This is a genomic window from Shewanella sp. SR43-8, from assembly GCF_014163775.1.
Classification (GTDB): domain Bacteria; phylum Pseudomonadota; class Gammaproteobacteria; order Enterobacterales; family Shewanellaceae; genus Shewanella; species Shewanella vesiculosa.
Window position 1 is genome coordinate 115,344 of record NZ_JACJDX010000005.1, and the last position, 57,671, is coordinate 173,014.

The 57,671-nt window shown below is 41.4% G+C and carries 46 protein-coding genes (1 of these 46 only partly in view); 24 read left to right on the forward strand and 22 right to left on the reverse strand.

Annotation, left to right across the window (positions count from 1 at the left end):
* The 4 genes from H5114_RS07935 to gcvP all read left to right on the forward strand — a co-directional run.
* On the forward strand, positions 1 to 671 hold the 3' portion of the coding sequence (locus H5114_RS07935) for an FAD-dependent oxidoreductase (RefSeq protein WP_182722633.1). The gene continues 553 nt to the left of window position 1, outside the view; the window shows 671 of its 1,224 coding nt (coding positions 554–1,224); its start codon lies off the left edge, out of view; its stop codon occupies positions 669 to 671.
* Between the two features lie 219 nt (positions 672 to 890).
* Complete coding sequence (gcvT, locus tag H5114_RS07940) at positions 891 to 1,985, forward strand: glycine cleavage system aminomethyltransferase GcvT (protein WP_182722634.1); 1,095 nt, start codon at positions 891 to 893, stop codon at positions 1,983 to 1,985.
* 82 nt (positions 1,986 to 2,067) lie between these two features.
* A complete protein-coding gene (gcvH, locus tag H5114_RS07945) occupies positions 2,068 to 2,457 on the forward strand; it encodes a glycine cleavage system protein GcvH (RefSeq protein ID WP_124015465.1) in 390 nt (129 codons plus the stop codon).
* 175 nt (positions 2,458 to 2,632) lie between these two features.
* Positions 2,633 to 5,521: an aminomethyl-transferring glycine dehydrogenase gene (gene gcvP / locus H5114_RS07950; RefSeq protein WP_182722635.1), complete on the forward strand. Its 2,889-nt coding sequence runs from the start codon at positions 2,633 to 2,635 to the stop codon at positions 5,519 to 5,521.
* A gap of 971 nt (positions 5,522 to 6,492) precedes the next feature.
* Here gcvP and H5114_RS07955 read toward each other — a convergent pair.
* The 3 genes from H5114_RS07955 to H5114_RS07965 form a co-directional block, all read right to left on the reverse strand.
* Positions 6,493 to 7,596 carry a hypothetical protein gene (locus H5114_RS07955; protein WP_182722636.1) on the reverse strand — a complete coding sequence of 368 codons (1,104 nt, stop codon included), beginning with the start codon at positions 7,594 to 7,596 and terminating at the stop codon, positions 6,493 to 6,495.
* A gap of 2 nt (positions 7,597 to 7,598) precedes the next feature.
* Positions 7,599 to 9,191, reverse strand: a complete 1,593-nt coding sequence (locus H5114_RS07960; protein WP_182722637.1) for an AAA family ATPase — start codon at positions 9,189 to 9,191, stop codon at positions 7,599 to 7,601.
* 71 nt (positions 9,192 to 9,262) lie between these two features.
* A complete protein-coding gene (locus H5114_RS07965) occupies positions 9,263 to 10,165 on the reverse strand; it encodes a nuclease-related domain-containing protein (RefSeq protein ID WP_182722638.1) in 903 nt (300 codons plus the stop codon).
* A 377-nt stretch (positions 10,166 to 10,542) separates the two neighbouring features.
* On the opposite strand from H5114_RS07965, the gene H5114_RS07970 reads away from it, so the two are divergent.
* On the forward strand, positions 10,543 to 12,051 hold the full coding sequence (locus H5114_RS07970; RefSeq protein WP_182722639.1) for a S41 family peptidase: 1,509 nt from the start codon (positions 10,543 to 10,545) through the stop codon (positions 12,049 to 12,051).
* A 196-nt stretch (positions 12,052 to 12,247) separates the two neighbouring features.
* On the opposite strand, the gene H5114_RS07975 is transcribed toward H5114_RS07970, so the two are convergent.
* A complete protein-coding gene (locus H5114_RS07975; protein WP_182722640.1) occupies positions 12,248 to 13,609 on the reverse strand; it encodes a sensor domain-containing diguanylate cyclase in 1,362 nt (453 codons plus the stop codon).
* A gap of 423 nt (positions 13,610 to 14,032) precedes the next feature.
* Here H5114_RS07975 and H5114_RS07980 point away from each other — a divergent pair, with 423 nt between their 5' ends.
* Positions 14,033 to 14,956: a GyrI-like domain-containing protein gene (locus H5114_RS07980; RefSeq protein ID WP_182722641.1), complete on the forward strand. Its 924-nt coding sequence runs from the start codon at positions 14,033 to 14,035 to the stop codon at positions 14,954 to 14,956.
* A gap of 252 nt (positions 14,957 to 15,208) precedes the next feature.
* Here the strand turns inward: H5114_RS07980 and H5114_RS07985 are convergent, their stop codons facing one another.
* A complete protein-coding gene (locus H5114_RS07985) occupies positions 15,209 to 16,402 on the reverse strand; it encodes a serine hydrolase (RefSeq protein WP_259395259.1) in 1,194 nt (397 codons plus the stop codon).
* Between the two features lie 628 nt (positions 16,403 to 17,030).
* Between H5114_RS07985 and H5114_RS07990 the strand changes: the two genes are divergently transcribed.
* The gene (locus H5114_RS07990; protein WP_182722642.1) at positions 17,031 to 17,780 is read left to right on the forward strand and encodes a putative porin; all 750 of its coding nucleotides are present in this window, start codon (positions 17,031 to 17,033) and stop codon (positions 17,778 to 17,780) included.
* Between the two features lie 287 nt (positions 17,781 to 18,067).
* Here H5114_RS07990 and H5114_RS07995 read toward each other — a convergent pair whose 3' ends face one another.
* From H5114_RS07995 to H5114_RS08005, 3 genes are read right to left on the reverse strand one after another with little or no spacing between them, the layout of a single operon-like run.
* A complete protein-coding gene (locus tag H5114_RS07995) occupies positions 18,068 to 18,595 on the reverse strand; it encodes a GDYXXLXY domain-containing protein (protein WP_182722643.1) in 528 nt (175 codons plus the stop codon).
* Positions 18,595 to 19,785, reverse strand: a complete 1,191-nt coding sequence (locus H5114_RS08000; RefSeq protein WP_182722644.1) for a DUF4401 domain-containing protein — start codon at positions 19,783 to 19,785, stop codon at positions 18,595 to 18,597. The genes H5114_RS07995 and H5114_RS08000 overlap by 1 nt, the downstream gene beginning before the upstream one ends.
* A complete protein-coding gene (locus H5114_RS08005; protein WP_182722645.1) occupies positions 19,778 to 20,905 on the reverse strand; it encodes a DUF2157 domain-containing protein in 1,128 nt (375 codons plus the stop codon). The genes H5114_RS08000 and H5114_RS08005 overlap by 8 nt, the downstream gene beginning before the upstream one ends.
* A 557-nt stretch (positions 20,906 to 21,462) precedes the next feature.
* On the opposite strand from H5114_RS08005, the gene H5114_RS08010 reads away from it, so the two are divergent.
* Positions 21,463 to 21,711, forward strand: coding sequence for a DUF3297 family protein (locus H5114_RS08010; RefSeq protein WP_124015478.1), 249 nt, complete (start codon positions 21,463 to 21,465; stop codon positions 21,709 to 21,711).
* A 207-nt stretch (positions 21,712 to 21,918) separates the two neighbouring features.
* On the opposite strand, the gene H5114_RS08015 is transcribed toward H5114_RS08010, so the two are convergent.
* Positions 21,919 to 23,910: a methyl-accepting chemotaxis protein gene (locus H5114_RS08015; protein WP_124015479.1), complete on the reverse strand. Its 1,992-nt coding sequence runs from the start codon at positions 23,908 to 23,910 to the stop codon at positions 21,919 to 21,921.
* Between the two features lie 726 nt (positions 23,911 to 24,636).
* On the opposite strand from H5114_RS08015, the gene H5114_RS08020 reads away from it, so the two are divergent.
* The gene (locus tag H5114_RS08020) at positions 24,637 to 25,281 is read left to right on the forward strand and encodes a LysE family translocator (protein WP_124015480.1); all 645 of its coding nucleotides are present in this window, start codon (positions 24,637 to 24,639) and stop codon (positions 25,279 to 25,281) included.
* A 114-nt stretch (positions 25,282 to 25,395) separates the two neighbouring features.
* On the opposite strand, the gene H5114_RS08025 is transcribed toward H5114_RS08020, so the two are convergent.
* Positions 25,396 to 26,022 (reverse strand): protein-disulfide isomerase, encoded by a 627-nt coding sequence (locus tag H5114_RS08025; protein WP_124015481.1) that lies wholly within the window; start codon positions 26,020 to 26,022, stop codon positions 25,396 to 25,398.
* 512 nt (positions 26,023 to 26,534) lie between these two features.
* Between H5114_RS08025 and H5114_RS08030 the strand changes: the two genes are divergently transcribed.
* A complete protein-coding gene (locus H5114_RS08030; protein ID WP_182722646.1) occupies positions 26,535 to 27,338 on the forward strand; it encodes a polysaccharide deacetylase family protein in 804 nt (267 codons plus the stop codon).
* A gap of 203 nt (positions 27,339 to 27,541) precedes the next feature.
* Here the strand turns inward: H5114_RS08030 and trmH are convergent, their stop codons facing one another.
* Positions 27,542 to 28,243 carry a tRNA (guanosine(18)-2'-O)-methyltransferase TrmH gene (gene trmH, locus H5114_RS08035; protein ID WP_182722647.1) on the reverse strand — a complete coding sequence of 234 codons (702 nt, stop codon included), beginning with the start codon at positions 28,241 to 28,243 and terminating at the stop codon, positions 27,542 to 27,544.
* A gap of 305 nt (positions 28,244 to 28,548) precedes the next feature.
* Here trmH and H5114_RS08040 point away from each other — a divergent pair, with 305 nt between their 5' ends.
* Complete coding sequence (locus tag H5114_RS08040) at positions 28,549 to 28,935, forward strand: ribosome recycling factor family protein (protein WP_182722648.1); 387 nt, start codon at positions 28,549 to 28,551, stop codon at positions 28,933 to 28,935.
* Positions 28,936 to 29,273: 338 nt separating this feature from the next.
* Here the strand turns inward: H5114_RS08040 and H5114_RS08045 are convergent, their stop codons facing one another.
* On the reverse strand, positions 29,274 to 29,849 hold the full coding sequence (locus H5114_RS08045; protein ID WP_182722649.1) for a porin family protein: 576 nt from the start codon (positions 29,847 to 29,849) through the stop codon (positions 29,274 to 29,276).
* 932 nt (positions 29,850 to 30,781) lie between these two features.
* Here H5114_RS08045 and H5114_RS08050 point away from each other — a divergent pair.
* From H5114_RS08050 to H5114_RS08070, 5 genes are all read left to right on the forward strand, one after another.
* Positions 30,782 to 30,994, forward strand: a complete 213-nt coding sequence (locus H5114_RS08050; protein ID WP_011636218.1) for a cold-shock protein — start codon at positions 30,782 to 30,784, stop codon at positions 30,992 to 30,994.
* 339 nt (positions 30,995 to 31,333) lie between these two features.
* Positions 31,334 to 32,251 carry a pepsin/retropepsin-like aspartic protease family protein gene (locus tag H5114_RS08055; RefSeq protein ID WP_182697546.1) on the forward strand — a complete coding sequence of 306 codons (918 nt, stop codon included), beginning with the start codon at positions 31,334 to 31,336 and terminating at the stop codon, positions 32,249 to 32,251.
* A 269-nt stretch (positions 32,252 to 32,520) separates the two neighbouring features.
* Positions 32,521 to 34,707, forward strand: a complete 2,187-nt coding sequence (locus tag H5114_RS08060; protein WP_182722650.1) for an OsmC domain/YcaO domain-containing protein — start codon at positions 32,521 to 32,523, stop codon at positions 34,705 to 34,707.
* 328 nt (positions 34,708 to 35,035) lie between these two features.
* Positions 35,036 to 36,442, forward strand: a complete 1,407-nt coding sequence (locus H5114_RS08065; protein WP_182722651.1) for a hypothetical protein — start codon at positions 35,036 to 35,038, stop codon at positions 36,440 to 36,442.
* Between the two features lie 117 nt (positions 36,443 to 36,559).
* Positions 36,560 to 36,808 (forward strand): hypothetical protein, encoded by a 249-nt coding sequence (locus H5114_RS08070; RefSeq protein ID WP_124015488.1) that lies wholly within the window; start codon positions 36,560 to 36,562, stop codon positions 36,806 to 36,808.
* Between the two features lie 78 nt (positions 36,809 to 36,886).
* Here H5114_RS08070 and H5114_RS08075 read toward each other — a convergent pair whose 3' ends face one another.
* Positions 36,887 to 38,089: an ammonium transporter gene (locus H5114_RS08075; protein ID WP_182722652.1), complete on the reverse strand. Its 1,203-nt coding sequence runs from the start codon at positions 38,087 to 38,089 to the stop codon at positions 36,887 to 36,889.
* A 476-nt stretch (positions 38,090 to 38,565) separates the two neighbouring features.
* On the opposite strand from H5114_RS08075, the gene H5114_RS08080 reads away from it, so the two are divergent.
* A complete protein-coding gene (locus tag H5114_RS08080; RefSeq protein WP_182697541.1) occupies positions 38,566 to 39,735 on the forward strand; it encodes a lipid-transfer protein in 1,170 nt (389 codons plus the stop codon).
* A gap of 78 nt (positions 39,736 to 39,813) precedes the next feature.
* Here the strand turns inward: H5114_RS08080 and H5114_RS08085 are convergent, their stop codons facing one another.
* The 3 genes from H5114_RS08085 to fdhD all read right to left on the reverse strand — a co-directional run bounded on the left by H5114_RS08085 (position 39,814) and on the right by fdhD (position 44,465).
* On the reverse strand, positions 39,814 to 40,896 hold the full coding sequence (locus H5114_RS08085; protein WP_182697540.1) for a PepSY domain-containing protein: 1,083 nt from the start codon (positions 40,894 to 40,896) through the stop codon (positions 39,814 to 39,816).
* 418 nt (positions 40,897 to 41,314) lie between these two features.
* Entirely contained in the window at positions 41,315 to 43,657 is a 2,343-nt protein-coding gene (locus H5114_RS08090) for an FdhF/YdeP family oxidoreductase (RefSeq protein WP_182722653.1), read from the reverse strand.
* Positions 43,650 to 44,465, reverse strand: coding sequence for a formate dehydrogenase accessory sulfurtransferase FdhD (fdhD, locus tag H5114_RS08095; protein ID WP_182722654.1), 816 nt, complete (start codon positions 44,463 to 44,465; stop codon positions 43,650 to 43,652). The genes H5114_RS08090 and fdhD overlap by 8 nt, the downstream gene beginning before the upstream one ends.
* A 135-nt stretch (positions 44,466 to 44,600) precedes the next feature.
* On the opposite strand from fdhD, the gene H5114_RS08100 reads away from it, so the two are divergent.
* From H5114_RS08100 to H5114_RS08125, 6 genes are all read left to right on the forward strand, one after another.
* Entirely contained in the window at positions 44,601 to 45,497 is an 897-nt protein-coding gene (locus tag H5114_RS08100; RefSeq protein ID WP_182722655.1) for a LysR family transcriptional regulator, read from the forward strand.
* A 292-nt stretch (positions 45,498 to 45,789) separates the two neighbouring features.
* Positions 45,790 to 46,074 (forward strand): J domain-containing protein, encoded by a 285-nt coding sequence (locus H5114_RS08105; protein WP_124015496.1) that lies wholly within the window; start codon positions 45,790 to 45,792, stop codon positions 46,072 to 46,074.
* Between the two features lie 7 nt (positions 46,075 to 46,081).
* Positions 46,082 to 46,612, forward strand: coding sequence for a hypothetical protein (locus tag H5114_RS08110; protein ID WP_182722656.1), 531 nt, complete (start codon positions 46,082 to 46,084; stop codon positions 46,610 to 46,612).
* A complete protein-coding gene (locus H5114_RS08115) occupies positions 46,609 to 47,364 on the forward strand; it encodes a hypothetical protein (protein WP_124015498.1) in 756 nt (251 codons plus the stop codon). The genes H5114_RS08110 and H5114_RS08115 overlap by 4 nt, the downstream gene beginning before the upstream one ends.
* A gap of 11 nt (positions 47,365 to 47,375) precedes the next feature.
* The gene (locus tag H5114_RS08120; RefSeq protein ID WP_182697535.1) at positions 47,376 to 48,269 is read left to right on the forward strand and encodes a hypothetical protein; all 894 of its coding nucleotides are present in this window, start codon (positions 47,376 to 47,378) and stop codon (positions 48,267 to 48,269) included.
* Positions 48,270 to 48,740: 471 nt separating this feature from the next.
* A complete protein-coding gene (locus H5114_RS08125; protein WP_124015500.1) occupies positions 48,741 to 49,988 on the forward strand; it encodes a dicarboxylate/amino acid:cation symporter in 1,248 nt (415 codons plus the stop codon).
* Positions 49,989 to 50,040: 52 nt separating this feature from the next.
* On the opposite strand, the gene H5114_RS08130 is transcribed toward H5114_RS08125, so the two are convergent.
* On the reverse strand, positions 50,041 to 51,207 hold the full coding sequence (locus tag H5114_RS08130) for a diguanylate cyclase (protein WP_220492496.1): 1,167 nt from the start codon (positions 51,205 to 51,207) through the stop codon (positions 50,041 to 50,043).
* 537 nt (positions 51,208 to 51,744) lie between these two features.
* Here H5114_RS08130 and H5114_RS08135 point away from each other — a divergent pair.
* Positions 51,745 to 52,275, forward strand: a complete 531-nt coding sequence (locus H5114_RS08135; RefSeq protein WP_124015502.1) for an NUDIX hydrolase — start codon at positions 51,745 to 51,747, stop codon at positions 52,273 to 52,275.
* Positions 52,276 to 52,392: 117 nt separating this feature from the next.
* On the opposite strand, the gene proC is transcribed toward H5114_RS08135, so the two are convergent.
* From proC to H5114_RS08160, 5 genes are all read right to left on the reverse strand, one after another.
* Complete coding sequence (gene proC, locus H5114_RS08140) at positions 52,393 to 53,232, reverse strand: pyrroline-5-carboxylate reductase (protein WP_182697633.1); 840 nt, start codon at positions 53,230 to 53,232, stop codon at positions 52,393 to 52,395.
* Between the two features lie 75 nt (positions 53,233 to 53,307).
* Positions 53,308 to 54,555 (reverse strand): glutamate-5-semialdehyde dehydrogenase, encoded by a 1,248-nt coding sequence (locus H5114_RS08145; protein ID WP_182697533.1) that lies wholly within the window; start codon positions 54,553 to 54,555, stop codon positions 53,308 to 53,310.
* On the reverse strand, positions 54,552 to 55,658 hold the full coding sequence (gene proB / locus H5114_RS08150; RefSeq protein WP_124015505.1) for a glutamate 5-kinase: 1,107 nt from the start codon (positions 55,656 to 55,658) through the stop codon (positions 54,552 to 54,554). Before proB ends, H5114_RS08145 begins: the two co-directional genes overlap by 4 nt.
* A 14-nt stretch (positions 55,659 to 55,672) precedes the next feature.
* Complete coding sequence (gene putP, locus H5114_RS08155; RefSeq protein WP_124015506.1) at positions 55,673 to 57,169, reverse strand: sodium/proline symporter PutP; 1,497 nt, start codon at positions 57,167 to 57,169, stop codon at positions 55,673 to 55,675.
* Positions 57,170 to 57,172: 3 nt separating this feature from the next.
* A complete protein-coding gene (locus tag H5114_RS08160) occupies positions 57,173 to 57,349 on the reverse strand; it encodes a hypothetical protein (RefSeq protein WP_165870053.1) in 177 nt (58 codons plus the stop codon).
* Positions 57,350 to 57,671: the final 322 nt, after the last annotated feature.

Here is a 57,671-nt window from a genome sequence, read left to right on the forward strand (position 1 = left end):
GCCACCATGCCATAGTGGCTACTGTGCGCACTGAGTTAGCCCACGATGCGACCGCCAGACAAGCCTTTTTACCCGGTGGTCCGCTAGCTATGTTGCCCTTGTATGACGATAATTTATGTTCCATCGTCTGGTCGGTATCGCCCGATCAAGCTGAGCAATTATTAGCATTAGACGATATCGAATTTGGCAAAACGTTAACCGCTGCACTCGATGGTCGTTTAGGCCTGTGCCAGGTGATTAGCGAGCGACAATCGTTCCCATTACGTATGCGTTATGCGCGCCATTTTGCCCGCCATCGATTAGTGCTGGCTGGTGATGCTGCCCATACCATTCACCCGCTTGCTGGCCAAGGGGTTAACCTCGGCTTTTTAGACGCCGCCAGTATTATCGACACCTTTAGCCAATTGCACGAACAAGGCAAAGATTTAGGCGAATACAGTCATTTACGCGCCCTTGAACGTTGGCGTAAAGCTGAAGCCATGGAGATGATTGCCACCATGGAAGGCTTTAAAAGATTGTTCGCCGGCAGCAATCCGCTTAAAAAAGCCATGCGCGACATAGGCCTAACCCTAGTTGATAATGTCGCTGGGCTGAAAACAGTGTTCATCAAACAGGCTATGGGTAACAAAATGACATTACCTAAACTTTGTCGTGAGCCAATTTCATCGTAGCGAATATAGAAACTTGTTTAATATCAGTCTATACAGCTAAGTCGGCGTTTTTATTGTAAAAAATTATGTAAATAAATTACAATAATAGATTAGCTAAACTAATGCGACAGGACTCGGATTAGAAAAATTTTTTGTATACAAAGTAGGTCTGCGGAGTATAATTTTGGCCGCATTTTATCAAAAACCTACATAAGAAAGGCCTCAAAAAAAGGGATAATAATGGCTAGCAAAACCGTACTTTTTAACAAGCATTTAGAATCTAAAGCCAAAATGGTTGATTTCCACGGTTGGGACATGCCGATTAATTACGGCTCTCAAATCGAAGAACACCACGCAGTTCGTCAAGATGCAGGCATGTTCGACGTGTCTCACATGACGGTAGTTGACGTTACCGGCAGCGATGCTTGTGCCTTTTTACGTAAGTTACTTGCTAACGATGTCGCCAAGCTTACCGTACCAGGTAAAGCCCTTTACGGCGGAATGCTAGACGAAACCGCTGGCATCATCGACGACCTTATCACCTACTACTTAACCGACACTCATTACCGTGTCGTGGTTAACTCCGCAACCCGCGACAAAGACATGGCTTGGATCAACAAGCAAGCTGCAGCATTTGATGTGGTGGTGACTGAACGTCCAGAGCTTGCGATGATTGCCGTGCAAGGCCCTAATGCTAAAGCCAAAGCGGCTAGCGTATTTTCTGCTGAGCAAAATGCTGCCGTTGAAGGCATGAAGCCATTCTTTGGTGTGCAATCTGGCAGCTTATTTATTGCCACCACAGGTTACACTGGTGAAGCGGGCTACGAAATCATAGTGCCAGAAGCCGAAGCTGAAGCCTTATGGCAAGCACTGTTAGATACAGGCGTTAAGCCATGTGGTCTAGGTGCGCGTGATACCTTACGCTTAGAAGCGGGCATGAACCTATACGGTCAAGACATGGACGAGTCAATTAATCCATTAGCCGCTAACATGGGCTGGACCGTAGCGTGGGAGCCAAGCGATCGTGACTTTATTGGCCGTGACGCACTTACTGCAATTAAAGCGGCTGGCACTGACAAATTAGTCGGTTTAGTCATGGAAGAAAAGGGCGTATTACGCCATGATATGGCTGTGTTTTTTACCGACGTAGAGGGTGTTGAACATCAAGGTGTGATCACCAGCGGGTCGTTTTCGCCAACATTAGGCTATTCTATTGCCATGGCCCGTGTACCTAATGGTATTGGTGCGATAGCTGAAGTTGAAATGCGTAAAAAGCGTGTTAACGTAAAAGTCATCGCCCCAAGTTTTGTACGTAACGGTAAACAAGCTTTCTAAAGATTCAATAAAATGAGTTGCGGTTTACCCAAAAAGAATTTATTGATTAAGTATTAGAACATCTGATTAAGGAACAACAATAATGAGCACTATTCCAGCAGACTTGAAATATGCATCTTCACATGAGTGGATCCGTAAAGAAACAGACGGAAGCTACACAGTGGGTATTACTGAGCATGCTCAAGAGTTACTAGGCGACATGGTATTTGTCGAATTGCCAGAAGTCGGCGACACAGTCACTGCCGGTGAAGATTGCGCCGTAGCAGAATCTGTTAAAGCAGCATCAGACATTTACGCACCGGTTTCTGGTGAGGTTATTGCGGTAAACGAAGCTCTAGAAGATTCACCAGAGCTTGTTAACAGCGATGCTTTTGGTGAAGGCTGGTTCTTCCGCGTTATGCCTTCTGACGAATCAGAAGTTGATGGACTGCTTGATGCCGAAGGTTATCAAGAAGTGATTGACGAAGAATAATCGCCAATGACACAGGAAGCTCCCTAGGGAGCTTCTTTGTTATGTGCAGCTAAAAACAATGACGAGCGCGCAACATAATAAACCCTAAACAGGTTATTCACGTATTACCCATTTTCACCCTAATCCAGTTCTGTGCCCTACAGCCAAAACTGGTCGATTTGGAACAAGGTTTAACATGACCAAGCAAACCCTGACACAACTAGAACAGCACGAACTTTTCCTGACTCGCCACATCGGCCCAAGTGAAGCACAACAACAAGAAATGTTGAACTTTATTGGTGCAGAGTCACTAGAAGATCTCACCGCCCAAACCGTTCCTGGCAAAATTCGTTTACCCCAAGATCTCACCATAGGTGACTCATGTGGCGAAGCCGAAGGTATCGCCTATATCCGTAACATAGCTGACAAAAACACTGTATTTAAAAGCTATATCGGTATGGGTTACTACGGCGTGCAAGTCCCTAATGTCATTTTGCGTAATGTATTTGAAAACCCAGGTTGGTACACGGCTTACACGCCATACCAGCCAGAAATCGCCCAAGGCCGTTTAGAAGCGATTTTAAACTTCCAACAAGTTTCAATGGACCTTACTGGTCTTGACCTTGCGTCAGCCTCATTACTGGACGAAGCCACTGCAGCAGCAGAAGCCATGGCATTAGCCAAACGGGTGTCTAAAGCTAAAAAAGCAAACATCTTCTTTGTGGCCGATGATGTATTTCCACAAACATTAGACGTAGTTAAAACTCGCGCTGAATGTTTTGGTTTTGAAGTGGTTGTTGGCCCAGCAAGCGAGTCTGTTAATTACGAATTATTTGGTGCCTTGTTCCAGTACACCAACCGTATTGGTCAAATTACCGATTACACTGAGCTATTTGCCAAGCTACGTGACAACAAAGTCATCGTGACTGTGGCTGCCGACATCATGTCATTGATGCTACTTAAATCACCAGGCGCCATGGGTGCAGACGTGGTATTTGGTAGCGCGCAACGTTTTGGCGTACCAATGGGATACGGCGGACCACACGCAGCCTTCTTTGTTGCCCGTGACGAGCACAAACGTTCAATGCCTGGTCGTATTATTGGTGTGTCAAAAGACAGCCGCGGTAACAGCGCATTACGTATGGCTATGCAAACGCGCGAGCAACATATTCGCCGCGAAAAAGCCAACTCAAATATCTGTACTGCACAAATTTTACTCGCCAACATGGCGTCGTTTTACGCGGTATTCCATGGCCCACAAGGCTTAAAAACCATAGCTTCACGCATTAACCGTTTTGCCGACATTTTAGCGGCAGGCTTAACCGCTAAAGGCGTATCACTGGTTAACACTACTTGGTTTGACACCATCAGTGTTAAAGGTGCCGACCTTGCTGCCATTAATGCCCGTGCGTTAGCGGCACAAGTTAACTTGCGTATCGATGCTGATGGCGTATTTGGTATCAGCGTAGACGAAACCACTATCCGTGCCGACATCGCAGTCTTGTTTGACGTTATCTTAGGCGCAGGCCATGGTTTAGACGTAGCTGCACTCGATGCAGACATCATTGCTAACGGCAGTCAGTCAATCCCTGAAGCCTTAGTACGTCAAGATGCCGTATTAACCCATCCAACGTTTAATCGCTACCAAAGCGAAACCGAGATGATGCGTTATATCAAACGTCTCGAAAATAAAGATTTAGCCCTAAACCACTCCATGATCTCGTTAGGCTCATGCACCATGAAGCTCAACGCGGCAGTGGAAATGCTACCGGTAAGCTGGCCAGAATTTGCTAACATGCACCCATTCTGCCCACTAGACCAAGCACAAGGTTATACCCAGTTAATTAACGAGTTGTCTGAGTTTTTAGTGAAAATCACCGGTTATGACGCTGTGTGTATTCAACCAAACTCAGGTGCACAAGGCGAATACGCTGGTCTGTTAGCGATTAAGAAATACCACGAATCTCGCGGCGACGCGCATCGTAACATCTGCTTAATCCCGCAATCTGCCCACGGTACTAACCCAGCATCAGCGCAATTGGCTGGTATGCAAGTGGTGGTGACTGCTTGTGACAAGCAAGGCAACATCGATTTAGAAGACTTACGTGCTAAAGCATCTGAGCTTGCTGGTAACCTATCGTGCATCATGATCACTTACCCATCGACTCACGGTGTGTATGAAGAATCTATCCGCGAAGTATGCGAAATCGTCCATCAATATGGCGGTCAAGTTTACTTAGACGGCGCGAACATGAACGCACAGGTTGGTTTAACATCACCAGGCTTTATCGGTGCAGACGTATCGCATTTAAACCTACACAAAACCTTTGCTATCCCGCACGGCGGCGGTGGTCCAGGTATGGGCCCAATTGGTGTTAAAGCACACCTTGCGCCATTTGTAGCCGGTCACGTAGTGGTTAAGCCAGGGCGCGAAAGCGACCATAACGGCGCCGTATCTGCTGCACCGTATGGTAGTGCCAGCATCCTGCCAATCAGCTGGATGTACATTAAGTTGTTAGGCACTAAAGGGGTTAAGCAATCTACCCAAACTGCGCTATTAAACGCTAACTACATCATGAAAAAGCTCGCCCCACATTACCCAGTATTATTTACTGGCCGTAATGAGCGCGTTGCCCATGAATGTATTATCGACTTACGCCCATTAAAAGAAACTTCTGGCGTAACCGAAATGGATATCGCTAAGCGTCTAAACGACTACGGTTTCCATTCACCTACCATGAGCTTCCCAGTAGCGGGAACCTTGATGATTGAACCTACTGAATCTGAGTCTAAGGTTGAGCTGGATCGTTTCATCGAAGCGATGATTTCTATTCGCGGTGAAATTACCAAGGTAGAAGCAGGCGAGTGGCCAGTGGACAATAACCCACTGCACAATGCACCGCATACGCTGGCTGACATTATGGACACCGAGTTTGATTCACGTCCGTACAGCCGTGAAGTGGCCGTGTTCCCAAGCGCTGCGGTTAAGGCGAATAAGTTTTGGCCAACGGTGAATCGTATTGATGATGTGTATGGGGATCGCAACCTTATGTGTAGTTGCGTCCCATTATCTGACTACGAGTAAATAGCTACTTAACCTCAGTAATACTGCATCAGCCGCTACTTTTCGCTACTCATTGACAACAGTCAACTCCGTGGCGAAAAGCAGCGGCTTTTTTGTCTTACTTTCGGCAGTAACGCTATTTACAGCTGAGAGTTTTCGCATAGCTCGAAATAAGGAGTTTGACACCAGTCAACTCCGCGGCGAAAACCTCAAACTTCATTGTCTTATCATCGCCAGCGACGCAATTATGGTGGTAATACACTAATCGTCATTCCCGCAAGGTTTTTGAGCGGGAATCTAAAGCATTAAAAAGCGACCGGAAGGTCGCTTTTTTATGTCTGTCTTTCCGGTAATGTTTTTAGCTGGAATCGAACTTTTATTCTTTGGCTTTAATCTGTGCCACAAAAATTTGACGTACCCAGCATATAAGCAAATTAATGTTTGAATAAAAAGTTTGGATGTGTTTTTATAAACGAATAAGATTTTATATTATTCTAAATCTTTACCTCCCCTCTTGGTGCTTAAATAATCAATTTAAGAAAAATAAATCAATTCATTAGCTGGATAACTCCGATCAAATTGGAGGATTTATGCACCAAGATAAAGTATTTATACATAACATTTGGGTTAAATTAAAAAGTATAAAATATTGTGATTTTCTAACAAATGTAATATTAACTTTAAGACTTATTTTAATTTTGATGGAATTTTTTGATAAGTTTTAAATTCATTTAAATAACTAAAATTTAGGTATGTTACTGGTTAATGGTATCAATCCCCGTATAGGGGATTTCTTTTATCTAATGTAGTTTAAGCTCAAGCCAAGATAAATTAAGCGTACTTTTATTCATAGCCTGTCTATCGCTATTTATACTTTACTTACGTGGTTTAGCCGTCAAAACTGCAAAGAAACAGAGTCAGCTATTAAGATGCTGCAGAACCTAGTTAGGGAACTGCAAATATCTTATTAAGGCACCCTTATTTTTTTAACTTTAACTACGCGATGGTCTAGTGGTGCTTACACACCCCCAGCATAAAACATACTCTCCTATACTATACCAAGCATCTTTTAATGAGTTTTCTAGTAATCTCTTTATTGTATAAAGATTTGTTGTTTTGATTACATTATTAGAGTTGGCCAAAAGAGAGTTTCCCAAGCCTTTAACTTCAGGGCATTGCCCACAGTTTGAGCAAAGTTTGGTTTTAAAACAATCTTTATCAGAAAATTTAGAATGCGCCCCTAAAATTGGTAGCCAAAATTCACCGTATTTAGAATCCAGCTCAATGGCTTTTTTTAAATTTAGACCATCTTTGTGATCAAAATATCTTCTGAAATCATTTTCAATATCAGCCAAAGTACAAATATCATCTAGTGCATCTATAGTTGTTGCAGTTGCTTTTGAAAATACTTCTTTAATTATGAATTTAGGTATTATGCTTTCAATTTCTCTAATGTCGATTACTTTTGCTATACGACCACTATTAAATGTTCTATCAGACTTACTGAAAACGGAAGAGGTGCTTCCTTCACCTTTTTTAGGGTGAGGTTTGTCATTATCGACTATACAAAGTAAAAAAGGATGCTTAGTTGATAACTTGTCAAACTGAGTCTTTGAGTGACTTCCTGCTCCCAAGTAATGATCTAGATTAATATTTAGGTTTAGTTTTGATATATATTTTGAGTAGTATTTTCCTACAACACTATAAAATAAAAAATCATTTTCGTTCTCAGTAATTATTGGTGTGGCTTCTGCATTTTTAGGGTTTAAGAATTGATAATATCCAACAGAAATCTGATATAGATTATCATTTTTTATAACAGAGGTGTTTTGTGAACTAAAATCGACAATACCGTGCATGAGCAGAGTTTTTTTTAGTGAATTATTCTCACGATTTGACTCAAGAATATCTGAAGCATATCTTTTGTCATTTTTTGAGTATAAATCTGAATTAATAACATCTAATAAAACTTGCTTAGGTGCAATTATTATATTTTTTCTAAGCCCATGAGTGGCCAATAAATTTATCAAAGCACTCATTTTATCTGGCTCGTTTTCGTATGATTTTGGTTCACAACTCTTGATTTCTATTAACATGATTATCTCCCTGAGAAGAAGCCAATGGGCCAATTATCAAGGTTGCCTTCATCATCATAACTTGCAAATTTAACTATACTTGAGTTGGAAGTTTCACATTTCTCAAATAATGCGATATTGATATCATCTTTATTTATTATTCCGTCTTCTATATTATCGCCGAGAGTGTCAACCATTGTTTTACTGTGTGTTTCAAAAATGATGGATAAGTTAATGTTCTGGGATTTTGAAGCATGTACAATTTTTGAGAACATAGTTGCTAACTTTGCTTGATACTCTGGGTGTAAGTGCAGTTCAGGCTGCTCGATAGCAAATATTAATTGTTTTTTAGGTGAATTCCTTCGGTTGAGTCGTGCTAGATTGGTTGTTTCAAGCCAAATAGAAGCAACAATGGGTAATATTTGTGAAAAGCCGAATCCCATATCGTTGATATTATATTCTCGCTTATCACCTTTTGTTTGTACCATTAAAGCATAATGAAGACCTGATTCATTCACTCTTACTTTGAAGCCGAAATTATCCATAGTCCATTCTGAAAATTTTGAGTTGTCCATTGAAGACCAAGATTTTAATAACATAGCTAGATTGGAACCAGTATGGTCAATTTCATCAATTTGTAGATCTTGATGTCTATAGTACCTTTCTGCAGTAGCTCTTAAAGGAGCAATATAACGAATGTTCTTGAAGGTTGATTCAAGCTCCTTGTCGATTAAACTTAGAATATAAGGGAGGTTTTTGTGCAATGCTAAAGAATGAATTAATTCTCTGTCTTGTGTAGATATGTTTTTGAAGTTTTTCTTAAAAGAACTCGTTGCTCTAAATACATTTTTTAGATCTTTTTCTATATCTTCAATTGCACAAATTCCAAGTTTATCTATACCTTCAATAATTGTATTTTCAGAGGTGTTAGGGTGAAAGTATTGAGATAATTTGTTTTTTAAGGCAGATGTGAAAAAGTAATTTAAATAATATTCCTCCCAAATGCGGTGAGTTCTTTTTAGACCATCAATAGTTCTTTCTATTTTTCTTAAGCGTCCGATTTCGGGGAGAAACTGTCCACGAGTTAAGAAGTTTAGAGTATCTATACCCTTTACCGTTTCTTTGTTTATAGTTAAGTTGCACTTATTTTCATTTAAGAGTTCAAGTTCATATTCATAACTATCAAATTTTAATTTTAATGATTTCGCTACTGTTTTATTTTGGGTTTCAGTAACACCTAGCTCAATTTGAACATTGATACTGTTTTTTCCAAAAAGTTCCGTAAAACTAAAATCAAATGGTGCATACTTGGGTGAAAAGTGTCCTCTGGAAATACTCAGCTCAAGTTGAAAATCAAAAAAAATTGTATTCCCATCAGAATTATGACCAATTGCTTCAGAGAATGCGCCAAAATCAACATATGACCCATACCATAATATCGGCCCTGTAGTTCTAGCTTCAACAGATTGCCTTAAAAGTGGTAGGCTTCTTAAACAAGAGCTTTTACCACTACTATTTTTCCCTATAAAAACTGTAATGGGCTTTAAGTCTACGAATGGTGATTCTTCATTATTACTGAAGCTTCTAAGGTTTCTAAGTCTTATAGATTGTAGCATTAAGAATATCCTTTAATTTGTATTTTTCAAATAAGTAATAAATGAAGTCTAAGTAAACCTTTCAATCTTAATCATTTCCCCACCTCGCTCTTACTCAAACACCTCTGCGCGACTTGATACACAATCGCATCCATTTGCTGTTGGCTGAGTGATTGAGTCCTGAGAGAGGGTAAGGTTTTGACCAGTTGTTTGTGATTCAAGATGGGGAACGGTGGCTTTGTTTGGCTTGTTACAAACCAGCCGGGGAATACCAGCACTGGGCTGGTAAACACTGGTTGGCCTGTGGCTTTGGTGAGCCATTGGCTGACCCACTTTGCTTGGCGTTCGGCTTGTTCGATGGGTTTGGTTTCCGTCCAAGAGGGGAAGCATAAGCGGCCGTCTTTATAAAATAGTTGGTAGTCTTTACCTTGGGTCGCGCTAGTCGTTTTACTGTCGCGTTTGCGCTTGTGGCGGCCTTTGGTTTCGATGGCGAATACGCCATTTTTACCTATGGCTAAGTGATCGATGTTAAAGCCGTCGGCTTGGATGTCGTGAAACACTTGATAGCCCAAAGCTTGTAAGCCGATGAGCTCATTGGCTGTGGCGATTTCTGCGGTGTGGCCTAAACGTAATTTGGTGAGTTTGGAAAAGTTTTTCCGCGTTTTGTGGCCGCAATATCCTAGACCAAGGATGACAATGGGTGCGAAAGCGATTGGGAATGAGCTGTCGCTAATATGCTTGACGATACTTTCGTAGGCAAACGGAAACGTCACTACCATAACCGCCATCGTTAGGCCGGCGACGAGATCAAACTGTAAGTCTTGAATTTGTTGCTGTAAGCCATATGCGGGGATTCGCTGAAGTTGTTCGCGATCGACAGGCAGTTTTACCGTGTGGTCACGGTATTTAAGCATTAGGTGCATAATCAACACCATCAAAAACATACCCGAAAGCAAGATGATGGTGGCGAGTACATTAGTGAACAGGTTTGCCATTGTCATCCTTGAAATTTAGTGTGGTTATACAATCGGTTGCTAATATAAATCCATTATATGGCTTGATTAATATACTCCAGTTTTACAAAAATGTAATAAAAAGTAGCCCAAATGTGATTTTTTGTGCTTTTGGTCTAATTGTCACTGGAGATGACGCGTTTACACGAGTTGATGCTAGCTAACATATGCGGGGATTTTGTGGTTATGGCAGCGACTAAGCGCTGCCATTGTTTGCTTTATTTTATGATTCGAAAGCATCAATAATTTATTGTCACGCTTTGGTGCTTACTGCTGAAATATCAAAAAATGCTGTGTAATCAGTGCTGATACGGTATACTTTGCATTAACTTTTAGATAACAAATGGATTTATATTTAGATGCACGGTAAAAGCTTAGTTATTTTATCTCTACTCATCAGCGTGTTTAGTTCTGCTGTTTATGCTCAAGCAGAACCCATTAAACCTGTGTTGGCTGATGCCAATCCATGGGCTCAGATTGCTCAAACGGACTTAACCTATATCTACCAAACGGTTAAGGCTAATCATCCCGGTGCCATAGATGATCAAAATCTATATTTTTCACAGTGGTTAGAACAAGGTTATCGTGAGGGGTTAGCACGGGCAAAAAAAGCGACATCGTTACAGGATGTAACCAATAGTTTGAGCTATTTTGTGGCTGGTTTTGCTGATGGTCATTTTGGCATTGCGTTTAATCAACACCCTGATATGCAGTCTTGGGCTGGCATAGGTATTGAAAAACAATTTCAGGATTATAAAGTCTATTACACTGCCGAAGATTGGGGCGGGCGGCTTCCTGCGGTTGGTGCCAAGCTTATTTCTTGTGACAATATTGCGGTCGATACCATGATGAATGAGCATATTCTTAAATATCGATTCAATAACAATCAATTGAATGCGCGCAAAGTCTCTTACGCTAAAAAGTTACTCATCGATGATAAAATTGGTGAATTTACTAGACCAAATAGTTGTGTGTTTGAGTCAAAGGGTGAGCAAACTGCCTTTTCATTGCATTGGCAAAAAATTGATCGCAATGATTTATACCAAACGCTCACTCCTGTGGCGTTACCCAAAGAATTTAGTATTGATGAATTTACACCTAAGCATTATTGGGTCCGGTTGCCCAGTTTTTATCCATCGGGTGCTGATGAAACCAAATTGCAAGCCATGATAATGGCGCTTGCTGGTTTGCGTGATGCAGAACTCGTGGTGTTTGATGTGCGTGGCAATGGTGGCGGCAGTTCGCAGTGGGGCCAAGATTTAATGAGTAGCCTTTATGGTAAAGCTTATATCGCGCAAGTAATGCAAAATAATCCAGATAATAGTTACGCTATGTGGCGTGCAAGTGAAGATAATCATGCTTACCTTGTCAGCTTGAAACCTATGTTAATTCGTCAGTTTGGCGCTGACAGCGATATCACTACTTCGTTTTTACAAACCACTTTAGATATGCGGCAAGCGATAGATAATCAACAATCATTGGTGAAAGAAGCATTGCCTAAAAATAGCCAAGCTTTGCAGGCTGCTGTTAATCGCCATCAGACTGAGAAAAGCCTATACCAAGGTAGTACGATTTTACTTACCGATAAATCTTGCGGCAGTGCATGTTTAGATTTCGCCGATTTGAGTTTATCAATACCGCAGCTTATTCATGCTGGCCAAGAAACCTCTGCCGATACTGTGTATATGGATGTTCGCGCAATTAATTTACCTAGCAAACTTGGCGCTTTTTCACTGGCGCAGAAAGTATATCGAGATCGAAAAAGAGGCCATAACCAAAGTTTTGTCCCACAGTATCAGTTTAATGGTTCAATGACGGATACACAGGGATTACAACACTGGGTTTTAAGCTTGATAGCTCAGGAATAGTGGCTTAGGTTTGCTATGAGTGGAGAGAGAATTTCCCGTCATTTAAAGCCATCACATCAGCGATAGCTTTAAATCCGCTCACAGTCTTTATCAATCACTTTTAAGTGTTTTTGAGATGTTTAGATTGAACATCTCATGACACAATAATGACTTGTGCGAAACGGTATTATGTTGATCAGTTAATTCCCTACAAGGGTTATTGAATCGCAGCGACAACGCAATTGCGTCCTGCGGCTTTGGCTTGATATAGGGCGGTATCGGCGGCTATCAGCAAGCCTTGGGCGGTGTCTTCATTATGCTGTAATATTGCATAACCTATGCTGATGGTGACGCTAAGTAATTGGCCCTTATCTTCAACCCTTAACTCACTGACTTTCTGGCGTAACTTTTCAGCTATCAGCATGCCGCCTTCTGCCTCAGTGTGGGGCAACACCACCACAAACTCTTCGCCACCATAACGGGCGACAAAATCTGCGGGCCGATTTAAGCTTAGTTGCAATTGTTTGGCGACGGCCACTAAGCAGCGATCGCCACTCAAATGACCGTGCTTATCGTTAAACGCTTTAAAGTGATCAACATCGACAACCAACAAACACAGCGGCTCTTGGTATCTTTTGGCGTGGTCTATGTCTATTGCCAGTTGTGTTTCTAGATAACGGCGATTAAATAAGCCTGTTAATGTATCTTTGACACTTTGCTGATATAAGGATTCATTGGCCCTGTGGGCTGCGACATACAGACGGTTGACCTCCCATAACAAGGCGAACAGTAACGCCATAGAAGAAACCGAGCTGCTCACTCTTGCAGCATACCAACCTAAACTGAAGCGGGCGCCAGCCAATAGGGTTAACGTGACATCAATCAGGCTGGCCAGCAACGCCACACTCAGCCATGTATAAAGCACATTGTTACTGCGTGCCCGTCTTACCATAAAGAATAATGCCAGCGCATTTAATCCCCACACCATTAAGGCATAAGGGCTATTTAATAGTTGCTTATAGCTGTCTTTATCAATTAATACGGGTAATAAATGGCTACCCCATGTGGCGAATAAGGCCAAACCTAAACTAACCAGTAGGGAAATAAATACAAAGGCAATCAGCCAATATTTGATATTGAGATCAGCAGGGTTTTGGTTAATGATCTTTTTCGGGGCAATTAATGCCAGCAAGAGCAAGATCGGAAACGATGCATGCCAAAATACCCAAATCCATACCGCACTTTGCTCCCCTGCATGCAGTAAACCACTAGGCGAAAAAACACCTGGAAACACTAAAAGCTGCACCGTTACTAAAGGGATAAGGAATAAATAAGCACAAGCAACAAACCCAGAGAAAACCTGCCGGTTACTGGCAAACTGCGACAGCAGTAAATAGGCCGTAATACTTTCAAGCAATACCACTGAAGTGCTGTATGCCGGCAAAAAAGGGGCAATATCGACCAAAGGTATTGAAATAAAAGAGCTAATTATCAGCGCTGAGATCAGTAATAATGAGGCGACAAAAAAAGCCGCCCGTTTATGTGGTTGTTTGGATACAAAAGGATAAATGCCCGGCACTACAGCTCGCTAATCGAATGTGTTTATTGTGGCCACTATAGAAAAATATCCATGTATTTACCAGCATTTGCATCCAAAGACCCGTCAGCAAAGTGATCATCTGTAGCTCAGTGCTATTTGGCTTTTAAGCGTTTTATCCCCTCGTTGATGCTAGTTAGGTACTCGGTTTATCAGTGTCATTATGCAAAGCCACTATGGCTGAATTAAAACATGTTTACGGCCTAACCATTTGTCTAGAATACGTGGCCAGAGTAAACTTTTAACATTAACTCAAGTCTCCAGGTTTTATGTAAAATGCCTCAATAAACATCAAAACGGGTAGAGCGTTAAGCGAAGTACTGGCTTTGTATTAACGATAGCGCTGCGTTATGGTTTCTTACCTGACTGTTGTTCACGACTTGCCTGCTTAATAATTAGGAACCCATGAGTAAAGAATACCAAGTACGGATCGATCGGGTGCTTCAATATATTGAGGCTAATCTCACTAATCAGATTTCATTAACAGAAGTGGCAAACGTCAGCTATTTTTCGCCTTATCATTTTCATCGTATTTTCTCTGCCATTATGGGGGAGACAGTTAATGATTACATTGTGCGCCGCAGGCTTGAGAAGGCGGTCAACATACTGATTTTTAAAACTCAACTACCTATTACCCAGGTGGCGTTAGACTGTGGTTTTTCATCCAGTGCTAACTTTTCTAAGGCGGTAAAACTCTATTTTGGCTTTAGCCCGACTGAAATAAGAAACCCAGATAAAATAAAAGATAGCAAGATTGGAAAAATATACAGCAAGTATGGAAAAGTGTTTTGCCCTGCTGATTTGTATCCTAGTCGTATCACCAATGAGGTGACGAAGAGCCCTAATTTAGAGGATACCAATATGAAAGTGGAAGTGAGAGATTTTGATAGCCGACGCGTATGTATTTTGGCTTCAAAACGCGGTTATGAACCTGAGTCGATATATACCGCATGGGACAAACTGATCGATTGGGCTTCAAGCAATGGCATAACGCAAGATGCGCAACAACGCTTTGCATTTGCTTATGATAATCCAACGATAACACCAGCGGATAAATGCCGTTATGATGCTGCGATAGTCATTGGGAGCAACATAAAGGTTAATCCTCCGTTTACCACATCTGAAATCCCCAAAGGTAAGTATGCGGTACTTTATTTTAAGGGCATGCCTGAAGACACGATCAAGGCTCAACTGGGTCTGTACTCTGATTGGCTGCCAAATAGCGGATTTGAACCTGATAATTTTCCGATGTTAGAACATTATTTGAATGACGCCAGAGTTGACGGTTATGTTGAGATGGAAATTCATGTCAAAGTTAAGACCATTTAATTGCGGTTACAAAAGTGGGGTGGGCAGAACCTGCCTCACTTTTTGTCGTTTAGGTTTTACCAGTGATGGTATTCATGCATAGGTGAAATATAGCTTTATGGCTGACTTATTAAGGATTCCTAGCATAGTTTCATCCTTAAATTTAAATCACTGTAAAACAAAAGCGACCGAATGGTCGCTTTTTTGTTGGTTGAAAAATGCAGCTTTAGCCTTAACCACTTAAATGAACCGTGGGTAAGTCAGTGACCATGTTTATTGCAATGACGCTACAATTTCACGGAAAAACGCGATGGTTTCTTGTTTTGAATTCAACTCATCAAGAAAGCCCAAATCGGCGCTGTTTTTAACTATCACTACATTGTGTTTTTGGTTTACATAAATATATTGCCCGTATACGCCGACACAGAAAAATTCACCTTGTTCGGCTTCTGGCGGTAGCCAGATTTGATAGCCATAACCTAATTTGCCGACTTGAGGTTGTAGGTAATCAGCTTGTGGTGTGGTGGCGGCTTTAATCCAGGCTGCTGACACGATTTGCTTACCATTAAATGCGCCATTGTTCAGTAATAAGCGGCCAAAGCGGGCGTAGTCGCGGGTGGTAACATTTAAGCCGCCTAAGGCAAAGGCAGTGCCCTGGGAGTCGGTAAGCCAATAGGCATCGCTTTCCATGCCAATGGTGTTCCAAATATTTTGCTGTAAAAGCTCGACTAATGATTTACCGCTCACTCGCCTGAGTATCATGCCAATAACGTGGGTGTCCATGCTGACATAATGAAATGCTTGGCCTGGAGCTGACTCATTAACCAGTTCGCTGGTCATTTGATCTAACGAGCCGCCAATCGCCAATACCCGGCCCATTTTATTAATGTCAGAGTAGAAGTCTAGGTAGTCTTCGTTCCACTTAACTCCAGATGACATTTGCAGTACGTGTTTCACTTTGACATTACCATAACCAGATGTGGCAAGCTCGGGCAGATAAAAGCCGACGGTTTTTTCGATATCAATCTTGCCAGCATCAACCTGCATACCGAACAATATCGACACAAATGATTTGGCCATTGACCACGAGATGCGTTTGTCATCACTTTTCGTGCCGAGAAAATATTGCTCAAAGGTTATTTTGTCGTCTTTAAGTACCAGTAATGCTGTTGTTGCCCTACGAGTGAGAAAATCCTCAGTTTTAGTGACGTGACCTCTATAACGAAATGATTCAGGTAAGGCGGCTAAGTCGACGTCGAACACATAGGGATCGCCTTGTGTGACGATTTTTTTGTTAAAAAAGACATTCTTCATATTGGAAAAATTATCTACCACGAGTGCCTCATCAAATAAGCTGACTACGCTGTATAAGCGAGTAACGCTTTGCCAATTAAACGCGACAAGGATGATGACAATAATAAAAATGCTTAATAAGACAGCTTTGATGAACTTAAACACAGTCGACATTGACGTTTCCAGATAGATAAAATTGATGTAATGACAATAACCTATAGCGATCATCAACATAAATCAAATGCTTAACAAGCAGGCCGTTGTCGCCCTTGAACGTGATGTTAACCATGCAATAGATCGTAATGTTAATCCCCAGAATCTGCAGCAATAATATCCTCACCGTGGTGTAGCAATGTAAGTTGCAGCTGTCTATTTCTATTTAGACACAGCTGTTCAATTTGCTCCGTAATTACAGCGCTTGGTTGCAGAACTAAAACCGCTGTTATGTCCAAGTTTTGTTTGATTATCCTCGTGGTTATTGATGATATTATTTACTGTGTGTTTTAAATTAACGTTCGGTTGACGATTTTGTTACATTTTTCTCTATTGCTAAAGTAGGTGTTGGCAGCGCTTAATACATTATGTGTGATGTATTTTGTTGAAAAATATCAATAACTTCATTTTGTTTGTTTATTTTAGCCCTTCATTACTTTAGAGTATGCGCCGCTAGGAAAGCATGTTAGCCCGACGGTAAGGTTAGGCTACATTTGAGTTAATGGATAACCCCCACTTTTGATGATTTATCCATGCTTTATATCTGCTTGAACCTCCTAGCGTAAATAATCAAATAAAGGAATGATTGATGAAAAACGTTACTGCATTAGCACTAGTATTAGGTTTTGTGGCTTTACCAGCTATGGCTGCACAAGATGCACCATTTCACCACGAAGCGGGTTTAGGATATTCTGCTAATACTGAAGAATTCGGTGATGGTCTATGGGACCTTAACTACCGTTTCTATCTTGACTCTGTATCACAAGAAAAAGGTCCATATGCATTAAATGGCTTTTTAGCACAATCTACCAATGTTGGTGCTAGCTATAAAATGCAAGATGATGTTGACCTTGATATTTTCTCTGTTGATGGCACTTATGTTTTCGATTCAAAGTGGTTTGTTGGCGCTAAAATCGAACGTTATGATGTTGGTAGTTTTGATACTGACACTTATCAACTTGATCTTGGTTACTACTTCAACGACAGCTCAAAAGTTGCTGCATTCTATGTTGATGGTAGTGATATTGATTCAATCTACGGTCTTGAAGTTCGCAGCTTTATCGATCTAAAAAACACTACTGGTGTTGATTTAGGTGCTAAGTGGACTCATACCGATGCTGACGATATTTTCAACGTCAATGCTGATTGGTATGTAACTAAATCATGGTCTGTTGGTTTAGGTTATGACGATAACGGTTCAGACGATAACTTTACCGCCAAAACAGCTTATTGGTTACGTATGTCAGATGCTTTTTCAGCTACATTTGAGCTAGGAAAAGTACTTGATTCTGACGTAGACGGTTTGTTTGTTGGTGTGGGTGTTGTTGGTCGTTTCTAAGCGCTAGTTAGAAATGATTGATATGTAATTGTTGATATACATCGATGATTAATATAAAAATTAAGGAGCCTTTTAGGCTCCTTTTTTATTGTTTGGTTATGCTTACATCTTTGTCATTCCGGTAATACATTTGAGCCGGAATCCAGGTTTTTACTTTGTTTGTCGGTTGCTTGGGTCCACATTGTTGTAAAGAGTGAAAATGCTAATCCTTCCGATACCACGAAAGTTAGCCTTGAGTCTGATACGCAGGATGCTTAACCTTGTCTTGTGGCATTACTCGCTATCGCTTAAATCCGCTTAAAATCCTTATCGAGCAGGTTACTGACGAGCAATTTTCCTGCTTGATTGACTCTACATTCGCTATATTTTGCTTGTGCAAATTCCTCTGCTCGGCCTTCTTCAAAGAAAAATGCGTTACCGGCAAGTTTTACTCTGCCGTCACGAATGCGGTACTGAACCAGTCGCTGGGCGGGTGTTAATACCGCGCCACGATAAATGCTGTCGAATTGGGCAATGCGATTGTGGTCGAGAGTGACAATCATAAAGCCATCATGGTTATCGGAGTCTTGCTCGACTGACCAGCTGATCGCAGTCGCAATATCATAATTTAGCTCCATATAGTCGCCTTGCATTAGGGAGCGTGGATCGACGGGGGCCAGTTTGAACAGGATTATATCGCCATTAGCTAACAGCTGTTCTTGTTGATAGATTTTGTAGTTAATCAGGGCAAGTATCACCATTGCTGCAATAATAACCCAAAGTGACCGCTTACTCAGCTGACGTGGATGGAGCACCCCCATGTTATTCGAGGTCATTATGCTTGCTCCTTATTAAGTGGTCTGGGCACTTGAGCACTTTCAACCATAGCGCTCACTTCAGCCCCATTTTCAGTGATATTGTTAGGCTTATTTTTACGCTTAGCGCGAGTATTTTTACTTATGGCAAATCTGAGCATTAGTAATACTATGCCGCTGGCCATTAACCATAAAGATTTATCAAACAAGTCGATGTGGAGTGAGTAATAATACATGCCGATAAAGGCGAGTAGGGCACATACCGAAATGATGACTAATTTTCGTTCGTTGTAAAAATAGCCCAGCAGGAGCATCAATACTGCGACGCTTAATCCGCTCATGACGATGGAAAGTAGGCCGATTAATATTGTCGCTAGGATCACCATTAACTTGTTGCGAGGACGCACAGTAACAACTCGATTGGTATAGCTATCGGTAGTTAAATTGAGCAGGTTAACAATGTGATTAATCAGCCATAGCGTAGATAACAAGCTTATTGCGATGGCCAAATAGTCACTGATGCTGGAGTTAAATGCCATCAATACGCTGGGTCTTTCTATGATATCGCCCATATCAGATAACATGAAATTGGCGAGGAGCAAATTAATAGCAATGGCATAACCTAACATTCTAAGACGCTGATAATACTGCGGCCATCGATAAACGTGCGACCAAATAACCACTAAACTCAGCAGCAATAATGGCAATATTAATAGCGTGACCTGGTTAACCACTAAGATAGCTAAAAAGCTCGGCACCATGGCTAATGCAGCCACAAATTGGTTGGTTTTATGAGGAATGATAATCCAGTGAATCATAAACGTGACCAAGTAAATCAGTGTAATCAGGGTCTCATTACTAGATTCTAGCCTTTCGTAAATTCCCAAAAGCCACATTATTTGTCCGCTTAAGCTAAATGCAAATACCATCTGCAGAATAAACTCTTGCCGATTGGTGCCCAGACGGTAATAAACTAAACAGCTTAGACTTAGTGCGGCACCAAGGCCGATAAACGATTGGTCGATATCGCCAATGATGGATCCACTGACTAGCACACAGGCCAATAAAAACAGCGCAGCAACCCAGCCGCCAATAATTTGCATGGCAATAATGTACCAAGGGCTGGCGAGTGTGGTTTCTGGTGTTGTATTAGTGTTTACAAGTTGGTTAACCAGCGTTTGCCATAATGCCGTGGCGTTGAGGTTACTCATCGGCGGCTACCTCAGTTTTAACATCACTATTGTTCGCGTCTTTATGCTCAAGACTTGCCATTTCGCTGAACTGTTTCTGCCATTTTTTTAGCCAATATAAGCTGCCGCTGGTTACACCTACGACTACCATAGCAATCAGAAAAAAACTCGCTATTGAGTCGTTAGATTCTAATAGTGCTCTTGAAAGTAGTGACACAATAGCAGCGCTGATGCTGGTTAATACCAGGGCAAGTGGATATAAGGCGGGGGCGCGATAACGGTACCATATAAATAAGCTAGTCAGGGTGAGTAGGTAAAGTAACGCATAATAAACAGCATGTTCGCTGGCTTCATACTGATAGTTTAAGTCAAAAATGACCCAAATGATTAGCCAGGTAAATACACTTACGCTAGCAAGTAAACTGCTTTTTTCAACCATGGGGCAGTTAAAGCGTAATTGGCCTGGCCATTTGCAGCATTTAGCTATGGTAAATGCTAGGTGGATGACTAAGTTCGTTACGCCAAAAATAGCGATTTGTTGGATGTCTTCCTGTAAAAAACTAAACACAGAAGCAAAGGATTGAAAATATAGTCCTTGGCTTATATTGATTAAGACCACCAGCAGTAACCACAACAGATCAAAGCCTGCGATGTAGGCAAAGGGTAAAATTAACACTGCCCAAATAGCAAATAGTTGCCAAGGATCTGCGCCGGTTTGGTATGTCTGTCCCACCAGGGCCAGTAATGCCCCAAGCATGATGCTGGCACCGAGTAACATGGCATTGGGCAAGCTCCAGCCATAAACATTTTGGCTCTGTTGTTTAAGAGGTTTTTGCGGTGAATGCTGCTTTTTTTGCATGCGGTTAATCAGATAAAACCCACTAATAAACAGAGCAAATAACCCTTCGACTATGGCAAATTTACTCAGGTGCGCTAGTGCGTCCCAATTGAACGCCATGAAAAATATCATCCCAGCGCTAAGTAGCAATACCCCAAGATAGAGTAATATATTGGCAATTAATTGTTGCCAATTTTCTGTGTTTGGGTGTGGATAAGCTACTAACATTGCAGCTTTAAGGTTTGTGGGCTCGATTTTGTTGTCTAAAAACCATTGCCATATGTGTGAACGTTTTTCAATCATCCTTGTTCGTTATCCTTTTTCTGAATCAATAGCCGTCCAAGTTTGCTCGTACTAACTCTAATTCAAGCTCACGTTATTGATATGCAATTTAAAGCTATGGAAAAATCAAACATCGTTTTAAACATAGCTCATCTGCTGAGTACTTTTCATTAATATTAGCCCTTATCATGAGAGCTTAAACTTGGACTCTTGCCTGACAGATGGCATCGCGAGTGTTGTGTAGACAGTAACCGATATTGATTGCGGCTATCAACGACTATTTGTCGATACGATACTGATTTTGCTATTAATATCATCACAGCTGCCAGCGCTTGGTCTCTGGAGTAGGCAACAAAATGGCAGTAATAGCTTTTATAGCTGATATACGTTACCTGCCGTGATGTAACACTGCGCTGATGTGCATGAGGTTACTGATTAAATCCGTTTTTAAGCCATTGATGAGACATCATTTATATTAGTATCTTTTAGTGGCGACTCACATTTATAGCAGTCGCTATTGAGCATCAGGCTGGTATTGCCTACAATAGCGCACGTTTTATTAACTACAGCACAAGACAATGAACGACACTACAGCTAAACCTGCTTTACCTGATCGCCTTAGCGTCAATCCACGTAGCCCACATCATGTGGAAGCCGTTTTCGAACACGAGATTGGTATTTTACTTAATGGCAAAGAGCGTAATGATGTTGAAGAATATTGCATCAGCGAAGGTTGGGTAAAAGTTGCCTCGCACAAAGCATTAGATCGTCGCGGCCAACCGCTTACGATGACAGTAAAAGGCAAGGTTGAAGCGTTCTATAAATAGAACTGAGCATTATCTCTGAGCCTATTTATTCACTGTGTAAAAAAGCGAACCTGAGAAGGTTCGCTTTTTTGTTAGGCGCGTAGCGATATTTTACCGCGGCGATGGCTTCTATTCCATAGTTTGGTGCTGTGTTAAAGCCCATTACCTGAGTAAATGTTGACTCGTTTACTCATGCTCAAAAACACAGTTGCTCAACACTCTTTATGGCTAAGCATAGCCTTTACTCAAGTCATATAAACGATTTGATAACTCTGAAGACGAACTACTGACATTCGCTAATTCAAGCGCATCTTTGGCATTTAAGTCATTGCTGACTCTAATGTTTTCGGCTAGTTGGTTAATTTCGCCCGATACGCTTGATTGTTCACTGGCGGCCATCGCTATATGCGAGGTACTGCTACTGATGTCACTAAATACTTCAATAATTTCGTTAAACCCTGCAATTACTTTTTCTGATCGAGCTAAAGATTCTACGGATAAGGACTGTGAGCTGACGATGATGTTCACGCCCTGACTAGCCGATGTTTGCAGCTGCGCGATCATCGCTTCAATCTTACTGGCTGACTCTTGAGAGCGGCCTGCGAGGGTTCTTACTTCATCGGCAACCACTGCAAATCCGCGCCCTTGTTCACCCGCTCTAGCGGCTTCAATGGCGGCATTCAATGCTAACAAATTGGTTTGCTCTGAAATACTCTTAATCACATCTAACATGGTTCCCATTTGTTGCGAGTCAGAAGCAAGGCGATTAATAATATCGGCTGTTTTTTGGAGTACTTGTGACAGCTCTTGGTTAGCTTTACTGTTTTCTTCGACATCAACCATGCGCCGTTGAATAAGCCCTTGGGATTCGTCGACGGTTTCTGATGTTGATTTTGTATTTCGTGCCACTTCGGCAGCGCTGGCGGACATTTCAGTGATGGCCGCTGCGAGCATGTGGTTTTCTGTGAGTTGTGATTCTGCCCGCTGTTTTAGCATAGAAGACATTTCATTGAGCTGTTTGGCTCTATCTTTGGCTTCTACCGCTTCGTTTGCTATTTGTCCAAGCAAGCCTTTGAGATGTTCACTATATTGATTAACCGCTTGTTTTAATTTACCTATTTCATCATAGCGATCTATCTTGAGCGTTGCAGCAGAACCGCCACTGATTAACATGCGAATTTGCGCAGTGGTCTCATTGACCCATTGCATCACTTTGTTAGCATTAAAAATTAGAATACCAACAAAGAACAGCAGCATGGGAATGAGCGTCGCATATAAACTAAAGCTTAAGTCGCTGATAGGTTTTTGGATAATGGGATCAGGCAAAACAATACCAATTTTCATGCCTTCTTCGGCCATGTCCATTATTGCCAACATAGAACCACTGTCTTCCACTACGCCCTCTGGTAAGTGGATAATGGTCTGGCCGCTGTTGATTGCGCTCAACAGCGGTTGAAGGCTGCTATCTTGGGCGGCGACCTCACTGAATTTTTTCATATCAAGTGATGATGAGCGAATACTTGGAAAGCTGATTATTTGATTGTTTTGGCCCAATACAAAGTTAAAACCGCCTGACTCTTGGTTTTGGCGCTTAAATAATTTATCTAAACCCGCTAGCATTAAATCAACGGTTGCGACGCCCCAAAACTTACCAGCTCGATTGATCGCGACAGTACAGGTCACCATAGCAGTGCCACTGACAGGGTCTTCATAAGCTTCAGACCAACCACACTGTCCGGTTTTAAGTGAACGCCCAGCGATATACCAAGCTTCGTTGTGATAGCCTGGACCATCAGGCTTATTGTAATCATCAATTTTGTCTAATTGCCCTGAAGCATTACGTGCCCAAAAAAAGGATTTTAATGCTACACCAGAGCTAAACGCATTAGGTTCTGGCCAAATCCCACCACCAGCGATATTGCCATTGCCAAATTGGTCAATTATTTTGGGAAATAACGCGCTAAATTGCTGCTCGTCTAAGGGTAAGGTTTCTGCTAATGAGGCTAAGCTTTGGGTTAGCACCGAACCTTTGCTTAGTTCAATTCTCACCTCGTTGACACTGGCTGAAATACGCAGTAATTCTTTCTTTTCAACTTCTTTTTGAATTACCGGTAATGCTAAGGTCTGCATTACGATATAAATAAGCATAATCACTGTGACTAATAAGCCCACACTAAGATACTTTGCTTTTTGTGCAATTAATAACGTTTGCTTTTCCATAAAAGGGTTACCCTGCGCGAGCTCGCTGAACCGAATGTTACTTTAACTTTAGTCTAGGTTGTTGGTTTTATGTTAATACTTTAGTTACTATTTTTTACATTTATTGTTATATCGTCATCGACAACTGCCACGCTTAAGTCAACCTTGCCAAGGGTGTGTTGCTTTTAGTGCATATTTAGCCGTTGTGCTTGCCTTAGCGTTAAGCCACTAAGCCGCATCATGTGGCTGTCATTTTCGAATTTGAGATTTGAGATTTGAGATAGGGATGGTGTTTAATGGCAAAGAGCGGACAGATGTTGCAGCAGATTGCAGTAATAAAAGTTGAGTAAACGTCGCCTCGAAAGCATTAGATCGTCGCGGCGGAGCACTTAAGATGACACCGACTTTACGTAAGGCTTATTCCATCTTCACTAAGTGTTGAAAACAACAGGCTAGCTGTAATGACTGAACTGATATTTATTCACGGAATATTTTTTAACTTTATATACATGAAATATAATAGTTTATTGCTATTTTGTTATTATAACTAATTAGTCTGTTGTAACAGAAATAGCGAGTTCAAGGGTAGTGTTTGTCCATCATGTATTTCATTACTTTATCTGTAAACAATCTCTGCCAAGCATTACAGTGCTTAAACACTGGATGTTGCCCATCATGACTTTCATTCATGTTGAATAGCTGTAGAATCCGCGCCTTGTTTTACCGCTAACCAATATTTGTGTATTTATGATGATAGATCTGGCTTTGCTGCCTTTATATTTAACCACTGTGGTCGCGTTATTGTTAATCCCTGGGCCTGACATGCTGTTGATCGCCAGTTCGAGTTTGAGCTATGGTCGCAAAGTGGGTGTGTATGCCAGCTTTGGTAATGCGACTTCTGGTTTAATTTTAACCTTGCTTGCAGCTATGGGCGTTTCTGCTCTTGTGGCGATGAATCCAATTGCGTTAGAGCTGTTAAGGGTATTGGGCGGAGCGTATTTATTGAAAATGGGCTGGGATTGCATGCGCAGTGGTGCCAGCGATGCGCCCGAGTTTAGCCAGCAAGGTAATGTCGCTAAACTACTTTATCGTCGTGCGGTGCTGAGCAATTTACTTAATCCTAAAGCACTGATCTTTTTTGTGTTGTTTCTGCCCCAGTTTGTTTCTACCCAACTCACTGCCAGTTCAGGTGAACAGATGCTGGCACTCGGTTTACTGCTGAACGTAATGGGCTTGACGTTCAATTTGCTGTTGGTGGCATTAGTGGGCAGTTTGGGCAAACCATTGCTGAAAAATGAAAAGTTTCGTGCTTATCAAAATAAGTTTATGGGGATAATATTTTTTGCTTTAGCCATTTGGTTACTGGCATCGCAAGTGCAGAGTATTGCTTAACCATTACGGTTGAAAGAGGCCATTAACTAAAACCACGGTCATTAGCCGTGGTTTTTTGATCTTATTGCTGGCGCATTCACATCGATAATGCATTTGGCGAGCGACGATTTATCGCTATGATTCACTTTTAGCGAGTTTAATCGCCGCTATCTCTTTTTCAACCGCGGCTACCACGGCATGAGGGCTGCTCAGGTATTGTGAGTGGTCGATAAAAATGGCGTTATCATTAACTGTCATCACCAATACGGGAAAACCAGTGGTACCAATGATTTGTTGAATTTCTTCTATGCCTTCCAGTACGTATTCTGCATCCATACTGAGCTCATCTTTAAACACTTTATTTGATGGTGATAGCTTAAATTTTTCGACGATGTCATTAAAGTCGTGTTTATTACTAAGCGGGTTACCTTCAATGAAATGAGCTCTTTGTAGCGCATTGAGCACAGCTAATTGCTTGTCAGCTTGTTTGCCCTCTAACCAGGCCATAAAGTTTGCGGTTTTGATTGAGCTTTTAGGGCTGTTTGCGTAGCGAATATGGTCGCGACCAAATTTAAGTCCACTTATTTTTGCCGCTGCTTGCATTTGTTCTTCGCCAGCACTGTCTTTGCCGATGTAATGCGCACTGTGTAATAAGTGAATATTCATTTCTGGATAGGCTTGTTGCAATGCGTTCACCAAAGGTGTGGCGGCATAGCTCCAAGGGCAATGTGAGTCGTAGATAAAATAAAGCTCAGTGGTCATTAAATGAATTCTTGTTTGTGATCCTATGTGTTGATCCTAAATAGTTTATGGGCATTATACAATCATTGAATCTGAGCGCATTGAGCCAGAATGGCCTTATCTATTATCATTGTGTGTACATTGCCTCTAGGTCATGGTTTAACATAACTCGTTATTGTTCTACTAACGTCCTATTTTTATTGAATTAAAATCTTAAATTTATTCTTAAGAAATCGAGAAACGCACTCTATGAGTGGACATTAGTTATCCATAAATACAATGACAGATATTGATGATATTGTTCAATAAATATGTAATGTCATACGTGAGCTGAGCATCAGTAGGCTAGTATATATCCTGTTATTTTTTAAATATTACAGTTATTTACACGCTCATCGCTGTCCGTTTTTAATGCTCATACGTATAGATAACCCAGAGGCTTAATGATTTATATTTTTAAGCCGATGACTTTTATGAAGCGAGTAATCACTTGATGGTGACGTTCAAGTGACTTTTATGGACAGTAAATGATTATGATTAAGCCAATTTATTTTATTGCTGCACTACTATTTTCATTATCAAGTCATGCTGAAACGACAAGCAGGGTTAACACTCTAGGCGATATATTCACTTGGCCAGGCGGGAGCAAGTTAGCCGTTAGTCTGTCTTATGATGATGCGCTTAATAGCCAATTAGATAATGTGATCCCCGCGCTAGATAAATATAATCTAAAGGCGTCTTTTTATGTGGTTGCCAACTCTCCGGTTATGAATGCGAGGCTAGATGAATGGCGTGCAGCAGCTAACAATGGCCATGAGCTCGGCAATCACAGTGTTTATCATCCTTGTCGAGCGTCATTACCGAATAGAGATTGGGTAGAAGCGCATCATGATCTTGATCATTACAGCACGGCGCAGATGATTGAAGAACTTGAAGTAGCCAATACTTTTTTAAAGGCCATTGATGGTCAATCCGAACGGACTTATACGGTGCCTTGTGGCGATATGGTGATTGGCGCTGATGTGTTAAGTAGCCAACAATACCTGAGTCAGCTTAATGAGCTATTTACTGCGGTGAAAGGACAGGGGAAAGATTCTCGATTTTCACTGATATTGTATCCAGAAGGCCAAAGTGGCAAAGAGCTTATAGATTATATTCGCCATATTCCTGCAGATATTTTATTAGTAAACATTATATTTCATGGGGTTGGAGGGGATTACTTATCGGTGTCATCGGAGGCTCACTCTGATTTATTAACCTTTTTAGCCAATAACCGGGATTCTTATTATGTGGATTCATACATCAACTTGATGAAATATGCCCACAGTAAGCTGTAATAGTTTAATCATTTGATTGTCGGCAAGAGAGTATAGATGACAGGTTGATAAGCCTCATAGTTTACTTATAACTCTGCGGTTATTTCAAGTGGATCAAAACTCTATCAAGTCGTGCTTAATACTTATTAAACAGTGGTGCAGAATATTTAAGCCAAATACTAGACTCAATTAATCGTTATTAGTGGATGTACTGAGTTGATGCATCAATCCACCAATGCTTGCGGATCAGGGGCGCGCATGCGATCCCACCATTCTTTGTTGGCAACAATTTGGCCTTGATCATCAATGGCTGGGTAGGGAATTTGCTTGCGTCGACAGGCTTTGGCGTAAACTGGATGCCCTTGTTCAAACAACATAGTTTGGCAATAAGCGTGATCAAGTTTGCGGCTGCCGTACATATCGGCTTGCTCACGTTGGCGCTGGGCTTCATACATGACTAATGCTGCCGCTACAGACACATTAAGCGACTGCACCATGCCTCGCATGGGGATGATGATGTGTTGATCGGCCGCTGCAATCGCTTCTGCGCTCACACCATCACGTTCGTTACCCATCACGATAGCGGTAGGTTTGGTGTAATCAATTTCACGAAAATCCACGGCCGTGTTTGAAAAGGTCGTGGTGAGTACCTGCATTTTTTGTGCTTTAAAAACCTGATGAGCTTCTGCAAACGTGTAATGCTTAACCGTATTAACCCACTGTTGGCTACCTGAAGCGGTATTACCTGATACTCGCATATCGATATCTGGCCATACGGCATGAATTTCATGAATACCGACACAATCAGCAGAGCGAAGAACCGCAGCAATATTATTGGTCATATGCACTTTATCAAGGCAAATCGTTAAGTCGACTTGGCGATTTGCCAGCATCTGGTTTATTCGGGCAAAACGTTCTGGGCTCATGGGGTAACTCTAGTTGATTTTTCACTCTATTTAACCTTTGCTTGCCACACAAAATGCGTTCAATGCAACGAATAAATGAGTAATATTGACAGTAAGATGATTATTTCGGCTGGTATTATAGCGCTAAAATGCCAGTCCTAAAAAGTCATTCATCGCGGTAACACCAAGACTTGCCGATTAATGTAGGCAATAATCACAAGATCGCTTTTTTAATGTATGGTGATAAGTAATAGGTAAATAACTGTTTTTAGCTAACTAAACTCATTTAAGCTAATGATAATAACAAGTAGATTTTACAGCAGGCCATGACTGAAGATATTACCATCCAATTACCTTCACTTATTCGTCGAATCGGCGGTGAAAAAGCTAAGCAAGCCAGAGAGATTGCGTTGCAATATCAGTGTGATGTTAAGCGCGTGCGCCGTTCTCGAAATTGGGCCATTACAGGCGAGGCTATAAGTATTCAATCGTTTATAGAGCGATTAAAAACTGACAATGATGCTGGCTTTGGTTATCTAATTCAAAAAATTGCTACAGCGTTACTGGGTCATGCCGACAAGTTAGAGCCATTAGACATAAAGCTTAGGCGTTTAATTCGAGAGAATCCTAATTTGACTTTAGGCGAGCTAATCCAGCTTACCCAGTGCACGTTAGCTGAGGCGAGAGTGGCTCGTTTTGACGTTGACTGTTGATTATTTCAACCGTGTGCTTTCACTTTTTATGCTGAAGGAATGCAATCGTTTTTGATGGTAAACATTGCTGTGGTTTGGGGCTGGAATCGCACGTATTAGTATATTTTCGCTACAAGTTAATCAGATTATCTTGGTATTGCAGTGGGTATAGTTGAGGCATAGATAAGATCGCAGAAACAAGACCTTTGTGTTGATCCATATGCCCTTGGATAGAAGATTTACAGTATTAATGTGAGCTTTAAATGGTAAACATAAATAAAAGGTGTAACGCAATTTGCATTACACCTTGATGACTATTATTTTTTAAGTCGCTGACCTTTTAAGCTGTCTAGTTATGCTTAAAAACGATATTCAACCCCGATACTCGCTTGCTTGAAATCTGTTTCTGTATCGGAACCGTTAGTAACATTATCTAGGTTAATTTCTGCGTCATACCAAGTGTACTCGGCATTAATTAAAAAACGGTCTGTTACTTTAAACCCGACACCAGCACCGGCAAATACACCTTCATCATCTTTATTGCCAGACAACCCGACCACGTCATAGTCAGTGGAATACCATAATTGGCCGCCTTTGGCATACAATTCTACTCGATCAGTAATTGGCAGTGTGACTTTTAGGCCTGCGGTATAACCATCTGTTTCAGCACGAGATAAGTTGTTGCCGTAATGACCAAAATCAATATAGCTACCTTCTAGAGCTAAGTATTTATTGAAGCGATAACCTACTAAGCCCTGGAGCACATCATTGTCGTCGTCAAACTCATCATCTCCATCGACTTTTAGGTAACCATAATTAGCGCCGACATAAACACCATTTTCTGCCACATCATTTTTTAAGTCATCAGCTTGAGAATAAGCACTAAAAGATGCTAATGAAATTAGTCCAGCTAAAGTAACAATAGTATTTCTCATAAGGTACTCCTAGTTAATTACGTAAATACATCTAGTACTCTACAAAACGGATGCCAACTTTATAAAAACAATGGAGTAGGGGGATTGCTGTTATCAATTTTTTAATTGAATATCATATGGTTATGCTTTGAGATTTTTTAGTAAATGAAGTGAAACTGGCTATGCAATAAATAAAGTTGCTTAAATTTTATCTGTTAAACGAGGCGGAAATAGTGCGTAACGGTATATTTTTCTGATTGAATTGTAATTTTTTCATATTAAAAACATAATGTTACGAGAGTGTTGTTGGTTTGGTGTGTTATCGTCACTTGTATGATTTGCTGCTGAGTATTTTATAATATGGTTACTTTTCTATAACTGAGCAAATCGAAGTCGTTAATTGGATATGTTGATTTCGCTGTTTAAAGTACAGGTTTGCACGGTAGTGCCCAAGTGTGACTATCAACATGATCGACAACGACAACGACAACGACAACTACAACTACAACGATCACTACAAGTCGGATAGTGGAACCATTAACACAATCGGATTGTATTAAGTTCTTATAAAGATAGTAGAAGTGATTTTATGTGGTTTTTTGTTAGCGATTAAGACAGGCCTGAGGTTAATGCTGAATATCAGGTTTGCTGGGGCAATACTGTTATCGTGAATGAGTGCTTTTGATGATACTAATTAAGTGGTTTGTCTGTGTTGATGAAATTTACTCAATTAAGACCTTTACAAGCTTAGATATTGATGTATTATACAGTCTGCTCTGACATTCAGAGTTATTAATGAACATTAAGTAAAAGAAAAGCCTTAGAATCTCTTCGTTATCGTTGTTATCCTCTGTGTTTCCCTTAGCTTCATCGTGACATTCAATAATTCAAGCTTGAGCGCATCGCATTATCGCGACAGATTGATTAATTTTAAATATATAAGGGACAACAAAATGTCTAATAAAACAACTGGTTTAGTAAAATGGTTTAACGAAGATAAAGGTTTTGGTTTTATCACTCCTGATAACGGCGGCGCTGACGTGTTCGTTCATTTCCGTTCAATCACTTCAGAAGGTTTCAAAACTTTAGCTGAAGGCCAAAAAGTTTCTTTTGATGTTGAGCAAGGCCAAAAAGGCCCACAAGCTGCTAACGTAGTAGCTGTGTAACTCGACGTTATAAAGATAACGCAAACGGTTTAACGACTGTTTGCGTTTTTTTATGTCTAAATTTTAGTATTTTTATTAACTGTACCCTGCGTTAAGCAAATCTTCAGCCTATCTCCCCCGATTGTTTTATCCACTGTTATCCCATGCTGTACATTATCTCCTGGTCACTGACTTCTTGTGTCGAGCGTGAGGCAATCTTTGTTATTACGAGTTGGGTTATGTAGAGTCGTATAGCTGATGATGAATTTATCGGCCATTTATAAGTAAAGTGTTTATTATTTTTTACTGTTAGCTGTTAATATAACAACGTTTTTTAGGCATAAATATTAAGGATAATAGATGCAATCAATTCGAGTTAAACTGCTAGCATTTTTTTCTGCTCTACTTATTTCATTTCCGACTTTCGCGGTAACCAATTGGGTTAATTTTGACATTATTAATGGCCATATTAATCTTCCTGTGACCATTAATGGTATTGAAGGTCGGGCCATTTTAGACAGTGGTTCTCAGCTCAATGCGATTAATTTAAGCTTTATCAATAAATATAATCTTGAGTTTGATAAAGGCAGTAAAATCGATGTCAAAGGCATTTATAGTACTGAATCCTCTCAACTTTATAATAATGTCACGGCAAACTTGTTTGGTGCCAATATTGAACTTGATCAATTGGCTGGTTTACGTTTAGGTCACTATGATGTGGAGCTTTTATTAGGCGCAGGTCTACTGGAGAAATTTATTTTCCAGATAGATTATCCCAATAGTCGTTTGAGATTATTTGGAAGAGATTCCATTGATTTAGCCAAACTTGAAAACATTGACATGCAAATGGATCGTGGCACTGGTCAACCGATTGTGAGAGTCGAGCTTAATGGGGAAAAGAATGCTTGGTTGATCCTCGATACTGGTAATAGTGGTGGCTTGTTTTTAAAACGCACTCTTGCCACCGACTCTGATTGGTTAACGCATTACGGTGCGCAAGCCACAAACTCATTTGGTGTCAATAATGCAGGCACAACGGAGAGTTTCCGATTGCCAAAAGTTAAGTTCGGTCCTTTTACGATTGAAAATGTGCAAACGAGCGTGCCAAGCGAAGGGCAGATTGAGGTGATTACAGGGCAAGATGATCGCAACAGCATATCCCATATTAAAGGTAAAAATATTAAAGGTCTTCTTGGCTTTGATATTCTTAAGCACTTTGTGTTGACCATAGATTATAAATCTGGACATATGCACGTAGGCTTACCTGAAGACTCTTAATCCAACTCAGATTTAATTGAGTGTGCTTGACGATATTGTAATGTTATTAATCTTGCATCATCCCGTGTGATAGATACGTTATTTTTGTCACACGGTTATTCAATGTAATCAGCTTCATCCATGTCTTTTGTGTGTTTTTTCACCTCAACAAATCAGTATCTTGCCAACTTTTGGTTAATTAACCCAAGACTATTGGGTCAAAAACACCGATAATTCACCTCAATTAGATTAGTAGGCCGTTTGGCCGCGTAAGACTGTGGACATATTCAATGGAAATCAAAGTAAACTTTCTCGACAATTTGAAACTCGAAGCCAAATTTGACGACTTTACCGTTACGGCAGACCAACCTATTCGTTATAAAGGTGATGGCTCAGCTCCAAGTCCTTTTGATTATTTCTTAGCTTCGTCAGCGCTTTGTGCTGCCTACTTTATTAAGGTTTATTGTAAAGCCCGTGATATTTCTACTGAAAATATCAAGCTTTCGCAAAACAATATCGTTGACCCAGAAGATCGCTACAACCAAATTTTTCAAATTCAGGTTGAGTTACCAGACGATATTTCTGACAAAGATCGTCAAGGTATTTTACGTTCAATCGATCGTTGTACCGTTAAAAAAGTGGTTCAAACTGGCCCAGAATTTAAAATTGAAACCGTTGAAAACCTTGATGCTGACGCCAATGCCATGCTGATGGGACAACCGGCTGGCGACACGAGTACCTTTATTTTGGGCAAAGACTTGCCACTCGAGCAAACCATTCAAAACATGACCCGTTTATTGGCTGATTTGGGCATGAAGATCGAAATATCTTCATGGCGCAACATAGTGCCTAACGTATGGTCGTTACACATTCGTGATGCCGCCTCACCTATGTGTTTTACTAATGGTAAAGGCGCCACAAAAGAAAGCGCACTATGCTCGGCTTTAGGTGAGTTTATTGAGCGTCTTAATAATAACTTTTTTTATAATGATCAGTTCTTTGGTGAAGAGATCGCCAATAGCGAGTTTGTGCATTATCCCAATGAAAAATGGTTTGCACTGGAAGAGGATGATGCACTTCCATCAGGTTTGTTAGATGAATACTGCTTAGATATTTACAATCCAGATGAAGAGTTATGTGGCTCGCACCTAATTGATACCAACTCAGGTAATACTGACCGAGGTATTTGCGCGATTCCATATACCCGTCAATCTGATGGTGAAACGGTATATTTTCCGTCTAACTTAATTGAAAACTTATTTCTAAGTAACGGCATGAGCGCGGGTAATAATCTGCAAGAAGCGCATGTACAGTGTTTATCTGAAATTTTTGAGCGTGCTGTAAAACGTCAAATCATTGAGCAAGAAATTGTACTGCCAGATGTTCCTATGACAGTACTTGAGAAATTCCCTAGCATATTAGCGGGTATTAAAGGCCTTGAAGAACAGGGTTTCCCTGTCGTGGTGAAAGATGCTTCGTTAGGTGGTCAGTTCCCAGTGATGTGCGTCACTTTAATGAACCCTAGAACCGGCGGTGTATTTGCCTCTTTTGGTGCGCATCCAAGCTTTGAAGTGGCGTTGGAGCGTAGTTTAACTGAACTATTACAAGGCCGCAGTTTTGAAGGCTTAAATGATGTGCCAAAGCCGACATTCAATAGTATGGCCGTCACTGAGCCTGAAAACTTTGTTGAGCACTTTATTGACTCTACAGGGGTTATCTCTTGGCGCTTCTTCAGTAGTCAGTTTGACTATGAGTTCTGTGAGTGGGACTTTAGCGGCACCAGTGAAGAAGAAGCCGCAGGCTTATTTGGTATTTTAAAAGCCATGGGTAAAGAAGTGTATATTGCTGAATTTACTGATTTAGGTGCATCAGCTTGCCGCATTTTAGTGCCTGAATATTCAGAAGTGTATCCTGTTGATGATTTGATTTGGGACAATACCAATAAAGCGCTTCATTACCGTAAAGACATCTTGAACCTGCACTCACTAAGCACTAAAGCGTTATCTAAGTTAGTGAATCGCTTAGAAGAGAGTCAATTAGATAATCAGACCGATATTGGTACTTTAATCGGTATTGTGTTTGATGAGAATACGGTTTGGGGCCAGTTAACCATTATTGAATTAAAAATTCTGATTTACCTCGCATTGGGTTCTCATGAAGATGCGATTGAGTTAGTTGGTGAGTTCTTGCAGTTTAACGACAATACAGTACAACGTGGCTTGTTTTACCAAGCTGTCAATGCAGTGCTTGAAGTGACCCTAGATGACGACTTAGAGCTTGAGCATTTTATGGGTAACTTTAACCGCATGTTTGGTCAAGAAGTGATGGACAATGTGGTTGGTTCGGTTAATGGCACAGTGCGCTTTTATGGCCTTACAAAAACTAGCATCAAGCTAGAAGGTATTGAGCCACATTTACGCTTGATTGAAAGTTACAAAAAGCTACACCAAGCGCGCAAAGCTAAAGCGGGTATATAGTGCTTAGTTAAGTATTAGACCGTGATAAATGATAGTGAAAAAGCGAACCTAACGAGGTTCGCTTTTTTATTGTGGCAGTTACCTTATTTTTATTGCTGATGTAAATCGCTGTCTGTTGTCATGGCTCGAGTTAGAGCCTTGTCTTCCAGCTTGTCGATGGGGACCAAGACTTGTTGATGATGACTATTTAAGTGCTGAGAATAACCGAAGCTCAACACGATCGATAAATGAGTTTACAGTTAGGCTATTTAACTTTAGGTTAGTGAATAATCAAAATATGAATGTGTGTAATAACATGATGTTATTTACTAACAAACAAGGACGATAAATGAAACTGTCACTTTTATTGATTGGATGTATTATTTGCAGCCCTGCATTAGCAGATAACCCATTACCACCTATTTTAGATTTCTATCCTCAATGCGTGCCTCAGGTTATTAACACTGCGAGTAATAAAATCATTTACGATATTGATCCTGCATTGGCGACCTCTTCTACGTCCGGTGTAATGGCACATAGAGAGATGTATTTACAGCGGGCATTGGTGGATATTCAGCGCCAAGCTCAAATCGACAATGCTGATGCCGTGATTATCCAACGGCTCAATGTTACTGGGGTTGATAGAAGCATTAATCTTCAAGATAGCAGTGGCAAAGTAAATTCCAACATAAAACAAATTCATGTGTCATCTACTGTTGAACACCTTAAATTGTGTGATGATAAACAACTCACCGCTAATTCAACCCCCTATAACAGTAAAGGCAAGGCCGTTTCATTTACTGAAACCGTAGTGAAGCTTGCTTTACCTGAAGATGGCAGTTTATTCACACAGGCACAAAAACACAGTGCGCCCGATGCCGCCATTACCATTGATAGCGCTTATGGGGTGCACATAGGTGATAGCGTTGACGGTTTGCAAAGTGCGTTAGGGCCGCACAGCATTCAGTTGCAACTCAGTGATGGGACAATCGCTTATGGTTATGGTCGTAACTTATGGTTTTTTGTGAAAAACGCTTATGTCGTAATGATTTCACAAGACCCCGGGCTAGTAAATAATCATGGCAAAAATCAAATTGCATTAAGTGAGAATTATGACAATGATGATTGGATTATTGAAGGTAAAATCCATCCTGGCGATAAACAGGAAACCGTAGCGAAATATTTATTACTCAATAAACATAATGGTGATTACCGCGTTACGGGTAAAAACAGTCAGCTGATATTACAGTTTGAAGATTATAATGAAAGTATAACTAAAGCCGCGGTGTCTAGACTTAACCGCTTTGCCATTATGCCCTTAGTCGATGCCAGTCATACGCCTCAAGTGAACTTTGCCAATTTTGATAATATTGATATTGCAAAGATTATCGCACTGGACCATAAGCAGACTTATACCTTGCAGCCGCAGCAGCTGGTGAATCAAATTCAGCTTAATGAAAATGGACCTAAGGCAATAGTAAACAGCAACGTGTTACTTGGGTTTAATGAGCAAGGTACGATCAATAGTCTTAAGGTGACCGAGTCAATGTTTGAACCGCAAGACATCGACGAGTTTAAAAAAGTATTAGCGACTTATCAAATCCCTACCACCAAAACGGCCTTCTTGGCGCGTTATCCTGATGCCGAAGATAACTTTGATAATGTCATGATCACTAAAGGGACAATATTAATGTCGGTTAACTTTGATTCCTATGACGATGATGCTGAGTTAATTGATTTAAGCATCGTTTTTTAATATTCATATTATCCTAGAAGGTATATCGAACGCCGATGCTCAGGGCATCGGCGGTACCTTATTTATTCTCACTGCGCTAAAATATGTGGTAAACGAGTTAAGCCAATTGGGTAATAAATGAATATTGAAAATGATGTGATCGACAATTTAGCTGAATTAGAACGCTTTTTACTGTCGGTGGAAAAGGGCGGTTTAGGTTTAGAAGGCGTTGCCGGTGTCGGTATGGCAACCAGTAATGCCGATGGTCGTCATTTTGTTGCGGTATTTGGTGATAACCACAAGCTATTACTCGGTCGCTGGGTGACACCTGAGGTCTTCGAAAACGGTCAAGACATAGTTAAAAATGGGGTTAAATCGAAGCACTGATTGTTGACTCTATTTTATTTAAAAAAGGGGGCAGAAATTCATTTCTGCCCCCTTTTTACGATTTACTACTTAGGATAATTACTTATCTGAATTGGTTGAGCCAATTTTATGAATGGCTAAGTCTGCACCAATAAATTCATCTTCTTGGCTCAGGCGTAAACTCGATAGTTTATTCACTAAGCCATAGACGATAATACCGCCAACTAATGCGACAACGACCCCGGCAATAGTGCCAACAAGTTGCGAAGTAAAGCTCACTCCGCCAAGACCACCTAAGGCTTGCTGACCAAAAATGCCTGCAGCAATTCCCCCCCAGACACCGCATAAACCATGTAAAGGCCATACACCTAAAACATCATCGATTTTACTGCTGCGTTGTAATTTGGTGTATACCAATACAAATAACCCCCCAGCCACACCGCCAACCACAAATGCGCCAATAGGATGCATTAAATCAGAACCGGCACACACAGCCACTAAGCCTGCTAGTGGTCCGTTATGAATAAAACCAGGGTCATTTTTGCCAATGATAAGCGCCACAATAGTGCCACCCACCATGGCCATTAAACTGTTTACTGCCACTAAACCGCTGATCCCGCCAAGCGTCTGTGCTGACATGACGTTAAAACCAAACCAGCCGACAATCAGCACCCATGAGCCTAAGGCTAGAAACGGAATGTTCGATGGCGCAAAGGCAATGCCGGGTTTACGGCCGCGGCGGGCGCCAAGCAAATAAATAGCGACTAGTGCTAACCATCCGCCCATGGCATGGACGACGACAGAGCCAGCAAAATCATGAAATTGAGCACCAAATTGGCTGTCTAACCAGGCCTGAAAACCAAAGTTACCGTTCCATATAATCCCTTCAAACAGGGGATACACAAAGGCAACAATCAATGCTGAAGCCAATAAGAAAGGCCGAAAGCTCCCGCGTTCAGCAATCCCCCCAGATACAATTGCTGGAATGGCTGCTGCAAAGGTTAATAAGAAGAAGAATTTAACCAGTTGATAACCGTTATCTGTGCTTAATGCTTCTGCGCTGACAAAGAAGTGGTTACCGTAAGCAATTTGATAGCCAATGACAAAATAAGCGAGGGCTGAAAAAGCAAAGTCGGTTAAAATTTTTACCAAGGCATTAACTTGGTTTTTGTGTCTTACAGTACCCATTTCTAAAAATGCAAAGCCAGCGTGCATGGCTAATACCATAATTGCACCAAGTAAGATAAACAAGGTGTCCGCGCTTTGTGCAATTACGCCAATAGCATCACTAATATTATTCATTTTAGTTTCCACAAAACAATTCTCTATTGAAATTCATGCGTTTATAGAGCAAAAATCATTCCTAAATCACAGGCCACCTATCATTTAGTTGATCTCTCGTGGTGCAAACGTATGAAAATATTGCTTAAATAATCTATAAAATGTTCAATGTGAGTGCATTTTTTGGGCAGGTGAATGCTGAAAAGTAACACCTATGACTGATAATTATGCTGTTAATGCTTTAGTTTGGTGCATTGCCGCTTGCATTTGGTGCGTTGCATAATCAGCCGATTAACTTTATGTTAACAATGTTGTTTAAGATAAATCGTTTAAGTAATCAGTCGACAATCAGACGTTTTATGACTGTTCGAATTCACGCTTTTGGTTTCTAGTTCTTAATGTTAGGTTCTTAATTCCAATCGTTAGAAATCTTAATGCTTTATCAGTACTAACAAGTCACTAGCATGCCCAATAATAACTAAAATGGCGGGAGTAATATGACAGCAGTAAGAGTGGCAGGCGTGGGGATGATCCCCTTTTGCAAACCGGGCCATCATCAACCGTACCGAGTTATGGCGGCTAAAGCGATTAGGTTAGCATTAACCGATGCCAACCTTGATGCTAAATTGATCGAGCAGGCTTATGGTGCATATATTTATGGCGATAGTACCTGCGCTCAGCATGCATTTTACGATGTCATTCAAAGCGGTATTGCGATCATTAACGTCAACAATAATTGCTCTAGTGGTTCGACAGCGTTATTTTTAGCGCGCCAGGCGGTATTGTCAGGCCAAGTGGATTGCGCATTAGCATTTGGCTTTGAAGAAATGCAACCTGGAGCATTGGGCTCTCACTGGACAGACAGAGAAAGTCCGTTCGAGCGTCTTGACCCCGTGTTACAACAATTCAATGCCCCACAAGGCCCAATCGCACTTCGCGCCTTTGGTGCTGCCGGGCGTCACTATATGGACCAGTATCATGTAGGCGCTGATATTTTTGCTAAGGTAGCTGAAAAGTCGCGGCGTCATGCATTACAGAATCCGTACTCTATGTTTTCAACGCCATTAACTTACCAGCAAGTGCTTGATGATAAAGTTATCTATGATAGTTACTTAACTCGGCTTATGGCATGTCCACCAACCTGCGGTGCTGCTGCAACCATAGTGTGCAGCGAGCAATTTGCTCGCAAACACGGGATTACATCCAAGGTAAATATTATTGCGCAGGCAATGGCGACGGATACCGAGCTGTCGTGGCAAGATCCAATGTATGCCGTTGGTAAAGGCATGACACAACGGGCAGCTGAGCAGGTTTACCACCAGGCCGGTATTGGTCCTGCTGATATCGATGTGATTGAGTTACATGACTGTTTTACCCCTAATGAAGTGATCACGTACGAAGCATTAGGTTTATGTGCTGAAGGCGGCGCTGCAGAATTGATTGCCAACGGTGACAATACCTATGGTGGCCAATACGTTATTGGTCCGTCTGGGGGCTTGATGTCTAAGGGGCACCCTATTGGTGCGACTGGGCTAGCACAATGTACTGAATTAACGTGGCATTTACGCGGCCAAGCCGGAAATAGGCAAGTGGATAATGCCAAATTTGCCCTACAACACAATGTTGGCTTAGGTGGTGCGGTGGTGGTGACCTTATATGGCGTTTAACTAACGGTTTTATTGCATGCTGCGCTACATTGCCGTCGATATATGAGGGAAATGAAGCGCAACACTGTGGGCCGTTCGTTAACTGGCTTTTTTACGACTAAAAGTACGGCGGGAAAAGGTCACCACACTGAATGAAAGAATCAAGGTGCCAATAAGCGATACCAAGGTGATCAGCATGACATAACTGGCAGGCATATTAAGTCCATCATGTAATGGTCTAACAAAGCTAGCCACTTTACCTGCAAATGATCTGTCACTGTGTTTGAGTACCGATTCAATTGTGCCTTGTTGGTAATTGATGCTGATACGGTCGGCTTCTCGTAACCAAACACCCTGATGTTGATCAAATTGGATGCTATATATCAGCTGTTGTGGCGTGTCGCTATCAGGCTGTGGGCCTTTATTCGGTGTTGAGCGAGGCTTACTTACAGAGATCAGTTCTGCCTCAGGCCAAATTTGCTGTGCGCTAGTGAGCTGACTTAACCAATCGTTTGCTTGGCTAACAGGATAAGCAACTTGCTCGAGTGCGGCTTTTGGTTTGAGAGCACCAGTCCATAAACTGTTATAAGTAATTAAAAAACCACTGACACACAATATAAATAACGGTACTGAAATGAACAGTCCTAATTGAATATGGCTTTTAAGCAAACTGCTTGAGCGAGTATTTTTAGGCAAGCTCTGCTTTAGTCGAAATCCCTTACGAACTCGCCACCACAGATAAATACCAATTAAGGTGACAATACCGCCAGCCAGCGAAGCCCAAGCATTGATGTATTTGCCGCCATTATCGATCAGAAAATTACGATGTAACCAGAAAGCCGTTTCATAGAAAGGTAAGTCAAATGAAGAGCTACTGCTGAGTTCATTGAGTTGATTGTCTAGGGCTATCGCTTTACCCCGAGTACTAGCTTGAATATATGGGGTATGCTCGGTCGGAAAACGAATAGTACTCATGCTAGGGTAGCGCTCGAATAAACGGCTTACCGTATCGGCTTTTTGTTCAAGGGTGAGCGGCACAAATGCCTGACCTTTGTTGTCTGTGCGCTTAAGTAAATCAACGCTCCCTAAATAAACGCCTGTCGTTAATACAATTAGCATTGTGATACTAATGAAAAAACCTACCCAGTTATGAAACCATTTTAACGCCGAAACCATGCTCATTTTGTTTACTCTATTACACACTGTCGAATTGCAGCTGGTTATAAACCAGCTGATTTTTATTGTGTTTTCAATTTAATCATCAAACCACAATCTAGGGAATGATAATTAATCTCATTTAATTATTCAATTAAAGAAGTGTAAAGATGGCGTGATTGAGTAGGTTTCAAGCTTTATTGTAATTCGCCGTGCGGCAATTTAACCCAAGCTAAGGTTAATTGATTTACTGACCACTGTGGTTAAGGTGTTTACTGACAAATCATCACTCTTTGTAGGCTGGCGCATTATAACTCGCTAACATGGACACTTAATATGACCCCTGATATGACCGCTAATACCAATGCCAGTGTTTACACAAATGGCATTGGTATTATTTACGCTTGGTCATAGATTTTTTGTGAAAGAGTGTCTGTCGACACTCTTATACTAGTGCCACATTAATCACTTGTTTACTTGATGGCGTAATGATTACCGGGATCGATTTTGATGTTGGGGTAGATGAACCGACTCCGACACTGTTAATGGAGACTAGCGGATTTGTTTCAGGGTAATAGGCGGCAATGTTACCGCGCGGGATATCATAAAAAACCACACTGAAGCCTGATACTTTGCGAACGATGTTGTCGTTGGCGATAGACTGTATATCAATAAGTTGGTCTTCAACGAGATTAAGCTGAACGGCATCTTGTTGGTTCATGAACAATACATTCCGCTTGCCTTTAATACCGCGATATCGATCATCCATACCGTAAATCGTGGTGTTGTACTGGTCGTGAGATCGCAGACTTTGCAGTAACAAAATAGGGTGTTGTTCGGCGGATGACTGAGTTGTTTGTGCGTTGCTTGAACAATCTGCGATGACAGAATCGGGCAACTCACTCGGATTAAATTGAGCTAATTGATTACTGGTATTCCAAACCAGCTCAGCTGCGCTATTGCCGAGATAAAATCCGGCTGGTTGTTCGATTCGTTGATTAAAATCGCTAAATCCAGTAATCGTGTTTTCGATAAGATTGCGGATAAGGCTATAGTCGTCGCGCAGAGCTAGCCAGTTGAGCTTATTGCCTGCATGACTTTGATTGGTATGGCTGTGATTGAGATGACTGAAGGTAGCATGAGCCATTTGGGCGACAATATCGATTTCAGATAAACACTGTTCTGAGACTGGGTCGGTCATACCTGTTGACGCATGAACCATGCTGAAGGTGTCTTCAACGGTGATTTTTTGAATACCGCTAACTTGCTGGTCTAATTCGGTGCGACCTAGACAAGGCAAAATTAATGCATCGTGAGTCACTTGTAAGTGGCTGCGATTAAGTTTGGTGCTAATTTGCACATTGAGTTCAGCATTGCGCATTGCTTGGTAAGTAAAGTCGGTATCAGGTGCCGCCGCTGCAAGATTACCGCCTAAGCATATTAACACTTTACTCTGTTTACTGTGCAGCGCTTTCAGTGCTTCAACCACATTGTGGCCCGCTAGGCGCGGTAAGGTGGTAGCAAAGTAATTATCCAATTTATCGATAAAATCGGCAGATGGCTTTTCATTAATGCCCATAGTGCGGTTACCTTGCACATTACTGTGACCACGGACAGGGCATAATCCAGCGCCTTTTTTACCTATTTGACCACACAGAAGGTGCAGGTTAATCACTTCGCTTATGATGTCGACCGAATGCTTGTGCTGAGTTAACCCCATGGCCCAGCAGCTGATCACGGTTTTACTGTTACTGAACAGCGTGGCCGCTTGAATAATCTGTGCTTTTGTTAGCCCAGATTGTTGTTCAATTTTATCCCAGCTCGTGTGCTTAACTTTGTGTTGATAGTCTTCAAAAAACGCACTGTGCTGTTGAATAAAGTCATGGTCAATTTTGTCTGGACGTTGTTCAATAATAAATTTAGCCATACCGCGTGCTGCTGCCATATCGCCGCCCAACTTAGGGGTTAAATACAAGTGACTAATGGTGGTGGCTGCTGGAGTGAGCAATTCTATGGGATTTTGTGGACTGGCGAATTTTTCTAAGGCGACTTCTTTAAGATTATTAAAGGTCACAATTTTACAGCCTTGCTTGGCAGCCTTACGCAGAGTATTCATCATTCTGGGGTGGTTGGTACCAGGATTTTGGCCAAACACAAAAATGGCTTCCGCGGCGTCAAAGTCTTCAAGTACCACGGTACCTTTACCAATGCCGATTGATTTAGTTAGTGCAACCCCGCTGGCTTCATGGCACATATTAGAGCAATCGGGAAAATTATTGGTGCCATACAGCCGCCCAAATAATTGGTAAAGATAAGAGGCTTCGTTACTGGCGCGGCCAGAAGTGTAAAACTCAACTTGATCTGGGCGACTTAAGCTGTTGAGCTTGGTGGCGATGATCGAAAAAGCTTCAGACCAGGTAACCGGTTCATAGTGATCGGTGACAGCATTAAAGCGCATCGGTTCGGTTAAACGGCCCTGATACTCTAGCCAATAGTCAGTTTGTTTTGCCAGTTGGCGCACTGAATATTGGCTGAAAAACTCGCGTCCAACTCCTTTACCGGTCGACTCCCATGCCACTGCTTTAGCACCATTTTCGCAAAACTGAAATGCACCTTGTTTGTTATCACCCCATGCACAACCTGGGCAATCAAAACCATCGGTTTGGTTAACGCGAAGTAAGTTTTTGAGATTTTGCTTGGTCTGTTGGCTACGCAGTACATGAGTAAACGTCGCTTGCAGTGAAGGAAAACCACCGGCTTTGGTTGGTTTTTGATAATGACTAGACATTGATTTCTCCGATAGGGCTCAGCGATAAACGGTTAACATCGAAATGAGCATCGTAATTTGAATAATAAATAGGCGCTGAATACTTGGGGATGTGAATAATATTAAGGTTATATTGTAGTGCCAGTTTGACTGCGAGTTGGCTGGGCGAGGCAAGACTAATAAGGTTATTAGCGCCAAAAAGAACCGCTTTATGGATTAACTCACTACTGCAACGACTGGTAATTAATAAGGTATTACATGATGTTTCTTGAGTCGTGGTTGTTTGCCTTAGTAACATGCCGATAAGTTTATCGAGGGCATTATGGCGGCCGATGTCTTCACGACAGGCAACAATATCACCTTGTGCTGTTAAGCCCAGGGCAGCGTGTATTGCGCCACTTTGCTGCGCTTTTATTTGGCTGTCAGTTATACGCTGTTTCAGGCTTTCAACATCAGTAATGTCAATGGGACGGGTGATGGGCAATATGGATAATTGTGGCAGTGCATGTTCTATTGCTTCAACCCCGCAAATCCCGCAACCGGTAGCCCCAACGAGTCGACGTTTTTTACTGTTTAAGGCGTATAGACAACGATTAGAAATGGTTACTTCAACAATAAAGCCGTTATCAGATGGCGTTATTTGAATATCATGCACGTCATGATCGTGTTGAATAATCGCTTCTGAAAACAAAAAACCAATGGCAAAGTCTTCAATGTTATCTGGCGTTACCATCATCACAGCATAGTTAATGCCGTTAATGCTAATGGCAGCCGCCGCTTCCTCTACCAGATGTTCTATGGGGGGTAACCATTTGTATGCAGCATTCATGGGCGTAGACTCAAAACGGGATCTTAATCACAGTTTAGTGACCGCTAATGCACAAAGCCAATCAAACAAATTTATGCGGTGATAGTTTTTATCTATTAATATGTTGAAATTGATAGCTAGCATTAAGGGCGAGGGATGAATCTTAGACAGTTACATTATTTTTATGAGCTAGCAAAGTTTAAGCATTTTGCTAAAGCAGCCAAGGCTTGCCATATTACTCAGCCTACCTTATCGGCCAGTATCACGGCTTTAGAAAAAAGTTTTGGTACTGAGCTGGTAGTGCGTGGCAGTCAGTTTGTCGCGTTAACCGATGCTGGGCAGATTGTGTTGCGCTATGCTGAAAAAATGCTCTTGGATCAAGTGGCGTTAAAGCAAGAACTCAGTGTATTTAGTGGGCCGTTAATTGGTTCTCTTCGGATTGGTATTGTGCCGCAGTCGAGTGTGGATATTATGCCGATCATTAAACAATTCAATGAGCTGCATCCTAATATTACGATTACCTTGTTGGTGACCACTAATGAAAAGCTCATCGAGCAACTGACCTTACATCAAATCGACATAGGTTTGGGGTTTGATGACAATCTTACTGAGGCGAATCGGCGCACATTTTATTTTTATCCTCAAATGGATAACGATATGGCCGTGCTAGCAAGTCAAACATTAGTGTCGCAACTTGATACCCCACTGAGCGATGGGGCATTAGCCCTTAAGGATTTGCAGCAAAGGCCATTGGTATTGTTAAGCCAAAATATGCAGTTTAGGCAATATATTGATAATGCGCTGGCACAATCTCAGTTACGTTTTAATGTGGTGTTAGAAACTGATTCGCTATTTCATTTAGTCAGTGCGGTAAAGCACGATATTGGTTATGCCATTGTCAGTAGTGGTATTGCCAAATCGGCTGAAAAATTATTTAATTTACATTATTGGCCATTGCAACATATTCAATCAGGTAACACAGTGTTTATTACCCGTAAATACAGTGTGTCGCCAGCAATGAACGAGTTTGTGAGTTTGATTAATACGGGCTAATTTCTGCCTTTGTTTACCATTTGAGCGCCATGCTAGTCAATCTATGGTGGTGAATATGATGCATCACACTTGATTAAGCTTGGCTGGTGACATCTTAACGGCAGCAAACATCAACCCCACTTAAGACAACAGGATTTTTGATAGGCTATTGGCGCTTTAAATGATTAGCAGTTAACTGTGGTTTATGTTTGCTGCTAGCCTGTGAATGTTGATATAATAGCGGGCTAAAAAATTATCTATTCACAGACTTTTTTATCTCGCAATCACTGCCACATCGCCTGCAGGAATAACTATGATTAACCACTTTAGTGTACTGGGCGTTAGACCCAATGCCAAAGAAGATGACATAAAAAAAGCCTATAAACGTTTATCGAACAAGTACCATCCTGACAAGTTACTTGGGGCGTCTGATGATGAGAAACAACAAGCATCGGTTCAGCTCCAACGAGTCAAAAAAGCTTACGAAGTGTTATCAGATAAAAAGCAGCGAAATGCGTTTATCAATGATTTTAACAACGTAATTGTCACTGATCCCACTGCCGCAATGCGGGAGTTGTGGGACGAATATTATTCCTGAGTATCCCATGGCTAAACATCTTAATATTTCACGCATTAATGAGCTAAAAAATAATGCCCATGACAATATCGAATCTTATAACGATCCTGATACGCCCAATGCACTAGCAAAGTTTACCAGCCAAATCAGAGCGATATTGTTGGCCGATCCTGGGATGCTCGATTCTGTCCCTGAATATTTACCGGTAGCGCTTTATGATAGAGTCAAGTTCTCTCCTGAATCAAAGCGTCAATGGGCACATTGGATTAGCTTGAATATTCATCCTAGCTGGGATGAGTTTAAAACCACGATTGCATTTAACAATGCAGATCTACCTCTAGCACTTGCGGTACGCAAATACAGCGAAGATCTGCTCATTGAAAGTTGTGCTGTGGTGTATTTGTTGGAGACGCAGGGAGAGTCTGCGCCCAAGCAAATCGCTGATGAGGATGATTCTGATGGTCTTCATGAGCATGAGCGTGATGAGAACGATGACGACAATGACTATGATAGCGATGAAGAAGGTTATTATGACCAATATGATGAGGATATCGAATGAACAGTCTCATTGAAATAACCGCCGCTGAAATACAAGAGCTGGCGAATGTTGAGCCTAAACAGGCAAGCAAGAGATTTGAGTTAATTGCGTCGTCAATGTCTGATGATCAGTTGGTTGAAGTTATAGAAAAAATGGACATAGTTACGCTGACGCAAATTAACAGTCAGCATGATATTTCGTGTCCATCGATCATGTCTGAGCTTATGTCGCCAGAACAGATCCGTGACATCGTCTGCCAGCAACCGCTTTACTGGGAAGAAAAAATCAAGAGTAATGCTGAAGAGTTAATGCATCATACGTTTGATTTTATGACTTATCTTATCCGTATCCAGGACAGCGAAGAAAAACAAACTGCTATTTTAGAATGTTTGGCTGAAGACCCAGCGGCACTGTTTTATCTATCGATCCCCTTTATTGAGCTTATCTTAGGTGGTAGCAGTGATGATGAAGATGAGATTAACGATACTTTTGATGATGAAGCGGATGAGGAAACCGTGGGGTATTCTGATTGGCAAGCCGATGAAGAAGCTCATAGTCTGAGCATTGATGATCCGCGAAGTTTGCTGGCGCTGATCCGCGATAGAGCACCTAATGTCGAGAAGTCGATCAAGAACATGCTGCGTAATACTGGCTCTGACTGGCAGTTAATTATCAGCCAATTTGCCAGCGAATTAGTGATTCAGGCGAAAGAAAAGAACCAAGTCACTGACGAGTATGCTGAAGTTGATGACATGTTTAGCTTTCTTGATTAAGGGTTCTGCAAATGCAATTGGTATTACGTGACGAAAATCAGGGTCCCTATTTGAGTCGGGTGTTGGCTTATGGCCGAACCGAAGATGTGCTTAGTAATGAGCAATTGGGACAGATCAAAGCGAAAGCCATTTTGATGAGCCTTAAGTTCGCAGATAAGTTTTATAACAAGTATAAAATGCATTTGCTTGAAGAAGCGGCGCAAGATGTGATTGGTATTGTGAGTATTGGTTTGATGGCGTTGTCGGACCAAAATCAAGATAATGCTATTGCGTTGCTGCTCAATGATGACGGCGTGGTTAAGTCGTTTCAGAAAGGCTGGGGTATGCTAACTAAAGTGAGCCAGTACAGGCTTCATGGTAAATCGGTTTATGGCGATGTGGATAAAATCTTGCTTGATCAAGTGTCGAGTCCACCGGATTGTGATGAGTGGCAAGGTTGGGTTTATTATCAAGAAGCCTTAACCGAGCATAATCGCCAGCAATCTATTAATGCATTGTTAGCTCAGTTTTATATTGCTGGCACCTTTGACCCTATGGATTATATCAATCTTGAAAGTACCTTAGCAGAAGCTGTGCTTTATCGGATATTTTTCGACGGTAAAAAAGTGCGCCCAGATCTTAAACGGCGTATGACGAGTGTAGAACTTCAGCCGCAGTGGTTTAGTCTCGAATTTATCGAGCAACAAACTAAGCTCGCCCTGGCTGAGTTACCTAAGGAGCTTGAAGCTGCTATCCGTTTGGATTTAGGTAAAAACTTTAACTCTGCACTGCTACGCACATTAAATTTCTCTCGAAGTTATCAAGAGTTGGCTGCTCAAAATGCCTCTCCTGAGCGATTAGAGCGATTTGAATACAAGGAAGGTTTAGTCGGTCTTCTTGGTTGGCCCATCTATATCGTCATGTAATGTCACTTTAGGAAGCTTACTTGTGTGTAAGCTTCCTCTATTCGCTTGGTATGTTATTCAAGGTTCTGATTAGCACCGTTATTTACTTAGCTGCTTGATGCCCTTCATCTGATATTGATTTAAGCCTAGTCCTGTCATTTTTTGTTCTTGCTATAACAAATGATTCTTGAGTTGCTACTACAAAAGCATATTAATCAGCCTAGAATTAACCGACCTACAGTGTTGTGGATGGTACAGCTATTATTAACGATTGCTGAAGTACGGTTGTTGTTGGTATCTTATTGGTTTTGTGCCATATTTTAGTTCAAACCATCATCTTGTAGTCACATGTTTTCGTGAGAAATACCGCTCAACTGAGTGATAAGTGACTGTATTTAAAAGTTAACTTATTACTAGCTTGTACGTTAAGTGTTCCTTAGGCCGTGTTTGCTGGCCATTTTTTGTGTTGATTAACTGTCTTTAGGAGCCATTATGTTCAGTAGCCTACGTGCTTATCGTTCGTCAATTATATTGCTGGGTGCTTTATTGCTTGGTGGGCTATTCGGTGGCTTAGCGCCTGAACTCGCCATAAAGCTCAAGCCGATAGGGCAAATTTTCCTTAATCTATTGTTTATGATCATCGTACCTCTAGTGGCTGTGAGCGTGATGTCATCTATCGCGCACATGACGGATTTAAAGAAATTAGGCGCGATACTGGTGTCGATTATGCTGGTATCAATTGTGATGGCAATTATTCCCGCTGTCGGTGTGGTATTGCTGGCGTTAGCGTACGATCCTGCCCAAGGCGTGACACTTGATTTAGCCAATACGGTTGATGCTGCATCAGGCGGTATGGATTTTGTTAGCTTGTTAACCACCAATGATTTTGTTGGTTTATTGTCTAAATCAAACATTTTGGCTTTGATCATTATGTCGGTGATTGGTGGTGTGGCCATTGGTCAATCAGGTGAAGATGGCCAGAGAGTTGGACGCATGCTAGACAGTTTAAATACTGTGATCATGAAAGTTATTTCGCTATTAATGTATGTTGCGCCTATTGGGCTTGGAGCTTATTTTGCTGCGACCATGGCTAGCCAAGATACTGAGTTAATGGGCACGTTTGCTCGAGCTGTTGGATTATTTTTTGTCGCAATGGCGTTATATATTACCTTAGGTTCAACTCTATATGCATGGATTGGTGGCGGAGTAAAAGGGGTTAAGCAGTTTTGGCAACATATGCTTGAACCCGCAGTGACGGCATTAGGCACTAGTTCATCATTAGCGACATTACCTGTGACCATTCGTAGCGCCGCTAAAATGGGCTTAAACGAGCAAATTGCAGAGATTAGTTTGCCATTATTAGTGAATCTTAATAAAGGTGGTGCAGCAGCGATCACCGCGCTAAAAATCGTGTTTATCTATTCGCTATTAGGTCTCGATTTTACTCCAGATGTGTTTATGCTGACGATTTTGATTTCGGTATTGTCTGCATTTATCATTGGCGGAGTCCCGGGAGGAGCATTTTTAGGCGAAATTTTTATTGTGACTACCTTAGGTTTACCGATGGAAGTTATCCCTATTTTAGTGGTCATTGGTGCAATCACCGATGCCGCATCGACAGTGATTAATGTGGTACATGATTTAACCGCGACCCAAATTATTCAGCGTATTAATGGCAAACATTATGTGCCTAAAATACTCGATAGCGAGCTGAGTGAGGCAATTAATAAAGCCAATTAAAAAGCTTACTATGCTATGTCATTGCTTGATATTGATTATGCAGTGGCATTTATTAAGCCACTGCCACGCAATTGCGCCCTTGTGATTTAGCTTTGTATAAGGCTTTGTCTGCACGCTCTAATATGCTGTCAGCAGAGTCTTGTGAATTGTATTGTGCAACGCCTAAGCTTATTGTGAGTGCCATACCTTGAATATTTTGCTTGGCGACATATTGGCGTAATCTTTCGGTTAGCTCTATGGTGTCATTTAAGGTTGTATTGAGTAATACCATCACAAACTCTTCACCTCCCCAACGTACTAGTAAATCATTATTGCGCATTTGGCTTTGGAGTAAATGCGCCAATTCACATAAGACTTTATCACCTACCAGATGACCGTGATTATCATTGATGCGTTTAAAATGATCGATGTCGATCATCACTACCGAAATAGGCGATTGAAAACGAGATATCAGCTTAAGTAACCTTGGTTCGGTGGGGTTTTTATCATCTCCGCCAATATCAATCGATGGCGATTTATTATCTCGGCTGTCAGAATCAGGCATTACGTCGTTATTCACGGCTTTAATGGCCAGCAGTTGTTCTAGAACCTTATCGAGTTTGTCGCGGTTATACAGCCCGGTGAGTTTATCTGTTTCAGCCATTTTTTGGATTTCTAAATTGCGAAGTGCGAGCTTCTGATAGCCGGAAAAACGAGTTTTTTCGTAAAACCTAATCAGTAAAACTTGTGCTATACACACTTCGATAATATTAAATAAGGCTTGAGTTCTAATCGTTACAGGCTCAGGGTCTTGAGTTTGCTGGTACACCAAAAAAGCACATACGGCGAAGGTGAGGCATGAAATTAGTGTTCCCCATTTCCGTCCTATAAGAAAAAATGAAATCAGTGGGACGAGCGTTGACCAAAATAATGAGTAGGATTGACCCTTAGCTGAAATGGCAAATAGCATGATTAAGCTGCTCACCATTATGGTGGTCGCCCAAGAGGCTATTTTAACATGTCCTGTTTTGCGGAAATGGTAGAAAATAACAAATGAAATACATAAGCCAACACTATCGAGTAAGGTGTATTCTAAGCTGTTAAAATACAAAAGATTAATCAGGGCAAGAATGAAAAAGTAGCTCATTGTAATCAGCAATGTATAGCCGATTAATTGGACTCGCCAGTAATCGGGATGATCTGGTGGATATTGGGCGAATTGTTTTAACCAAAATTTCATCGTAAGCAAATTCCAAAGTAAAATTCTATCAATGCTAACCGTAAAGCCTGGTAATCATAGGGGGCTATATTTCAGATTATGCGAGCACCAGCAATAATGATTATGAGAGAAAATATAATAATAACGGCCACCTAGTCAGTTGTTTTATGTGCTGTGGTATCGAAACAAATCCTATTATTGTATGACTCGGTTAAAACAGACTTAACTTGATGATAATTAGCGTAGAGCCCCGAGATAAGCTGTTTATTTTATGGCTGATGGATACTTCTTTTGATTGTCTTTAGTTCAGCAGCGAACCCAACAGCCTCTAATGCTCAATAATTTGTCTGTATGAGTATAGGCTATTTTAGCTATGCCATTGTCTATATTGATAATCACTAAGGTGACATTAGTTAGCTTCACTGTTTGAGTGAGTATATTTTGCAATAAACGGGTGTTAACTTGTTTATAAGCAGCTATTGAATGAGTGTATACGCACACTTGAAGCCTGAGCTCTGGCAAAGTATCATGCGCTTTTTATTGCGATGAGCCCGTATAATGCGCTATTTAACCACTCGTTATCATACTGATACTCCAGCAGAATTTATTGATGCCAATCAAAAAACTATGCTGACTCGTATTGCTGCCCGTGCAATTGTCATTCGTGATAATCAAATATTGATGCTTTATACCCAACGCTACCATGACTATTCATTACCAGGTGGTGGAGTCGATGCGGGCGAGGAGATAGAGCAAGGGCTCATTCGGGAGTTACAAGAGGAAACCGGCGCGCAAGAGATCCGCAATATTAAGGAATTTGGCTTATATGAAGAATACCGCCCATGGCAGCGAGAGGGTTATACATCGGTGAACATGCTGTCTTATTGCTTCACTTGTGAGATCGACAGTCAGCTGGGTGAGACTCAATTTGAAGCCCATGAAATCAATAATGGCATGGTGCCGGTGTGGATTGATATTGATGAGGCTATAGCGCATAACTTAGATACGATTGCCAATAGCAGTAAAAAAGGCTTATCGATTGAACGAGAAACCTTTCTACTGAAGCTGATCAAACAAGAGTTACTGTGAGCGAGGCGTAAGCTACTCGTGAGCCTGTCATCAGTGAGTGCGGGCGATAATCAAGTCATTCTCAGCCAGAACAGTGCCATTGGGCCAATGGTATTAACATCAGCCTAGTTCATCGAGCTAACCAATAGATAACTCTTTTGCTCTTGATGTTGCACACGCCATTGCATTGGCGACAAGCTCATCGAGATCGCCATCTTGAAATGCCAATATTGCCTGTTCTGTTGTGCCCTTAGGGGAGGTCACTTGGTGGCGCAGGTTAGCCAAATTATGCTGACTTTTCATCGCCATAGATATTGCTCCCATTGCACTTTGAAGCACTGCTTTAGTGGCAGTTTCTTGTGGCAGCCCTTGTTCGACAGCCGCTTTTTCCATTGCTTCTAAAAATAAGAATAAATACGCTGGAGAGCTACCCGCCGCCGCCACTATGGTCGACATTTGGCTTTCTTCTGTTAACCATACCGTTTCACCAACAGCCCGCATGAGTCTTTCTGCTAGGGCAATATCATGTTTGTGAGTGTCGGGACTTGCATATAAACCTGTTAATCCTTCACCAATGGAGGTCGGTAAGTTTGGCATGGCGCAAATGACTTTGGGTGAAAAATGTAATTTCTGGCGCAGTGTGGCATGTTTGACTCCTGCGGCAATTGAGATAACTAATTTACGGTTATCGTGCTGCATCACTTCACTTAATTGCTCACACACTACCGGTACAACAAAAGGTTTAACGGCAATAATGATGACATCTGCAAACGCAACTGCGGCGGTATTGTCTTGATGTACTTTTACATTGAATGTATCGATTAAGTCGTGTCGGGTGGTTTGACTTGGGGCGCACACTAGAATATTGGCACTGTTGTGACCTTGTTTCAGTAGGCCGCTGATAATAGCTCTGGCCATGTTGCCACCACCGATAAAGGCGATACAGGTATTGGGATCTAATGACTGATGTTGAACGATGGGAACCTCCGAAAGTTTCGCTAAAAAGAAAAGGCCATGCTTTCGCTTGGCCTTTTATCTGTGGTGCCGACTGGATTATGCGCGAACTTGACCTTCACCACTGACTAAGTATTTCTCAGTCGTGAGTGACTCAAGGCCCATTGGGCCGTAGGCATGTAATTTACTGGTCGCAATACCAATTTCTGCACCTAGACCGAGTTCGCTACCATCAGAAAAACGTGATGATGCATTTACCATCACGACTGAGGCATCCACTGTGCGTTGAAAACGCGTAGCCGTTAACTCATTTTGAGTACAAATCACTTCTGTGTGATGGCTACCAAAGCGACGAATATGATTAATCGCATGGTCAAAGTCAGTCACTTGGCGAATAGCAATTTCTAAATCTAAATACTCTTGGCCAAAATCATCATCGCTAATAACATTGGCATGCTCAAAGTATTGTTGGGCATTCTTGCTGACATTAATACGTACTTTATGTGCGGCAAGCTCGGCTGCTACTTTCGGTAAAAATGTGGCTGCTACGTCTTGATGTACCAGTAATCCCTCTAGGGCATTACATACGCCAGTGCGTTGGGTTTTACCATTCAGTAATAAAGACATTGCAATATCGAGGTCTGCGTCTTTATCGACATATAAGTGACAAACACCTTTAAAGTGTTGAATAACAGGGATTTTACTGTTATCTGTCACAAAGTTGATCAAACCTTCTCCACCGCGTGGAATAATCACGTCAATAAAGTCACGTTGCTGCATAAGCTCCAGCATTAAAGCGCGATCTGGGTCGGGTACAACTGTGATCAGTGCGGTAGGTAACTGATATACTTGCAACACATTTTGTAAGATAGAAGCAATGATTTTACTTGAATTAAGCGCTTCTTTACCACCACGCAATATCACAGCATTACCTGATTTAAAGCATAACGCACCGGCATCAGCGGTAACATTAGGGCGTGCTTCATAAATCATGCACACAACCCCTAAAGGCACGCGCATTTTTTGAATGTTAAGCCCATTAGGTCGCTGGCATATTTCGCGCACCATACCGACAGGATCGGGTAATGATGCAACGGTTTCGATGCCTGCCGCCATGGATTCAATACGATCAGGTGTCAGTGTCAATCTGTCTATCATCGCCGCGCCTAAGTCAGCTTTTTCGGCGTGTTCAAGATCTAATAAATTCGCTTTAATGATATCGTCGCTGTGTGCCCTAAGCGCACGAGCCATATCAAGTAAGATGGTGTTTTTAACTTTTTCATCTAATAGGGCTAGAGTTTGTGCAGCTGTTGCTGCGGCTTGCGATAAATCTTTAATTAAACTCATATGTGCTCCAAAATGGCGATGTTTTTGTCAGAGATCAGTGGGCCCGTTTTTTGTTGGGCGTTATTAGCAAATTCACGATCTTCCTGGTCTGCAATAAAATGTAATAAACAACTACTGTAGTTTGATTTGGCTTTTGCCAATTTAGTGCCATCGCCTTTGCGCACTAAAACAGTATCGCCGACGGAAAAGTTGCCTCTTACGGCCACTACATCGTCAGTGGTTAGTTGGGTATCATGTTCTTCAAGGTCCGCGCTAAAGTCATTGTCGACAATTAACTCACCTTGAATTTGTGAGGTATGCATCATCCAATGCAAGTGTTCTTGCATAGGTACATCATACGGGGTAAATAACGTACCCGGATTCTGACCTTTTAAAAGTTGATTAAAGGTATCTGCGTCGAATCCATCGACAATCATGGTTTCAATTCCGTGAGAAATCGCTTTCTCTGCCGCTTCGATTTTAGTTTGCATCCCGCCAGTACCTACGCTACTAGTCGCTCCGCCAGCCATTGCGTAGATTTCAGCATTAATCTCACTTACTTGCTTAATTAGTGTGGCATCTTCATGTAAATTAGGGTTTTTGTTATAAAGCCCTTTTACGTCAGAGCAAATAATTAACGCATCAGCATCTGCTGCAGCTGCCACCATAGCTGATAAATTATCATTATCACCCACACGTAATTTGGCTGCTGTGACAGCATCATTTTCGTTAATAATGGGCAGCAAGCCATTGTCTAACAGAGTAAAAATTGTATTTTTAATGCTGATATAACGGTCACGGTCGCGTAAATCACCATGGGTCAGTAATAGCTGCGCTGAAGGGAAGTCAAATAACTTATCCCAGGTCGCCATCATATCTGCCTGGCCTGCTGCAGCCATGGCTTTTTTAAGTGAAATACTTGGCTCTGCAGTTTCAGCAAATCGATGTTTACCAGCGGCAACTGAACCCGAAGACACCAAAACTACTTGGCACCCTTGAGCACGACAGGTCGCGATAAATTGGGCTATACCTAACAAATAATGGCTGCTACAACCTTGTTGATGGGGCGCAATTAATGCGCTTCCCACTTTAACCACAATCCGTTTCCAATGTGAAGTTGACATAGTATTGTTCTCCATTACTGTTGCTCGGTTAAAACACGATTCGCTTCATGGAAGGTATCGACTGTTTTATTACAAGGATCCGAGTCAAGAGCACTGGTAATCCAAATCACTACGCTACTAACAATAAAACCAGGGATCATTTCATAAATCACGCTGGTTAATGCTTTTCCGTCGCCAAGTACAGGAGCATATATCCAAAAGAGGACGGTAGCTGCACCCGAGACAATACCCGCAACAGCGGCTTTATGAGTAAGGTTTTGTTTATAAAGACTGAATAATACTAATGGACCGAACGCGGCACCAAATCCAGCCCAAGCATTACTCACTAACGATAAAATACTGTTAGAACGATCAAGTGCTAACAAACTCGCCACAATGGCAACGCCTGCTACACCATAACGGCCCATTTTGACCATTTCTTGTTCAGTTGATTCTTTCTTTGATACCACTCGATAGATATCTTCAGTTAGTGAGCTTGATGATACTAATAACTGTGAAGATATCGTGCTCATAATTGCGGCTAAAATAGCTGCCAATAAGAAACCACTGATTAGAGGGTTAAACAATAATTCTGAAAATATAATAAAGATGGTTTCAGGATCACTGACTTTCATATCAAATTTATTGGCATAAGCAATACCAACAAGACCTGTCGCCAGCGCACCAACGATAGTGACTGTCATCCAGCTCATGCCAATTCTGCGGGCAATTTTGATATCAGACACTGAACGGATAGCCATAAAACGCACAATAATATGCGGTTGGCCAAAATAACCTAATCCCCAAGAAAGACTAGAAATTAACCCGAGTATGGTGACATTTTGCATAGCATCAGAAAAGTGCGGAATCGACTGATAAGCGTAGTCCAACATTTTATCTGCACTACTAAACTCTTGGTAGGCAACAATAGGTACCAAAACCAAGGCAACAAACATAATACAGCCTTGAACAAAGTCAGTCATACTCACGGCTAAAAAACCACCGAGTAGGGTGTAAGAAACCACAACACCTAAGGTAACTATCAGACCAAGTTCATAATTTAAATCAAATGCCGAAACAAATAACTTTCCGCCAGCAACTAATCCTGCAGAGGTATATAAGGTAAAGAAGATGACAATGATAACCGCTGCGATAATCCGTATATGGCTATTAGGTGCATGAAAGCGTTTTGCAAAAAACTCTGGGATGGTCAACGAGTTGTCCGCTACTTCGGTATAAACCCTCAGTTTTGGCGCGACAATTAAATAATTAACCAGAGCACCAAGTAATAGGCCTATTGCAATATAGATGGTTTCAAAACCCACTAAGAACATTGCACCAGGCAAGCCCATAAGCATCCAACCACTCATATCCGATGCGCCAGCTGATAGTGCGGTAACTTGTGGGCTGACTTTTCGGCCACCCAAAATATAGCCAGATACATCGCTTGTTGATTGTTTATAAGCAAACAATCCAATGCCTAGCATTACCATGAAATAAATTGCTAATGAGACATAGGTTAGGTAATGCATGAATTATTTGCCTCCCAACGCTTTGTGATTTTGAATCCCTTCAGGTTTCAACATAACAAAGAGATAGGTGCTTAAAAGAGCGCACAAACATAATAATTGCGAAGCTTCTTTCAGCTTTAACGTCACTGTGTTCCACATATTCGTAATGAGATTTTCTTCGCTTAAAGTGCCTGTTGACATAATGTCCTCCTGGGTTAGAGCTAATCGGTTTATTGTTTAAGGATTTAAATTTAACAATAAAAAACCACCAAGATAGTTAGTGGTCTAATCATAATAGCATGATTAGACGTCAAATTTCCAATTGATTATCGGATAAGGCTACTTTAGAGGGGTTTATCTCGACTGTGCATGCTGTTATTGGCCATGCTATTTGAGCTGACAGGGCCATACTTGATGAGCTGGAGAGGGCTTTTTTACGATTGTTATTATTCAATCATGTAGCTGAATACTCTCATGAGAATATAAATTGTTGTAAATTATATTTTTTATTTATATGTAGGAT

Coding starts and splice junctions, on each gene's coding strand:
- gcvT (WP_182722634.1), top strand. CDS start 891: ATGGCTAGCAAAACCGTACTTTTTAACAAGCATTTAGAATCTAAAGCC.
- gcvH (WP_124015465.1), top strand. CDS start 2,068: ATGAGCACTATTCCAGCAGACTTGAAATATGCATCTTCACATGAGTGG.
- gcvP (WP_182722635.1), top strand. CDS start 2,633: ATGACCAAGCAAACCCTGACACAACTAGAACAGCACGAACTTTTCCTG.
- H5114_RS07955 (WP_182722636.1), bottom strand. CDS start 7,596: ATGTTAATAGAAATCAAGAGTTGTGAACCAAAATCATACGAAAACGAG.
- H5114_RS07960 (WP_182722637.1), bottom strand. CDS start 9,191: ATGCTACAATCTATAAGACTTAGAAACCTTAGAAGCTTCAGTAATAAT.
- H5114_RS07965 (WP_182722638.1), bottom strand. CDS start 10,165: ATGGCAAACCTGTTCACTAATGTACTCGCCACCATCATCTTGCTTTCG.
- H5114_RS07970 (WP_182722639.1), top strand. CDS start 10,543: ATGCACGGTAAAAGCTTAGTTATTTTATCTCTACTCATCAGCGTGTTT.
- H5114_RS07980 (WP_182722641.1), top strand. CDS start 14,033: ATGAGTAAAGAATACCAAGTACGGATCGATCGGGTGCTTCAATATATT.
- H5114_RS07985 (WP_259395259.1), bottom strand. CDS start 16,402: ATGTCGACTGTGTTTAAGTTCATCAAAGCTGTCTTATTAAGCATTTTT.
- H5114_RS07990 (WP_182722642.1), top strand. CDS start 17,031: ATGAAAAACGTTACTGCATTAGCACTAGTATTAGGTTTTGTGGCTTTA.
- H5114_RS07995 (WP_182722643.1), bottom strand. CDS start 18,595: ATGACCTCGAATAACATGGGGGTGCTCCATCCACGTCAGCTGAGTAAG.
- H5114_RS08000 (WP_182722644.1), bottom strand. CDS start 19,785: ATGAGTAACCTCAACGCCACGGCATTATGGCAAACGCTGGTTAACCAA.
- H5114_RS08005 (WP_182722645.1), bottom strand. CDS start 20,905: ATGATTGAAAAACGTTCACACATATGGCAATGGTTTTTAGACAACAAA.
- H5114_RS08010 (WP_124015478.1), top strand. CDS start 21,463: ATGAACGACACTACAGCTAAACCTGCTTTACCTGATCGCCTTAGCGTC.
- H5114_RS08015 (WP_124015479.1), bottom strand. CDS start 23,910: ATGGAAAAGCAAACGTTATTAATTGCACAAAAAGCAAAGTATCTTAGT.
- H5114_RS08020 (WP_124015480.1), top strand. CDS start 24,637: ATGATGATAGATCTGGCTTTGCTGCCTTTATATTTAACCACTGTGGTC.
- H5114_RS08025 (WP_124015481.1), bottom strand. CDS start 26,022: ATGACCACTGAGCTTTATTTTATCTACGACTCACATTGCCCTTGGAGC.
- H5114_RS08030 (WP_182722646.1), top strand. CDS start 26,535: ATGATTAAGCCAATTTATTTTATTGCTGCACTACTATTTTCATTATCA.
- trmH (WP_182722647.1), bottom strand. CDS start 28,243: ATGAGCCCAGAACGTTTTGCCCGAATAAACCAGATGCTGGCAAATCGC.
- H5114_RS08040 (WP_182722648.1), top strand. CDS start 28,549: ATGACTGAAGATATTACCATCCAATTACCTTCACTTATTCGTCGAATC.
- H5114_RS08045 (WP_182722649.1), bottom strand. CDS start 29,849: ATGAGAAATACTATTGTTACTTTAGCTGGACTAATTTCATTAGCATCT.
- H5114_RS08050 (WP_011636218.1), top strand. CDS start 30,782: ATGTCTAATAAAACAACTGGTTTAGTAAAATGGTTTAACGAAGATAAA.
- H5114_RS08055 (WP_182697546.1), top strand. CDS start 31,334: ATGCAATCAATTCGAGTTAAACTGCTAGCATTTTTTTCTGCTCTACTT.
- H5114_RS08060 (WP_182722650.1), top strand. CDS start 32,521: ATGGAAATCAAAGTAAACTTTCTCGACAATTTGAAACTCGAAGCCAAA.
- H5114_RS08065 (WP_182722651.1), top strand. CDS start 35,036: ATGAAACTGTCACTTTTATTGATTGGATGTATTATTTGCAGCCCTGCA.
- H5114_RS08070 (WP_124015488.1), top strand. CDS start 36,560: ATGAATATTGAAAATGATGTGATCGACAATTTAGCTGAATTAGAACGC.
- H5114_RS08075 (WP_182722652.1), bottom strand. CDS start 38,089: ATGAATAATATTAGTGATGCTATTGGCGTAATTGCACAAAGCGCGGAC.
- H5114_RS08080 (WP_182697541.1), top strand. CDS start 38,566: ATGACAGCAGTAAGAGTGGCAGGCGTGGGGATGATCCCCTTTTGCAAA.
- H5114_RS08085 (WP_182697540.1), bottom strand. CDS start 40,896: ATGAGCATGGTTTCGGCGTTAAAATGGTTTCATAACTGGGTAGGTTTT.
- H5114_RS08090 (WP_182722653.1), bottom strand. CDS start 43,657: ATGTCTAGTCATTATCAAAAACCAACCAAAGCCGGTGGTTTTCCTTCA.
- fdhD (WP_182722654.1), bottom strand. CDS start 44,465: ATGAATGCTGCATACAAATGGTTACCCCCCATAGAACATCTGGTAGAG.
- H5114_RS08100 (WP_182722655.1), top strand. CDS start 44,601: ATGAATCTTAGACAGTTACATTATTTTTATGAGCTAGCAAAGTTTAAG.
- H5114_RS08105 (WP_124015496.1), top strand. CDS start 45,790: ATGATTAACCACTTTAGTGTACTGGGCGTTAGACCCAATGCCAAAGAA.
- H5114_RS08110 (WP_182722656.1), top strand. CDS start 46,082: ATGGCTAAACATCTTAATATTTCACGCATTAATGAGCTAAAAAATAAT.
- H5114_RS08115 (WP_124015498.1), top strand. CDS start 46,609: ATGAACAGTCTCATTGAAATAACCGCCGCTGAAATACAAGAGCTGGCG.
- H5114_RS08120 (WP_182697535.1), top strand. CDS start 47,376: ATGCAATTGGTATTACGTGACGAAAATCAGGGTCCCTATTTGAGTCGG.
- H5114_RS08125 (WP_124015500.1), top strand. CDS start 48,741: ATGTTCAGTAGCCTACGTGCTTATCGTTCGTCAATTATATTGCTGGGT.
- H5114_RS08130 (WP_220492496.1), bottom strand. CDS start 51,207: ATGAAATTTTGGTTAAAACAATTCGCCCAATATCCACCAGATCATCCC.
- H5114_RS08135 (WP_124015502.1), top strand. CDS start 51,745: ATGCGCTATTTAACCACTCGTTATCATACTGATACTCCAGCAGAATTT.
- H5114_RS08145 (WP_182697533.1), bottom strand. CDS start 54,555: ATGAGTTTAATTAAAGATTTATCGCAAGCCGCAGCAACAGCTGCACAA.
- proB (WP_124015505.1), bottom strand. CDS start 55,658: ATGTCAACTTCACATTGGAAACGGATTGTGGTTAAAGTGGGAAGCGCA.
- putP (WP_124015506.1), bottom strand. CDS start 57,169: ATGCATTACCTAACCTATGTCTCATTAGCAATTTATTTCATGGTAATG.
- H5114_RS08160 (WP_165870053.1), bottom strand. CDS start 57,349: ATGTCAACAGGCACTTTAAGCGAAGAAAATCTCATTACGAATATGTGG.